The sequence below is a fragment of the Geodermatophilus sp. SYSU D00697 genome (genome assembly GCF_054050175.1).
Genome location: NZ_JBJGYV010000006.1, coordinates 1 through 56,232 on the forward strand (window position 1 = coordinate 1; position 56,232 = coordinate 56,232).

At 75.3% G+C, this 56,232-nt stretch carries 56 protein-coding genes; 14 read left to right on the plus strand and 42 right to left on the minus strand.

Annotation, left to right across the window (positions count from 1 at the left end; all coding sequences use genetic code 11):
• Window positions 1-122 precede the first annotated feature (122 nt).
• The 5 genes from ACI79C_RS07250 to ACI79C_RS07270 form a co-directional block, all read right to left on the minus strand.
• The gene (locus ACI79C_RS07250) at window positions 123-332 is read right to left on the minus strand and encodes a YbdD/YjiX family protein (protein WP_456944957.1); all 210 of its coding nucleotides are present in this window, start codon (window positions 330-332) and stop codon (window positions 123-125) included.
• Complete coding sequence (locus ACI79C_RS07255; RefSeq protein ID WP_456944958.1) at window positions 329-2,569, minus strand: carbon starvation CstA family protein; 2,241 nt, start codon at window positions 2,567-2,569, stop codon at window positions 329-331. The genes ACI79C_RS07250 and ACI79C_RS07255 overlap by 4 nt, the downstream gene beginning before the upstream one ends.
• Window positions 2,570-2,703: 134 nt before the next feature.
• The gene (locus ACI79C_RS07260; protein ID WP_456944959.1) at window positions 2,704-3,831 is read right to left on the minus strand and encodes a 5-methyltetrahydropteroyltriglutamate--homocysteine S-methyltransferase; all 1,128 of its coding nucleotides are present in this window, start codon (window positions 3,829-3,831) and stop codon (window positions 2,704-2,706) included.
• A 91-nt stretch (window positions 3,832-3,922) separates the two neighbouring features.
• Window positions 3,923-4,444 (minus strand): pyridoxamine 5'-phosphate oxidase family protein, encoded by a 522-nt coding sequence (locus tag ACI79C_RS07265; protein ID WP_456944960.1) that lies wholly within the window; start codon window positions 4,442-4,444, stop codon window positions 3,923-3,925.
• A 56-nt stretch (window positions 4,445-4,500) separates the two neighbouring features.
• On the minus strand, window positions 4,501-5,121 hold the full coding sequence (locus ACI79C_RS07270; RefSeq protein WP_456944961.1) for a DUF1353 domain-containing protein: 621 nt from the start codon (window positions 5,119-5,121) through the stop codon (window positions 4,501-4,503).
• A 102-nt stretch (window positions 5,122-5,223) separates the two neighbouring features.
• Here ACI79C_RS07270 and ACI79C_RS07275 point away from each other — a divergent pair, with 102 nt between their 5' ends.
• The gene (locus tag ACI79C_RS07275) at window positions 5,224-5,493 is read left to right on the plus strand and encodes a hypothetical protein (protein WP_456944962.1); all 270 of its coding nucleotides are present in this window, start codon (window positions 5,224-5,226) and stop codon (window positions 5,491-5,493) included.
• Between the two features lie 114 nt (window positions 5,494-5,607).
• Here ACI79C_RS07275 and ACI79C_RS07280 read toward each other — a convergent pair whose 3' ends face one another.
• The 6 genes from ACI79C_RS07280 to ACI79C_RS07305 form a co-directional block, all read right to left on the minus strand.
• Entirely contained in the window at window positions 5,608-6,642 is a 1,035-nt protein-coding gene (locus ACI79C_RS07280) for a s-methyl-5-thioribose-1-phosphate isomerase (RefSeq protein ID WP_456944963.1), read from the minus strand.
• A gap of 3 nt (window positions 6,643-6,645) precedes the next feature.
• The gene (pucD, locus tag ACI79C_RS07285) at window positions 6,646-8,928 is read right to left on the minus strand and encodes a xanthine dehydrogenase subunit D (RefSeq protein ID WP_456944964.1); all 2,283 of its coding nucleotides are present in this window, start codon (window positions 8,926-8,928) and stop codon (window positions 6,646-6,648) included.
• Window positions 8,925-9,395 (minus strand): (2Fe-2S)-binding protein, encoded by a 471-nt coding sequence (locus ACI79C_RS07290; protein ID WP_456944965.1) that lies wholly within the window; start codon window positions 9,393-9,395, stop codon window positions 8,925-8,927. Before ACI79C_RS07290 ends, pucD begins: the two co-directional genes overlap by 4 nt.
• Complete coding sequence (locus ACI79C_RS07295) at window positions 9,395-10,270, minus strand: FAD binding domain-containing protein (protein ID WP_456944966.1); 876 nt, start codon at window positions 10,268-10,270, stop codon at window positions 9,395-9,397. Before ACI79C_RS07295 ends, ACI79C_RS07290 begins: the two co-directional genes overlap by 1 nt.
• Window positions 10,271-10,550: 280 nt before the next feature.
• Entirely contained in the window at window positions 10,551-12,278 is a 1,728-nt protein-coding gene (locus ACI79C_RS07300; RefSeq protein ID WP_456944967.1) for a bifunctional metallophosphatase/5'-nucleotidase, read from the minus strand.
• A gap of 132 nt (window positions 12,279-12,410) precedes the next feature.
• The gene (locus ACI79C_RS07305; RefSeq protein ID WP_456944968.1) at window positions 12,411-13,265 is read right to left on the minus strand and encodes an SDR family oxidoreductase; all 855 of its coding nucleotides are present in this window, start codon (window positions 13,263-13,265) and stop codon (window positions 12,411-12,413) included.
• Window positions 13,266-13,341: 76 nt separating this feature from the next.
• Between ACI79C_RS07305 and ACI79C_RS07310 the strand changes: the two genes are divergently transcribed.
• Together ACI79C_RS07310 and ACI79C_RS07315 are read left to right on the plus strand one after the other, a co-directional pair.
• The gene (locus tag ACI79C_RS07310; protein ID WP_456944969.1) at window positions 13,342-14,352 is read left to right on the plus strand and encodes an iron-containing redox enzyme family protein; all 1,011 of its coding nucleotides are present in this window, start codon (window positions 13,342-13,344) and stop codon (window positions 14,350-14,352) included.
• Window positions 14,353-14,493: 141 nt separating this feature from the next.
• On the plus strand, window positions 14,494-16,050 hold the full coding sequence (locus ACI79C_RS07315) for a methyl-accepting chemotaxis protein (protein ID WP_456944970.1): 1,557 nt from the start codon (window positions 14,494-14,496) through the stop codon (window positions 16,048-16,050).
• A gap of 30 nt (window positions 16,051-16,080) precedes the next feature.
• Here ACI79C_RS07315 and ACI79C_RS07320 read toward each other — a convergent pair whose 3' ends face one another.
• The 3 genes from ACI79C_RS07320 to ACI79C_RS07330 form a co-directional block, all read right to left on the minus strand.
• Window positions 16,081-16,413 carry a CDGSH iron-sulfur domain-containing protein gene (locus tag ACI79C_RS07320; protein WP_456944971.1) on the minus strand — a complete coding sequence of 111 codons (333 nt, stop codon included), beginning with the start codon at window positions 16,411-16,413 and terminating at the stop codon, window positions 16,081-16,083.
• 64 nt (window positions 16,414-16,477) lie between these two features.
• Window positions 16,478-16,780: a hypothetical protein gene (locus ACI79C_RS07325; protein WP_456944972.1), complete on the minus strand. Its 303-nt coding sequence runs from the start codon at window positions 16,778-16,780 to the stop codon at window positions 16,478-16,480.
• Window positions 16,781-16,883: 103 nt separating this feature from the next.
• Window positions 16,884-17,696, minus strand: a complete 813-nt coding sequence (locus tag ACI79C_RS07330; RefSeq protein ID WP_456944973.1) for an aquaporin — start codon at window positions 17,694-17,696, stop codon at window positions 16,884-16,886.
• A gap of 177 nt (window positions 17,697-17,873) precedes the next feature.
• Here ACI79C_RS07330 and ACI79C_RS07335 point away from each other — a divergent pair, with 177 nt between their 5' ends.
• Both ACI79C_RS07335 and ACI79C_RS07340 read left to right on the plus strand, forming a co-directional pair.
• A complete protein-coding gene (locus ACI79C_RS07335) occupies window positions 17,874-18,521 on the plus strand; it encodes a chemotaxis protein CheB (RefSeq protein WP_456944974.1) in 648 nt (215 codons plus the stop codon).
• A gap of 71 nt (window positions 18,522-18,592) precedes the next feature.
• Window positions 18,593-19,357 (plus strand): Crp/Fnr family transcriptional regulator, encoded by a 765-nt coding sequence (locus tag ACI79C_RS07340; protein WP_456944975.1) that lies wholly within the window; start codon window positions 18,593-18,595, stop codon window positions 19,355-19,357.
• Here ACI79C_RS07340 and ACI79C_RS07345 read toward each other — a convergent pair.
• From ACI79C_RS07345 to ACI79C_RS07385, 9 genes are all read right to left on the minus strand, one after another.
• Window positions 19,339-22,440, minus strand: a complete 3,102-nt coding sequence (locus ACI79C_RS07345) for a bifunctional [glutamine synthetase] adenylyltransferase/[glutamine synthetase]-adenylyl-L-tyrosine phosphorylase (protein ID WP_456944976.1) — start codon at window positions 22,438-22,440, stop codon at window positions 19,339-19,341. The genes ACI79C_RS07340 and ACI79C_RS07345 overlap by 19 nt on opposite strands.
• Before the next feature lie 4 nt (window positions 22,441-22,444).
• Entirely contained in the window at window positions 22,445-23,176 is a 732-nt protein-coding gene (locus tag ACI79C_RS07350) for a type 1 glutamine amidotransferase (RefSeq protein ID WP_456944977.1), read from the minus strand.
• Window positions 23,177-23,274: 98 nt separating this feature from the next.
• Window positions 23,275-24,615: a type I glutamate--ammonia ligase gene (glnA, locus tag ACI79C_RS07355; RefSeq protein ID WP_456944978.1), complete on the minus strand. Its 1,341-nt coding sequence runs from the start codon at window positions 24,613-24,615 to the stop codon at window positions 23,275-23,277.
• 128 nt (window positions 24,616-24,743) lie between these two features.
• The gene (locus tag ACI79C_RS07360) at window positions 24,744-25,973 is read right to left on the minus strand and encodes an NAD(P)/FAD-dependent oxidoreductase (RefSeq protein WP_456944979.1); all 1,230 of its coding nucleotides are present in this window, start codon (window positions 25,971-25,973) and stop codon (window positions 24,744-24,746) included.
• 22 nt (window positions 25,974-25,995) lie between these two features.
• Window positions 25,996-26,619, minus strand: coding sequence for a GTP cyclohydrolase I FolE (folE, locus tag ACI79C_RS07365; protein ID WP_456944980.1), 624 nt, complete (start codon window positions 26,617-26,619; stop codon window positions 25,996-25,998).
• Window positions 26,620-26,731: 112 nt separating this feature from the next.
• Entirely contained in the window at window positions 26,732-27,421 is a 690-nt protein-coding gene (locus ACI79C_RS07370; protein ID WP_456944981.1) for a helix-turn-helix transcriptional regulator, read from the minus strand.
• Between the two features lie 10 nt (window positions 27,422-27,431).
• Entirely contained in the window at window positions 27,432-27,824 is a 393-nt protein-coding gene (locus tag ACI79C_RS07375) for a DUF488 domain-containing protein (RefSeq protein ID WP_456944982.1), read from the minus strand.
• 15 nt (window positions 27,825-27,839) lie between these two features.
• Window positions 27,840-30,569: an ATP-binding protein gene (locus tag ACI79C_RS07380; RefSeq protein ID WP_456944983.1), complete on the minus strand. Its 2,730-nt coding sequence runs from the start codon at window positions 30,567-30,569 to the stop codon at window positions 27,840-27,842.
• Window positions 30,570-30,719: 150 nt separating this feature from the next.
• Window positions 30,720-33,947: a heavy metal translocating P-type ATPase gene (locus tag ACI79C_RS07385; RefSeq protein ID WP_456944984.1), complete on the minus strand. Its 3,228-nt coding sequence runs from the start codon at window positions 33,945-33,947 to the stop codon at window positions 30,720-30,722.
• Window positions 33,948-34,137: 190 nt separating this feature from the next.
• Here ACI79C_RS07385 and ACI79C_RS07390 point away from each other — a divergent pair, with 190 nt between their 5' ends.
• The 6 genes from ACI79C_RS07390 (at window position 34,138) to panB (ending at window position 39,213) form a co-directional block, all read left to right on the plus strand.
• A complete protein-coding gene (locus ACI79C_RS07390; RefSeq protein ID WP_456944985.1) occupies window positions 34,138-34,671 on the plus strand; it encodes a DinB family protein in 534 nt (177 codons plus the stop codon).
• A gap of 176 nt (window positions 34,672-34,847) precedes the next feature.
• A complete protein-coding gene (locus ACI79C_RS07395; protein ID WP_456944986.1) occupies window positions 34,848-35,078 on the plus strand; it encodes a heavy-metal-associated domain-containing protein in 231 nt (76 codons plus the stop codon).
• Window positions 35,079-35,107: 29 nt separating this feature from the next.
• A complete protein-coding gene (locus tag ACI79C_RS07400; protein WP_456944987.1) occupies window positions 35,108-35,545 on the plus strand; it encodes a hypothetical protein in 438 nt (145 codons plus the stop codon).
• A 119-nt stretch (window positions 35,546-35,664) separates the two neighbouring features.
• Window positions 35,665-36,498, plus strand: a complete 834-nt coding sequence (locus tag ACI79C_RS07405; RefSeq protein ID WP_456944988.1) for a slipin family protein — start codon at window positions 35,665-35,667, stop codon at window positions 36,496-36,498.
• 49 nt (window positions 36,499-36,547) lie between these two features.
• Window positions 36,548-38,386, plus strand: a complete 1,839-nt coding sequence (locus ACI79C_RS07410) for an NAD+ synthase (protein WP_456944989.1) — start codon at window positions 36,548-36,550, stop codon at window positions 38,384-38,386.
• Window positions 38,383-39,213 (plus strand): 3-methyl-2-oxobutanoate hydroxymethyltransferase, encoded by an 831-nt coding sequence (panB, locus tag ACI79C_RS07415; RefSeq protein WP_456944990.1) that lies wholly within the window; start codon window positions 38,383-38,385, stop codon window positions 39,211-39,213. The genes ACI79C_RS07410 and panB overlap by 4 nt, the downstream gene beginning before the upstream one ends.
• Window positions 39,214-39,292: 79 nt before the next feature.
• Here the strand turns inward: panB and npdG are convergent, their stop codons facing one another.
• The 3 genes from npdG to ACI79C_RS07430 form a co-directional block, all read right to left on the minus strand.
• Complete coding sequence (npdG, locus tag ACI79C_RS07420; protein ID WP_456944991.1) at window positions 39,293-39,988, minus strand: NADPH-dependent F420 reductase; 696 nt, start codon at window positions 39,986-39,988, stop codon at window positions 39,293-39,295.
• Window positions 39,989-40,059: 71 nt separating this feature from the next.
• Complete coding sequence (locus tag ACI79C_RS07425; RefSeq protein ID WP_456944992.1) at window positions 40,060-40,242, minus strand: hypothetical protein; 183 nt, start codon at window positions 40,240-40,242, stop codon at window positions 40,060-40,062.
• Window positions 40,243-40,288: 46 nt separating this feature from the next.
• Window positions 40,289-40,762 carry a cupin domain-containing protein gene (locus tag ACI79C_RS07430; protein WP_456944993.1) on the minus strand — a complete coding sequence of 158 codons (474 nt, stop codon included), beginning with the start codon at window positions 40,760-40,762 and terminating at the stop codon, window positions 40,289-40,291.
• 119 nt (window positions 40,763-40,881) lie between these two features.
• Between ACI79C_RS07430 and ACI79C_RS07435 the strand changes: the two genes are divergently transcribed.
• Window positions 40,882-42,027, plus strand: a complete 1,146-nt coding sequence (locus ACI79C_RS07435) for a diguanylate cyclase (protein ID WP_456944994.1) — start codon at window positions 40,882-40,884, stop codon at window positions 42,025-42,027.
• Between the two features lie 66 nt (window positions 42,028-42,093).
• Window positions 42,094-43,404 (plus strand): M24 family metallopeptidase, encoded by a 1,311-nt coding sequence (locus ACI79C_RS07440; protein ID WP_456944995.1) that lies wholly within the window; start codon window positions 42,094-42,096, stop codon window positions 43,402-43,404.
• Here the strand turns inward: ACI79C_RS07440 and ACI79C_RS07445 are convergent.
• Genes ACI79C_RS07445 through ACI79C_RS07475 form a run of 7 tightly spaced genes read right to left on the minus strand, consistent with a single transcriptional unit; the run spans window position 43,388 to window position 47,832 of the window.
• Window positions 43,388-44,404, minus strand: coding sequence for an SDR family oxidoreductase (locus ACI79C_RS07445; protein WP_456944996.1), 1,017 nt, complete (start codon window positions 44,402-44,404; stop codon window positions 43,388-43,390). The genes ACI79C_RS07440 and ACI79C_RS07445 overlap by 17 nt on opposite strands.
• Before the next feature lie 44 nt (window positions 44,405-44,448).
• The gene (locus ACI79C_RS07450; protein WP_456944997.1) at window positions 44,449-44,871 is read right to left on the minus strand and encodes a ChaB family protein; all 423 of its coding nucleotides are present in this window, start codon (window positions 44,869-44,871) and stop codon (window positions 44,449-44,451) included.
• 31 nt (window positions 44,872-44,902) lie between these two features.
• Window positions 44,903-45,787: an alpha/beta fold hydrolase gene (locus ACI79C_RS07455; RefSeq protein ID WP_456944998.1), complete on the minus strand. Its 885-nt coding sequence runs from the start codon at window positions 45,785-45,787 to the stop codon at window positions 44,903-44,905.
• A gap of 4 nt (window positions 45,788-45,791) precedes the next feature.
• Window positions 45,792-46,184 carry an acyl-CoA thioesterase gene (locus ACI79C_RS07460; RefSeq protein ID WP_456945154.1) on the minus strand — a complete coding sequence of 131 codons (393 nt, stop codon included), beginning with the start codon at window positions 46,182-46,184 and terminating at the stop codon, window positions 45,792-45,794.
• On the minus strand, window positions 46,181-46,411 hold the full coding sequence (locus ACI79C_RS07465; protein ID WP_456944999.1) for a hypothetical protein: 231 nt from the start codon (window positions 46,409-46,411) through the stop codon (window positions 46,181-46,183). Before ACI79C_RS07465 ends, ACI79C_RS07460 begins: the two co-directional genes overlap by 4 nt.
• Window position 46,412: 1 nt before the next feature.
• Window positions 46,413-46,670, minus strand: a complete 258-nt coding sequence (locus tag ACI79C_RS07470; protein WP_456945000.1) for a DUF2795 domain-containing protein — start codon at window positions 46,668-46,670, stop codon at window positions 46,413-46,415.
• Between the two features lie 28 nt (window positions 46,671-46,698).
• Window positions 46,699-47,832, minus strand: a complete 1,134-nt coding sequence (locus tag ACI79C_RS07475; protein ID WP_456945001.1) for a baeRF2 domain-containing protein — start codon at window positions 47,830-47,832, stop codon at window positions 46,699-46,701.
• A gap of 138 nt (window positions 47,833-47,970) precedes the next feature.
• Here ACI79C_RS07475 and ACI79C_RS07480 point away from each other — a divergent pair, with 138 nt between their 5' ends.
• Window positions 47,971-48,315, plus strand: a complete 345-nt coding sequence (locus ACI79C_RS07480) for a hypothetical protein (protein ID WP_456945002.1) — start codon at window positions 47,971-47,973, stop codon at window positions 48,313-48,315.
• Between the two features lie 67 nt (window positions 48,316-48,382).
• Here ACI79C_RS07480 and ACI79C_RS07485 read toward each other — a convergent pair whose 3' ends face one another.
• The 9 genes from ACI79C_RS07485 to ACI79C_RS07525 all read right to left on the minus strand — a co-directional run bounded on the left by ACI79C_RS07485 (window position 48,383) and on the right by ACI79C_RS07525 (window position 56,231).
• Window positions 48,383-49,270 carry a type II secretion system F family protein gene (locus tag ACI79C_RS07485; RefSeq protein WP_456945003.1) on the minus strand — a complete coding sequence of 296 codons (888 nt, stop codon included), beginning with the start codon at window positions 49,268-49,270 and terminating at the stop codon, window positions 48,383-48,385.
• Window positions 49,270-50,211, minus strand: a complete 942-nt coding sequence (locus ACI79C_RS07490) for a type II secretion system F family protein (protein ID WP_456945004.1) — start codon at window positions 50,209-50,211, stop codon at window positions 49,270-49,272. The genes ACI79C_RS07485 and ACI79C_RS07490 overlap by 1 nt, the downstream gene beginning before the upstream one ends.
• Window positions 50,211-51,644, minus strand: coding sequence for a CpaF family protein (locus ACI79C_RS07495; RefSeq protein WP_456945005.1), 1,434 nt, complete (start codon window positions 51,642-51,644; stop codon window positions 50,211-50,213). Before ACI79C_RS07495 ends, ACI79C_RS07490 begins: the two co-directional genes overlap by 1 nt.
• Window positions 51,645-51,672: 28 nt before the next feature.
• Window positions 51,673-52,863, minus strand: a complete 1,191-nt coding sequence (locus ACI79C_RS07500; RefSeq protein WP_456945006.1) for an AAA family ATPase — start codon at window positions 52,861-52,863, stop codon at window positions 51,673-51,675.
• Window positions 52,860-53,648: a Flp pilus assembly protein CpaB gene (gene cpaB / locus ACI79C_RS07505; protein ID WP_456945007.1), complete on the minus strand. Its 789-nt coding sequence runs from the start codon at window positions 53,646-53,648 to the stop codon at window positions 52,860-52,862. The genes ACI79C_RS07500 and cpaB overlap by 4 nt, the downstream gene beginning before the upstream one ends.
• A gap of 9 nt (window positions 53,649-53,657) precedes the next feature.
• Window positions 53,658-54,629 carry a pilus assembly protein TadG-related protein gene (locus tag ACI79C_RS07510; protein WP_456945008.1) on the minus strand — a complete coding sequence of 324 codons (972 nt, stop codon included), beginning with the start codon at window positions 54,627-54,629 and terminating at the stop codon, window positions 53,658-53,660.
• Window positions 54,617-55,012, minus strand: a complete 396-nt coding sequence (locus ACI79C_RS07515) for a TadE/TadG family type IV pilus assembly protein (protein WP_456945009.1) — start codon at window positions 55,010-55,012, stop codon at window positions 54,617-54,619. The genes ACI79C_RS07510 and ACI79C_RS07515 overlap by 13 nt, the downstream gene beginning before the upstream one ends.
• Window positions 55,013-55,112: 100 nt before the next feature.
• On the minus strand, window positions 55,113-55,325 hold the full coding sequence (locus ACI79C_RS07520; protein ID WP_456945010.1) for a Flp family type IVb pilin: 213 nt from the start codon (window positions 55,323-55,325) through the stop codon (window positions 55,113-55,115).
• A 216-nt stretch (window positions 55,326-55,541) separates the two neighbouring features.
• Complete coding sequence (locus ACI79C_RS07525; protein WP_456945011.1) at window positions 55,542-56,231, minus strand: prepilin peptidase; 690 nt, start codon at window positions 56,229-56,231, stop codon at window positions 55,542-55,544.
• Window position 56,232: the final 1 nt, after the last annotated feature.

Sequence of the window (56,232 nt, forward strand, 5' to 3'; positions counted from 1 at the left end):
GGCGGGGGGGGGCGCGGGGGCGCGCGGCGCCCCGCCCCGGCGGGGGGGCCCCCCCCCCCGCGCGGGGGGGCGGGCCCCCCCCCCCCCACGATCAGGTCACCTGATCATGGCCCCGCCCCCGGTCAGCAGCAGCGGCTGACCGGGGTGCGTTCCAGGGCGTCGGCGCGACGGCGCTCGAACTCCCGCCGGGTCATCGGCTGGTGCCCGTGCTCGGCGCAGTGCCGCAGGTAGTCGTCCCAGCGCGCCTCCCCGCTCCACTCGCGCAGGTACCAGCGCACCCCCCGCCAGGTCCGGACGGCGGCCGACCGCACAGCGAGAACCCCCGCGCTCACCGTGCCGGTCCCTCCTCGGTGAAGGTGCCCTGGCCCCGTGCGCCCGCACCGACCAGCCGCTCCTGCTCGGCCATGGCGCGCTTCTCCTCGGCGGTCGCGAACAACCCGGAGGGCTCGACGATCTGTGACGGGACGGGCGGTTCCTCGGTGGTCGGCACCGGTCCGCGGGCGCGGATCGCCCGGGCGATGACGAACGCCGCGTTGGCCACCACGACGAGCGTCAGGCAGGCGAACACCGCCTGCAGGATGCCGTTGAGCGTCGAGTTGAAGATGATCTGGTCCATCTGGCCGGGGTCCTGCGCCGGGGCGAGCAGCTCCCCCGCCGCCTGGGCGTCGGCGTACCGCTGGCGCTGCGCGAAGTAGCCCACCGCCGGGTCGGCGGAGAACACCTTCTGGAAGCTCGCCGTCATGGTGACCACGAGGTCCCACACCAGCGGGACGGCGGTGACCCAGGCGTACTTCAGCTTGCCGTGCTTGATCAGCAGCACCGTCACCAGCGTCAGGGCGATGGCCGCCAGCAGCTGGTTGGCGATGCCGAACAGCGGGAAGAGCTGGTTGACGCCACCGAGGGGGTCGGTCACCCCGACGTAGAGGATGTAGCCCCACAGGCCCACGGTGATCGCGCTGGCGATGATGTTGCCGGGCCGCCAGGACAGGTCGCCGAACTTCTTCCAGACGTTGCCGATCGTGTCCTGCAGCATGAACCGGCCCACCCGGGTGCCGGCGTCGACGGCGGTGAGGATGAACAGCGCCTCGAACATGATCGCGAAGTGGTACCAGAACGCGGCCATCCCGGCCCCGAAGGCGTCGGACAGGATGTTGGCGATGCCGACCGCCAGCGTGGGCGCCCCGCCGGTGCGGGAGACCAGGCTGGGCTCCTGCACCGCCGCCGATGCCGCGGCGATGTCCTGGGCCGTGGTCGGGAAGCCCAGCCCGTTGACGTAGGCGGCCGCGGTCTCCGCCGTCCCGCCGGTGGCGCCGGCCGGGCTGTTCATCGCGAAGTAGAGCCCCTGGTCGATGACCACGGCCGCGATCAGCGCGCTGATCGCCACGAAGGACTCCATCAGCATGCCGCCGTAGCCGATGAGGCGGACCTGGCTCTCCTTGGCCACCATCTTCGGCGTCGTCCCGGAGGAGATGAGGGCGTGGAAGCCCGACAGCGCGCCGCAGGCGATGGTGATGAAGACGAACGGGAACAGCGACCCGGCGAACACCGGGCCGGTGCCCTCGCGGGCGAACTCGGTGACCGCGTCGGCCTGCAGCACCGGCCGGGCCAGCAGCAGCCCGATCGCGAGCAGGACGATGACGCCGATCTTCATGAACGTCGACAGGTAGTCGCGGGGGGTGAGCAACAGCCAGACCGGCAGCACGGAGGCGACGAACCCGTAGACCACCAGGGCGAGGACCAGCCACTCCCGGGACAGGGTCAGCGCCTCACCGAGGCCGGTGTCGTCGATCCACCCGCCGCCGATGACCGCCAGCAGGAGCAGGACGACGCCGATGGCGGTGGCCTCGAGCACGCGGCCGGGCCGGAGCGTGCGCAGGTAGACGCCCATGAACAGCGCGATGGGGATGGTCAGCGCGATGGAGAAGACGCCCCACGGCGACTCGGCCAGCGCGTTGACCACGATCAGCGCCAGCACCGCCAGGATGATGATCATGATCGCGAAGACGGCGATCAGGGCGGCGATGCCCCCGACGACCCCGATCTCCTCGCGGACCATCTGGCCGAGGCTCTTGCCGTTGCGGCGCATCGAGAAGAACAGGACCGTCATGTCCTGGACCGCGCCGGCGAAGATGACGCCGACGATGATCCAGATGGTCCCGGGCAGGTAGCCCATCTGGGCGGCGAGCACCGGCCCGACGAGTGGTCCGGCGCCCGCGATCGCGGCGAAGTGGTGCCCGAACAGGACCCGCCGGTCGGTCACGTCGAAGTCGATGCCGTTGTGGAGGCGCTCGGCCGGGGTGGCCCGACGGTCGTCGACCTGCAGCACACGGCGGGCGATGAACTTCGCGTAGAACCGGTAGGCGATGGCGTACGAGCACAGCGCCGCGAACAGGATCCACAGCGCGGAGACCGTCTCGCCGCGGGCCAGGGCCAGGACGGTCCAGGCGACCGCACCGACCACCGACACCGCGCCCCAGATCAGCACCGTGCGCAGCGTCGGACGGCGGCGCGCGGCCCCGCCCGGGGGCTGCCCGCCGCCGGTGGCGTCGGTCCTGACGGTCGTGGACATGAGCGCGCTCCCTGCAGGTCAGGGCAGCGCCCGGACGACGCCGCCCGCGTCAGGGACGAGCATGCAAGGACCGGGCCCGGCGCACCACTGGAAGGAGACGCGCCCGTGACCCGCCGGGCCCCAGCCGGGGGCGCTCAGGAGCCCCAGACCTCCTCGGCGGTCTCGACGACCAGCCGCAGCTTGGCGATCTGGTCGTCGCGGGTGAGCGCGTTGCCCTCGACCGTCGAGGAGAAGCCGCACTGCGGGGAGAGGCACAGCTGCTCCATCGGCACGTACTCCGCCGCCTCGTCGATGCGCCGCTTGAGGGTGTCCTTGTCCTCGAGCTCCGGGCGCTTGCTGGTGACCAGGCCCAGGACCACCCGCTTGCCGGGCGGGACGAACCGCAGCGGCTCGAAGCCCCCGGAGCGGGCGTCGTCGTACTCGAGGAAGAAGCCGTCGACCTCCAGGCCGCCGAACAGCGCCTCGGCGACGAAGTCGTAGCCGCCCTCGGCGGCCCACGAGGAGCGGAAGTTGCCGCGGCACATGTGGGTCGTGACGGTCAGCCCCTCGGGCCGGCCGGCCAGCGCCGCGTTGATCTGCCGGATGTAGCGCTCGTGCTGGTGCTCGGCGTCCCGGCCCTGCTCGGCCAGCTCGGCCCGCTGGGCGGGGTCGTTGAGGTAGGCCAGGCTGGTGTCGTCCAGCTGCAGGTAGGTGCAGCCCTGGTCGGCGATCCCGCGGACCTGCTGTCGGTAGGCCGCCGAGAGCGCGTCCCAGAAGGCGTCCTCGTCCGGGTAGACCGCCGGGTCGATGGCCGCGGCCCCGCCGCGGTAGTGGACCATCGACGGCGAGGGGATGGTCAGCTTCGCCGTCTGCCGGTCGCTCACCACCGACTGCAGGTAGGCGAAGTCGGCGCCGAAGATCGGCTCGTCGATGGAGAGCGGGCCGTCGACGTGCAGGCCGGCCGGCGTCCAGTCCATCGACCCGTCGGCGTTGCGGAAGTGGACCGGCCGACCCCCGCCCTCCACCTTGGTGATGCCGTTGATCGCGTAGATGAAGTCCATGTGCCAGGTGGCGCGGCGGAACTCGCCGTCGGTCGCGGTCCGCAGGCCGACGTCCTCCTGCATGCGGACGACCTCGGTGATCGCCTCGTCCTCGACGCGGCGCAGCTCGGCCGCGTCGATCTCCCCGGCGGCGGCGCGGGCTCGGGCGTCCAGGAGACGCTGGGGTCGGAGGAGGCTGCCGACGTGGTCGGCGCGGAACGGCGGGCCGGAGAGGTCGGTCATGGCGACAGCTTGCTCGCCGGGCCTGTCCCGCGCAGCCCCCTGTGCCGCGGCCGGCCCGCCGTGCAGGTCCGGGCCGGCCGCGGACGGCGGGTCAGGGCCGGCCGAAGGTGGCGATCGTGTCCACCCGGAGTTCGAAGAGCACGCGCCGCTCGTCGCGGCCGGGGTCGCGCAGGGCGTAGTGCCCGTCGTCGCCGGTGTACTTCTTCCAGATCTTGTCCAGCTGCGCGGTGACCCGCGGGCCCTCCTCCGGGTCGTCCTCGGAGATCTCGCGGGTGACCGTGGCCTTGACGCTCAGCCAGTGGTAGGGGTTCGCCGGGTTCATCAGCAGGAAGGTCGCCTGCGGGTTGGCCCGCAGCCAGTCGACCTTCTTGCGGTGGGTGGCCAGGTTGAGCAGCACGGTGTTGCCCTCGTAGTCGAACCAGACCGGGGTCAGGTTCGGCCGGCCGGTGGAGCCCATGACGGCGACCACCGCGGTGACCGGCTCGTCGATCAACTGCTTGTAGATCGGGTCGAGGTCCTCGAGGGACTCCACGGCGTCGTGGGCGCCGACCTGGAACTGGCCGGGCTGGGTCCCGTCGGCGACGTCCCGGAACTTGGCCACTGTGATCGTCATGCGCGGCTCCTGCTCGCCAGGCCCGCCCGCGCCGGTGCCGGCAGGCTGGCCGGACGCTAGCGGGCGGCCTCCCCTCCGTCGACCTCCGTCGATCCCAAGGCCGTCCCGTCCGGGCTGTCCGTGGACACAAACGCGCCCTGCGGCGCCGGGACGACCAGCTGCTCGGCGCGGGTGGACGCGAACCAGCCGACCACCCCCTCGGCCACCGCGAAGACAAGAAGGCCCGGCGCGATCACCACCGCGGGCGGGACGACGAGCGGCGCGGCCAGCAGCGAGATGGCCACGACCCCGGGGGCGCTGACCAGCCACCCCGGCCGCCGCAGCGGGTCCACCAGGGCGCCCCACCGCACGCCGCACCACATGAGCCAGCGGCGCAGCACGGGCACCCCGCTCTCCCGCATCACCCGCCGGAACAGCCCGTCGGCCTGCCTGGAGGTCACCACCCCCGAGCGGATGCCCTCGGTGCACAGCCAGTCGTGCAGGATCGCGGCCAGCGTGTAGGCGCCGAACCGCGGGACCAGCCAGACCACCAGCCGCGGCACCGTGGCGAAGTCGGTGCGGAAGCCGGCGGGCACGACGAAGCGGTCCCGCTTGCCGCGGTAGACCAGCGGGTCGACGACTGCCCAGGTGTGTGCGTCCACGCGGCGGACGGTCAGGTCCGGCGACAGGAACGGCACACCCCGGATGGTGGCAGGACGGTGCCGCGGCCGCCCGGGGACGGGGGCAGGGAGGCACCGGGGGTGCGGTGTCCGAGCCCGGTCGCCGGGTAGCCCCGGGAGATGAGCGAGCCGTTCCGGATCGAGACGCAGGGCGACCACGAGTACGTCGTCCACCTGCAGGACGAGGGCGAGGACGTGGAGTCCTGGGTGCAGCTCACCCCGGAGGTCCTCGACCGGCTCGGCGTCGCCGAGGCCGACGAGGAGGCGCTGGTCCGGCGCACCGTCACGTTCCTGCTGCGCCACCAGGACGCCGCCGACTTCCCCCGCATCGTCGAACTCGAGGACGTCCTGGCCGGGTACCCCGACGCCGAGGACGCCCTCCGGGGCTGACCTCGTCGGACCCCGGCCGGCGGCGGGTCGCGGTCGCCGCCTCCTCCAGGTCGAGCGCCCGGGGGGAGGCCGTCCCGCGTCGGGCGACCGCCTCGTCCCGCGTGGTGGCGACCCTCATGCGGTGGAGTAGGAGGCGAGGTCCGAGGGCGCGAACCGCCCCCGGTCGGTGACCACGACGCTGACGAACCGGGCCGGCGTGACGTCGAAGGCCGGGTAGACGCCGGTGACCCGCTCCGACGCGGTGCGGCGCCCCAGGCAGTGCAGGACCTCCCGGCCGTCGCGGTCCTCGAGGTCGACGGCGGCCGCGTCCGGCGCCTGCCGGTCCGGTGCCTGCACCAGCGCCACGAACGGCACCCCGAAGGCGTGCGCCGAGACGGCGATCTGCAGCGTGCCGATCTTGTTGACGACGCAGCCGTCCATCGTGACCCGGTCGGCCCCGGTCACGAAGAGGGTGACCTCGCCGCGGCTCATCAGGTGGGCGGCGGCGCCGTCGGTGATCAGCCGCGTGGGCACGCCCATCTCGCCGAGGCTCTCCGCCGTCAGCCGGGCGCCCTGCAGGTAGGGCCGGGTCTCGGTGCAGACCGCGTCGATCCGCCGGCCCGACCGCAGGACGGCGGCCACCGTCTCGGTCAGGTAGGCGTCGGCCCAGCAGTGGGTCAGCACGGTGGCACCGTCGGGGACCAGCGCCGCGGCGTGCTCGCCCAGCCGCCGGTGGCCGGCCCGGGTGCGCTCCGCGAGGTCCCGGGCGGCGGCCTCGACCGCGGGCCCCACCGGCTCCCCGGCGTCCGCGGTCCGCGTCGCCACCGCGAGCAGCTCGGCCACGACGTCCCGGATCCCGTTGTTCGTCGGCCGGGTGGCCACCAGCCGGGCGCCGGCGGCCGTCACGTGGTCCCGCCGCGCCCGTGCCGTCGCCAGCCGGTCGGCGTGACGCGCGGCCAGGGTCATGCCGCCGGCCGCGGCGAACAGCGGGCCGAGGCTCTGGGTGACCATCTCCTCGATCGCCGTGGCGACCTCCTCGTGGTCGCGGCAGGTCACCCAGCGGCGCTGGAAGGGGAAGACGCGACGGTCGAGGATCCGGACGGCGTCGGCCTCGACCACCACGCTCTGCCCGACGAGCGTGGGGACGGGGACGTCCACGGGGGCGGTCACGGCTCAGGTGCCCGTGACGTGCTCCGGCCGGATCGGCACCCGGCGCAGGGGCCGCCCGCAGGCGGCGCGCACCGCGGCGGCCACCGCGGGTCCGGACGAGATCGTCGGCGGCTCGCCCACCCCGCGCACGCCGTAGGGCGCGTGCGGGTCGGCGTACTCGAGGACCTCCACGCGCATCGGCGGCACGTCCAGGATCGTGGGCAGCAGGTAGTCGGTGAACGAGGGGTTGCGCACGTGGCCCTCGGTCACCACGACCTCCTCCATCAGCGCCAGGCCCATGCCCTGCGCCGACCCGCCGTGGATCTGGCCCACCACCGCGTCGGGGTTGATCGCCTTCCCGACGTCCTGGGCGGTGTCGAGGGCGACCACCTTGACCAGGCCGAGCTCGGTGTCGACGTCCACGACGGCCCGGTGCGCGGAGAAGGCGAACTGCACGTGGGCGTCGCCCTGCCCGGTCTCCGGGTCGACGGCGTGGGTGGGGCGGTGCCGCCACTCGACGGTCTGCTCGACCGCGTCGTCCCCCAGCACCTCGGCCAGGCCCGCCAGCACCTCACCGCCCGGCCCGACCACCTTCTCCCCCTCCAGCTCCAGCCCCCCGACCGGCCGGTCGAGGGCGACCGCGGCCCGCTGCAGCACCGCCGTCCGCACCGCCTGGCAGGCGGCCTTGACCGCGCCGCCGGTCACGTAGGTCTGGCGGGACGCCGACGTCGACCCGGCCGAGCCGACGGCGGTGTCAGCCGGGACGACGACGACCCGTTCCACGCCGAGCTCGGTGCGGGCGATCTGCTGCTGCACGGTGACCAGTCCCTGGCCGACCTCGGCGGCGGCGGTGTGCACGGTGGCCACGGCCTCGCCGCCGGTCACCTGCAGCCGCACCCGCGCGGTGGAGTAGTCGTCGAAGCCCTCGGAGAAGCCGACGTTCTTCATCGTCACGGCGTAGCCGACGCCCCGCCGCACGCCCTCCCCGTGGGTGGTGTTGCCGACGGCACCGGGCAGGGCGCGCAGGTCGGTGGCGTCCGCCGGCGGAGGCAGGGGCATGTCCGCGACCCGCTGCACCAGCTCGGCCACCGGTGCCGGGGAGTCGACCACCTGGCCGGTGATGGTGCGGTCGCCCTCGCGCAGGCCGTTGCGCTGCCGGATCTGGACCGGGCTCACGCCGACGGCGGCGGCGAGCTCGTCCATCAGCGCCTCGTGGGCGAAGGCGGCCTGCACGCAGCCGAAGCCGCGCATCGCCCCGCACGGCGGGTTGTTGGTGAACACCCCGTAGGCGTCGACCGCCACCGACGGGATGCGGTAGGGCCCCATCCCGAGCAGGCCGGCGTTGCCCACGACCGCCGCGGTGGAGGAGGCGTACGCGCCGCCGTCGAGCAGCACCCGCGCCCGCGCGTAGACCAGGGTGCCGTCGCGCTCGGCGCCGAACTCGTAGGTCATCGTCGCGGGGTGCCGGTGCACGTGGCCGTAGAAGGACTCCTCGCGGCCGTAGCTCATCTTCACCGGCCGCCCGGTGCGCAGCGCCAGCAGGCAGGCGTGCACGTGCACCGAGAGGTCCTCGCGGCCGCCGAAGGCACCGCCCACGCCGGCGAGGGTGAGCCGCACCTTCTCGGGCGGCAGCCCCAGCGCCAGGCAGACCTGCCGCTGGTCGACGTGCAGCCACTGGGTGGCGACGAAGAGGTCGACGCCGCCGTCCTCGGCCGGGACGGCGAGCCCGGACTCGGGCCCGAGGAAGGCCTGGTCCTGCATGCCGACCTCGAAGTCCAGGCTCACCACGACCGGGGCGCTCGGGTGGTCCTCGCCACGCCGCAGCCGCAGGTGGCGCACCAGGTTGCCGCCGGGCTGTACGCGCGGGGCCCCGTCGTCCAGGGCTCGGCGGGGGTCGGTGACCGCGGGCAGCACCTCGTAGTCGACCCGGATCCGGGCGGCCGCCCGGCGCGCGGTCTCGGGGTGGTCGGCGGCCACCAGGGCCACCGGCTCGCCCTCGTAGCGGACGACGTCGGCGGCCAGCACCGGCTGGTCGGCGTGCTCGAGCCCGTAGGCGTTCTCCCCCGGGACGTCGTCGGCGGTGAGGACGGCGGTCACCCCCGGCACGGTGAGGGCCTCGGAGACGTCGATCCGGCGGATGCGGGCGGACGGGTGCGGGCTGCGCAGCGTGACGCCCCAGACCATGTCGTCGTGCCACAGGTCGCTGGCGTAGGCGAACTCGCCGGTGACCTTGAGCGTGCCGTCCGGGCGCGGCGCGCTCTCCCCGATCCGGCCGGGAACCCGGACCCCGGCCTCCGTGGCGGTCATCGCGCGGCCTGCTTGGCCGCGGCCAGCCGGACCGCGTCGAGGATCTTCTCGTAGCCGGTGCAGCGGCACAGGTTGCCGGCCAGCGCCTCCCGGACCTCGAGGTCGCTGGGTCGCGGCACGCGGGCGAGGAGGTCGTGCGCGGCCACGACCAGGCCGGGCGTGCAGAACCCGCACTGCACGGCGCCGGCCTCGACGAAGGCCTCCTGCACCGGGTGCAGCCGGTCGCCGTCGGCCAGCCCCTCGACGGTGGTCACCTGGCGGCCACCCGCCTGGCCGGCCGCGACCAGGCAGGCACACACCGGCTCGCCGTCGAGGTAGACGGTGCACGACCCGCACTCCCCCTGCTCGCAGGCGTTCTTCGCGCCCGGCAGGCCCAGGCGCTCGCGCAGCAGGTAGAGCAGGCTCTCCCCGGGCCAGACGTCGTCGACCTCGTGGGTCGTCCCGTTGACCGTGGTCGTGACGCGCATCAGGCCGCCTTCCTCAGGTCGTCCCAGGCCCAGGTGGCGGCCCGGCGGGCCAGCACCGACAGCGAGTGCCGCCGGTAGGCCGCACTCCCCCGGACGTCGTCGATGGGCGAGGCCGCGGCGGCGACCCGGTGCCCGAACTCCGCGGCCAGCGCCTCCGGCAGGGGGCGGCGCGACTCCCAGTCCAGCTCCCCGGCGAGGAACTCCTCGGCCTCCGGTGCCCGGCGCGGGGTCGGCGCGGCCGACCCGATGCCGGTGCCCACCGCCCGCCGGTCCGGGTGCAGGGCCACGGCGAAGGCCGACACCGCGATCACCATCGCGTTGCGGGTGCCGACCTTGCAGAACTGCTGCGGCCCGGCCGCGGGTGGCACGAGGACCGCGGCGATGAGCTCGTCGGGGGCGAGGACGCTGCGCTTGACCCCCGTGTAGAACTCCGCGACGGGCACCCGCCGGGCGCCCCGGGCGGCCGACACCAGCTCGACCTCCGCGCCGGCGGCCAGCAGCGGCGGGTGGGCGTCGCCGGCCGGGGACGCCGAGCCGAGGTTGCCGCCGACGGTGCCGCGCACCCGGATCTGCGGCGACCCGACGGTGCGCGCGGCCATCGCCAGGCCGGGCAGCTGCGCAGCCAGCTCGCGGATCACCCGGGCGTAGGGGACGCCGGCGCCCAGGCGCACCATCCCGCCGTCGACACCGCCGTCCTCGGTGCTCCACTCCCGCAGCTCGGGGACGCGGGTGAGGTCCAGCAGCGCAGGAGGCCGGCGCCGGTCGAAGTTGAGCTCGACCATGACGTCGGTGCCGCCGGCGAGGGGCAGCGCGCCGGGGTGCTCGGCGCGCGCGGCGAGCGCGTCGGCCCACGTCGTGGGCTGCAGGAAGTCCATCGCTCGCTCCTCGCTCCCGGGTGCCGGTCACTGTGCCCCAGGGATGTGTCGAGGAGGAAACAGCGCGACGCAGACGGTGACAAGGAGTGCGGTCCCGGTCCGGGAACCACCCGTCCGAGGGGCGGGCGGGCGCCCTCCGGCACCGACCTCACCGCGCGGTCGCCGTCCCCGCGGGATGCCGCGGGGACGGCGACTCCGGCGCGCGTCCGGCGCCGGTCCGGGCCCCGGCACCCGGGCTCCGGCCGGAGCGCCCCGGCCGGAGCGCCCCGGGACCGGATCGTCAGACCGGCGCGATCCGGTCCAGGGGTGGGGCCTGCACCGGTGAGACCGCGCCGAGGTGGGCGGTGAACGCGTCGAGGTCGATCGGCCCGGTCACGGCGTTGGTGCCGCCGGTGAGCACGGTGAAGCCGTCCCCGCCGCCGGCCAGGAAGTTGTTCACCGTCACCCGGTGGGTCGCCTCGGCGGTCACCGGCTGACCGGCGATCTGCACCGACCCGTCGGGCACCCGGGTGCCGGTGCACGGGTCGGCGCCGGCCGGCGCGCTGACCCCGGCGGGGTCGACGCGGTAGGACACGCCCGCCGAGGCGTGGAGCACCGTCTCCTCCTGGAACTGCTGCTCCAACAGGCACTGCAGCTGCGCGCCGGTCAGGTCGAGGGTCACCAGGTTGTTGGCGAACGGCTGCACGGTGAAGGCCTCCTCGTAGGTGACCTCGCCGGCCGGCAGGTCGGCTCGCACGCCGCCGGGGTTCATGAACGCGGCGACCGCCCCGGCCTCGTCGTCCGTGGCCGCGAGCTGCGCGTCGGCGATGACGTTGCCCAGCGCGGACTCGGCGCCCTCCAGCAGCGGCTCCTGGGCGCGGGTCAGGTCGACCGCCGCCGTGCCGACGACCTCGCCCGCGATCGGCCCGAGCGCCTCCCGGTAGCGGGCGATCAGCTCGGTCTGGCCCGCGTCGGCCGCGACGTCGCGCCGCACGACCACGTTCTCGGCCGCCGCGGTGAGCACGTCCCCCGTGCCCCGGTCGAGGGTCAGGTCGATGTCGGTCACCAGCCGGCCGAAGGAGCTGCCGCTGGTGACCAGCTTGCCGTCGAGCTCGCAGTTGTAGGCCTGGTGGGTGTGGCCGCTGACCACGACGTCGATCGCGTCGTCCATGCCGGTGGCGATGTCCACGACCGGCCCGGCGAGGCCGGCGCAGCCGTTGACGTCCCAGGCGTTCTCCCCGGTCTGCGCGCCGCCCTCGTGCAGCAGGACGACGATCGCCTCCACCCCCTGCCCCTGCAGCTCGGCGGCGAGGCGGTTGGCCGTCTCCACCTCGTCGCGGAACTCCAGCCCGGCGGTGCCCTCCTGGCTGACGATGGCGCCGGTGCCCTCCAGCGTCATCCCGATGAAGCCGACGTCGACGCCCTGCACGCGGTGGACGGCGTAGGGCGGCAGCAGCGGCTCGCCGGTCTCGGTGACGAACGCGTTGGCCGACAGGTACTGGAAGTCCGCGCCCTCGTAGGGCGTCCCGTCCGCGCAGCCGTCGGTCGGGTGGCAGCCGCCGTCCTGGATGCGCAGCAGCTCGGCCGGGCCCTCGTCGAACTCGTGGTTGCCGACGCTGGCGTAGTCCAGGCCCGCCAGGCCGAGGGACTCGATGGTGGGCTCGTCGTGGAAGGCCGCCGACAGCAGCGGGGAGGCGCCGATCAGGTCGCCCGCCGCGACGGTGATCGTGTTCTGCTCGCGCTGCTGGGCGGCCAGCGCGGCGAGCTGGGTGGCCAGGTGGGCCGCGCCACCGGCGTCCACGGTCTGCGGGCTGCCGTCGGCGTTGACGCCGGTCTGGATGCGGCCGCTGGAGCCCGACGGCGGCTCCAGGTTGCCGTGGAAGTCGTTGAGGGCCAGCAGTTGCACCTCCACCGGTGGCGGGCCGGGCGTGGCGCCGGCAGGGGCTCCGACGCAGGCCACCGTCAGCGCGGCCAGGGTCGAGGTCGCGGCCGCGAGGACGGCGGCGCGGCGCGGGACGGTGGGGTGCATGCGGTCCTCCAGGCGGTGGGCGTCCCCGGCGCGTACGGCCCGGGCACCCGAGCGGAGTCGCCGCGGGCGACCGCGGGGCGACGACCGCGGGGCCGGCCGGACGACTCACCGTGGGCGATCGGGACCGGTCCGTCAAACGCGCGGGCCGGTCCGCCGTTCCACCGACCGGGCCGCGATCCGCCGGATCCGGCCCGCCTGGCGGGAGAGCCCCAGGTCGAGCAGCCGGTCGACCGGCGGCACCTCCCCCAGCCGGGCCAGCCCCATCCAGCGGGGCACGGCCACCGTGCGCGACCGCGGCGCCGTGAGGCAGCGTCCTACCCGTGCGGCCACCCGGTCCGGGTCGATGCCGCGGGAGAGGCGGCCGGCCGCGTCGGCGTCCGAGGCCGGTGGGGAGCCGTGCCCGCGGGCCAGCCACTCGGTGGCGACCGGGCCGGGGTTGACCGTGTGCACCCGCACCCCGCGGGAGGTGACCTCCCGGCGCAGTCCCTTCACGAACCCGTGCACGCCGGCCTTGGTCGCCGAGTAGACGGTCAGCGGCGGCACCTGCGACCACGCCGCGACCGACGCGATGGTGACCACGTCCCCCCGCCCGCGCTCGGCGGCCGCGGCGAGCAGGTGTGGCAGCGCCAGCCGGGTCACCTCGATGACCCCGGTCAGGTTGAGCGCGACGATGCCCTCGACGACCTCGCCGGGCATGTCCTCGACCAGCCCGGCCCAGCCCAGCCCCGCGTTGAGGACGACGGCGTCGAGCCGGCCGTGCTCGTCGAGGACCCGCTCCACCAGCCGGGCCCGGTCTCCCGCGTCGGCGACGTCGGCCACCACGCCGGTGACGCCGGGCAGGCCCGCGAGCGCCTCGGCCAGCCGGTCACCCCCGCGGGCGCAGGTGACCACCCGGGCCCCACCGCGGGCCAGCCGGGTCACGGTGCTGCGGCCGATGCCGGCGCTGCCGCCGGTGACGAGGACGACGCGGTCCGGTGTGCTCGACATGGTCGTGTCCTACCCCCGTGGGACATCACACGCCCGCCGCGCATCGAACTGCCGGCTGGTGGTTATGTCGCAGTCCATGCAGTTGCCCGAGCCCAGGGGCCCGCTCACCTCCGCGCTGTGTGCCGACCTCACCCGGGGTGCGCTCTCCCCCGCCACCGTCGACCAGGCGCGGCGGACGGCGGCGGCCTCCGCCGACCCGCTGGCCGACGAGGACCTCCAGGTGGCCCTCGCGGTCTGCTACGAGCTGCACTACCGCGGCTTCGACGGGGTCGACGACGCGTGGGAGTGGGACCCGGGCCTCATCGGCCTGCGGGCACACCTGGAGCGTCGGCACGCCGAGGCCCTGACCGGGCTGGTCGGGGAGCCGGCCGTCTCCGAGGAGCCGATCGACCGGCAGCTCACCGCGCTGATCGCCGCCGACGACTCGCCCTCGCTGTCGTCGTACATGGCCCGCAGCGGCACCCTCGAGCAGTGGCGGGAGTACCTGACGCTGCGCTCGGTGTACCACCTCAAGGAGGGCGACCCGCACACCTTCGCCGTCCCGCGGCTGGCCGGCCGGGCCAAGGCGGCCATGGTCGAGATCCAGGCCGACGAGTACGGCGGCGGTGCGCCGGCGCGGATGCACAGCGAGCTGTTCGCCGGCCTGATGCGCGACCTCGGGCTCGACCCCTCCTACGGCGCGCTGTGGGACGCCGCCCCGGCGCCGGCGTTCGCGTCGGTCAACACCATGTCGCTGTTCGGCCTGCACCGGCGCTGGCGGGCCGCCGCGCTCGGCCACCTCACCGCGGTGGAGATGACCTCCTCCGAGCCCTCCCGCCGGTACTCCGCCGGCCTGCGCCGGCTGGGCTTCGACGAGCACACCACCGTCTTCTACGACGAGCACGTGGAGGCCGACGCCGTCCACGAGCAGATCGCCTCGGTGGACATGTGCGGCTCCCTGGTGGCCGAGGAGCCGGAGCTGGCCCGCGACGTCCTCTTCGGCGCCGCCTGTGCCCTGGCGGCCGACGGGCTGGCCGCCCGGCACCTGCTGGGCGCCTGGGAGGCGGGCCGCTCCGGGCTGCGCGGACAGCGGCGGCTCGCCGCCTGACCCACCCCGGTTCCGGCTGCACTCCGGTTGTGCGCTGCCGATGTTTCCCGCGACGACACGGGGTGTCAGCGGTGGGCGCCGGCGGAGCCGGCGGTCGCGGGCACCACGCACCCCGCCCACCGGACCGACGGAGGCCCTCCCATGTGGCGGCGTACCGACACCCCGACCACGACCGCCGTGCAGTCGACGACCGAGATGCCCCGCGACGTGGAGGCGCTCGAGCAGGTCCTCGCCGTCCTCGACCAGGGCGTGACCAGCGAGCGGGACGCGCACGTCAAGGTCCTCACCGCACTGGTGGACGCCCTGGGCATGGCCTACGGCGCGGTGTGGATGCCGACCGCCGGCGGCTTCCGGCTCGAGGCGGAGATCGGTGACCTCAGCCGCGCCATGTCCGCCCGCTGGCCGGCCGACACCGTGATGACCAGCCGGGATGGCTTCGGGGGCCAGGCCGTGCGGGAGCAGCGCGAGGTGCTCTGCGACGACACCAGCGCCACCAGCACCTGCGGCCGCTGGGCCACCGCCGCCGCGGCCGGGGCCCGGCGCGGCTGCTTCCTGCCGGTGCTGGAGGACGGCCGGGTGGTCGCCGTCCAGGAGTACTACACGCGCGGTGACCTGCCCTTCTTCGGCGGCCGGGCGGAGAAGTGGCGGGCGATCTCGCGCGTGGCCGCCCACGCCCGGCGGCAGGCGCTGGCCGCCGCGCAGCTCAAGGAGACCCTCGACGACCGCGAGGCGGTCACCACCGTCGTCAGCCGGGTCGGTGAGGCCCGCGACGAGGCCTCCGCCCTCCGCACCGCCCTGGAGACGGTGCGCACCGCCTTCGGGTGGGCCTACGGCTCGTACTGGGCGCTGGACCGGGCCGAGAACGTGCTGCGGTTCAGCGTCGAGTCCGGGTCCGCCGGCGACGAGTTCCGCCAGGTGACGCTCGCCGCCAGCTTCGCCGAGGGCGTCGGGCTCTCCGGGCGGGCCTGGCGCTCCCGCGACCTGGTCTTCGTCCGCGACCTCGCGGAGGTCACCGACTGCGTGCGCGCCCCCGCCGCTCAGCGGGCCGGCGTCCGCTCGGGCGTCTGCTTCCCGATCATGGCCGACGGGCACGTCGTCGGGACGATGGACTTCTTCGTCACCGAGACGATCGACCTGTCGGAGTCGCGGGCCTCCGCGCTGCGCAACGTCCAGCAGCTGGTCTCCCAGCGGCTGGACATCCTGCGCCGCGCCGAGGCCGACGCCGCCAACTCCCGCGCGCTGCTGGAGACCGTGGCCCGGCTGCGGGACGCCGCCGCCGACGCCGGGCGGGTCGCGGAGAGCGCCGTCGCCAAGGCCTCGTCGATGACCGAGGAGGTGGAGGCGCTGGGCCGGGCGTCGGCGTCGGTCAGTGACGTCATCCGCATCATCTCCTCGATCGCCGACCAGACGAACCTGCTGGCCCTCAACGCGACGATCGAGGCCGCCCGGGCCGGCGAGCTCGGCCGCGGGTTCGCCGTCGTCGCCGGGGAGGTCAAGGACCTGGCCCGCGAGACGGCGGCCGCCACCCAGCGGGTCTCCACCCAGATCACCGGCATCCAGACCAGCACCGGCTCGGTGTCCGCGGGCATCCACGCGACCAGCGAGGCGATCGGTCAGCTCGACGCCGTCCAGGCCCGGATCGGCGAGGTCATCGAGGAGCAGGAGCGCATGGCCAAGGCCTTCGAGGGCCGCGGCTGAGCGAGGACCCGGGGCGGGGCCGCCCCGACCTCAGCCGGCGGCCGGCCCGGCCCGGCCGTCCCGCACGATGCGGGCGGCCGGCCGGGGGCGGCGAGGCGCACTGGGGGCGGAGAACCCGGCTCGCTTGTGCGTGCCGTCGCAGAAGGGCTTGATGCCCGACTTCCCGCACCGGCACAGCGCGACGGTCTCCCGGCCGGGGTCGATCTCGGTGCCGTCCTGGTCGACGAGCCGGAAGTCGCCGCGCACGATCAGCGGGCCGTCCCGGTAGGGCGTGATCGTCGCGCCCGCCCCGGCGTGCGGCGCGTCGTGCGCGGGCACGTCGGAGGGCGGCGGGTCGGTCGGGACCGGGCGGATCGCGGGCACGGTCCTCCCCTGCCCCGCCCGGCCCGGCCGCACACGCCCGTCCCCCGTGCGGGCGGTCAGCCGGTCAGCGCGGGTCCTCCCCCCACCGCACCCAGGAGGCGGTGAACGGGTGCTCCGCGGCGAACGGGTCGGCGTGCCGGTGCCGCCCGGATGCCCGGGAGGGGTGCTCCGGCCGCTCGTGGTGGTGCAGCCCCTCCTCGCAGCGGGTGTGGCTGAGGTAGTGCTGGAGCGCCGCCGCGGGGTCGATCCGCCGGCCGCGGGCGGCGACGTCGTGGCGGGCCTCCCACTCGGCGATCAGCTTCTCCCCCGGCGACATGAAATCCGCGTGCGTCGGGTGCTCCGGCGAACGGTGGACGGGATCGGACATACCGCGCTCCTCCCGGTCACTCAGACCTGTCCCCATGGTCCGCCCCACCGTCGGCCGGCGGCAAGGACCGACGGCGGGGACAGACGGCGAGGACCGGCGGCCGTCAGCGGGTCTGCTCACGATGCACGGCCCGCTGCCCTCCGGACGGCGACCGCGGAGCGGGCGCGGCCTCCTGCGGCACGTCCGCGCCGGTCCGGTCGGCGGGCAGCGGCCCGGCCGCCTCGACCGTCTGGACCTCCGCGGGCCGCGCGAGGGCCCGGGAGAGGACCACGGCCAGGACCGCACCGACGAGCGGCGCCACGATGAACAGCCACACGTGCGCCAGCGGGGCACCCCCGGCGAACAGCGCCGGGCCCAGCGAGCGGGCGGGGTTGACCGAGGTGCCGGTCAGCGGGATGCCGATCAGGTGGACGGCGGCCAGGGCGAGCCCGATCGCCAGGCCGGCGAACCCCGGAGAGGCCGCCGCACCGGTCACCAGGAGGATCACCAGCACGAAGACGGCGGTGAGCAGCACCTCGAGGACGAAGGCGCCACCGAGGCTGATCGTGGCTCCGTAGTCGTTGCTGCCGAGCGCCCCGGTCTGGTCGACCAGGCCGCCGAAGCCGCTGGTGAGCAGGGCCAGCAGCGCGGCCCCGGCGATCCCGCCGGCGAACTGGGCGACCCAGTAGGTGACGGCCTCGGCCGCGGTCATGCCGCGCGACAGCAGCACGGCGAGGGTGACGGCGGGGTTGACGTGGCAGCCCGACACCGGGCCGAGGGCGTAGGCCAGGCCCAGCAGCACCAGACCGAACGCGAGGGCCACGCCGGTCGGGCCGAGCTGGTCGATGCCCGCGACGGCCGAACCGACGGCGACGAAGACCAGGACCGCCGTGCCGACGAACTCGGCGAGCACCTGGCGGGCGAGGATGGGGGCCACGGGGCCACCTCTCGGACGACCGCATCCGCTCCCCCGCGCCGCTCCTGGAGCGGCCGCGGTGCGGGCCGGTCCCAGGCTGGCCGGACCCGACCGCGACCCGCCAGGGACCTCCGTCCACGCCCTGTGGGCCCGTCGTCGCCTGTGTCAGGTACCTGACACAGGAGTAGCGTCTCCGGCGTGACGGCGCCGCGTGGTGGGATCCGACCCCCGTTCGACGCCGTCGTCCTCGCGGCCTCGACCGGCGGTGTCCGGGCACTGCGCACGGTCGTCGCCGGGCTGCCCCCCACGTTCCCCGTACCGGTGCTCGTCGTCCAGCACCGGTCCCCGGGGCCTCGGGACCTGCTCACCGACCTCCTGCGCGCGAGCGCACCGCTGCCCGTGCGCACCGCGGAGACCGGTCCGGTGCAGCCGGGGGTCACGGTCCTGCCCCCGGGTCGCACGGCCGACCTGGCCGGCGACGGCTCCCTGACCGTGCTCCCCTCGGCCACGACCGAGCAGGCCGACCGGCTGTTCGCCGGCGCCGCCCGCGCCTTCGGCCGCCGGGTGCTGGCCGTGGTCCTGACCGGGCGGCTCTCCGACGGTGCCGCCGGGGTCCGCGAGGTGCGGCGGGCCGGTGGGCGGGTCCTGGTCCAGGACCCCGCCGAGGCCGAGGCCCCCGGCATGCCCAGCGCCGCCCTGGCCACCGGCTGCGTGGAGCACGTCCTGCCGCTGCGGATGGTGGCGCCGGCGCTCGTGGCCTTCGTCATGGCGCCGGGTGCGGCCGACCTGCTGGCGGTGCCGGTCGCGCCGTGGGCCTCCCTCGGTGGCGCCCGCGCCCCGGTCTGATCCACCCAGCCGTACCGTCGGCCGCTCGACCCCGAGCCGAGGGGCCCCGTCCCGGACCCCGGAGCCGCCCCGTGCAACAACCGCAGCCGACCACGTCACCGGACCCGCGTCGCAACCTGATCCTGCGCGCCCTGCCCGACGACGAGTACGAGCGCCTGCGTCCCCTGCTGGAACCCGTGTCGCTCCAACTCCGGGACCAGGTCTACCGACGCAACGGGGACATCGCGGCCGTCTACTTCCCCGTGGACGGCGTGCTGTCCCTGATCGCCACGGTGGAAGGTGAGCCCGGGGTCGAGGTGGCGACCATCGGCTACGAGGGGATGTCCGGCCTCCCGGCCTTCCTCGGGACGGCGACCAGCCCGCACGACAGCTTCTGCCAGATCGAGGGCCGGGCGATGTGCCTGCGCACCGACCGGCTGCGCCAGTTCCTCACCACCGACGGGTCACTCCACGGGCTGCTGCACCGGTACACCCAGGCGACCGTGGTCCAGTTGTCGCAGAACGTCGCCTGCAACCGGCTGCACACCACCGAGGAGCGGTGCGCCCGCTGGCTGCTGCAGACCCGCGACCGGGTCGGGGGCGACGAGTTCACCCTCACCCAGGAGTTCCTCGCCCAGATGCTGGGCGTGCGGCGCGGCACCGTGTCGCTGACCGCCGGGGTGCTGCAGCAGGCCGGCCTCATCCGGTACAGCCGCGGACGGATGACCGTCGTCGACCCTGAGCGCCTGCACGAGGTGGCCTGCGAGTGCTACGACGTGATCCAGGAGGAGCACCGTCGCCTCGGCCTCGCCCCCGGTCCACGGGCCGACGACGCCGGTCAGGCCGACGGGGGCTGACCGTAGAAGACCTGCTCGACGACGCTGCGCGCGTGCCGGGTGGCCCGGCCGTACTCGTCGAGGAACCGCCCCGGGTCGGCGTCCGGACCGCAGCCGCTGGCGCGGGCGACCCCGGCCAGCTCCGTGCCCGGCCGCGGCAGCTGGTCGCTGGGCCGGCCGCGGACGAGGAAGACGGCGTTGCGGGCGCGGGTGGCCAGCTCCCACGCGGTGCGCAGCGCATCGGCCTGGTCGGCGTCCAGCAGCTCGGCCTCGCGCAGCGCCTGGAGCGCGGCCGTGGTCGAGGGCACCCGCAGGGCCGGCACCTCCGCGGCGTGCTGCAGTTGCAGCAGCTGCACGGTCCACTCGACGTCGGCGAGGCCGCCGCGGCCGAGCTTGGTGTGCGTCCTCGGGTCGGCGCCGCGCGGCAGCCGCTCCCGCTCCACCCGGGCCTTGATCCGCCGGATCTCGGCGACCTGCCCGTCGTCGAGCCCCTGAGCCGGGTACCGGATGGGGTCGACGAGCTCGACGAACGCCGTCCCGAGCGCCTCGTCCCCGGCGACCGGGACGGCGCGCAGCAGGGCCTGCACCTCCCACACCGACATCCAGCGCTCGTAGTACTCGCGGTAGGAGTCCAGGCTGCGCACCAGCGCGCCCTGGCGGCCCTCCGGGCGCAGGTCGGCGTCGACCTCGAAGGCCGGGTCGGGCGCCGGCTCGCCGAGCAGGCGGCGCAGCGTGTGCGCGATGGCGTTGGCGGCGGCGGTCGCCCCGGCCTCGTCGCTCCCGGCCCGCGGCCGGTGGACGAACAGGACGTCGGCGTCCGAGCCGTAGCCCATCTCGCCCCCGCCGAGCCGGCCCATGCCGATCACCGCGACGTCGGTCGGGACCTCGCCCGGCGCGATCCCGGCCTCGGCGGCGTGGGCGCGGATCGCCGCGTCCAGCCCGACCCGGAGGGTGGCCACGGCGATGTCGGTGAGTGCCCGGCCCACCTGCTCGACGTCGAGCAGCCCGAGCAGGTCGGCGGAGGCGACCCGGAGCAGCTCGGAGCGGCGCAGCCCCCGCAGCACCCGGACGCCGTCCTGCGGGTCGGCCGCGCGGGCGGCCGCCTGCCGCCACGCGCCCGCCAGCGCTCCCGCGTCGCGCGGGCGCAGCTCGTCGTCGGCGGCGAGGATCCGCAGCGCCTCGGGCGTGCGCGTGAGCAGCGCGGCGACGTACTGGCTCGAGCCCAGCAGCTGGGCCAGCCGCTCGGCGACCTGCCCCTCGTCGCGCAGCAGCCGCAGGTACCACTGGTTGCCGCCGAGGGCCTCGCTGACCTTGCGGTAGGCGAGCAGGCCGGCGTCGGGGTCGGGGCAGTCGGCGAGGGTCTGCAGCACGACCGGCAGCAGGTACTTCTGCATCGACGCCGACCGGGACACCCCACCGGTGAGCGCCGCCATGTGCCGCAGCGCGCCGTCGGGGTCGGCGAACCCCAGCGCGCGCAGCCAGTCGGCCGCCGCCTTGGAGCCCAGCTGCGCGGCCTCGGCCGGCACCTTGGCCACCGCCGACAGCAGCGGCCGGTAGAAGAGCTTCTCGTGCAGCCGGCGCACCTCGCGGGTGTGCAGCGCCAGCTCGGCGTCGAGGACGGCGACGGCGTCCCCGCGGGTGTCGGGCTTGTACCCGAGCGAGCGGGCCAGCCAGCGGCGCTGCTGGTCGTCGGTGGGCAGCAGGTGGGTGCGGCGCAGGCGGAACAGCTGCAGCCGGTGCTCGACGGTGCGCAGGAAGCGGTAGGAGGCGATCAGGGTGGCGGCGTCGTCCCGGCCGACGTAGCCGCCGGCGGAGAGCGCCATCAGTGCCGGCATGGTGCCGCCGACCCGCAGCCGGACGTCGACCCGCCCGTGCACCAGCTGGAGCAGCTGCACGGCGAACTCGACGTCGCGCAGCCCGCCACGGCCGAGCTTGAGCTCCCGCTCGGCCTGCGCCGGGGGGATGTTCTCCAGCACACGGCGGCGCATGGCCTGGACCTCGGCGACGAAGCCGGGGCGTTCGCCGGCCTGCCACACCAGCGGCCACAGCTCCTCGACGTAGCCGCGGCCGAGGTCGGGGTCACCGGCGACCGGGCGCATCTTGAGCAGCGCCTGGAACTCCCACGTGCTGGCCCACTGCCGGTAGTAGGCGGCGTGCCCGGCGAGGGTGCGCACCAGCGGCCCGGCCTTGCCCTCCGGGCGCAGCGCGGCGTCGACCTCCCAGGCGGCCTCGTGGCAGATGCGCATGAGCGCGGCGGCCACCCGGGTGGCGCTGCGGATCGCCGGCGCCTCCTCCTCGGTGGGGTCGACCGGCTCGGCGACGAAGACGACGTCGACGTCGCTGACGTAGTTGAGCTCGCGGCCACCGCACTTGCCCAGCCCGATGACCGCCAGCCGGCAGGCCGCGGCGTCGGCCGGCTGCTCGGCGACCGCGACGGCCATGGCCGCGGTGATCACCGCCGCGGCGATGTCGGCCAGCTCCGCGGCGACGTCCTCGGCGGCCAGGCTGTCGCCGAGGTCGCGGCCGGCCAGGGAGAGGACCGCCCGCCGGTAGGCCAGCCGCAGCGCCGCCACCCGCCTCGGCTCGGCGTCCGGGGCGCCCTTGCCCAGCCGCACGCCCCACGGTGGGTCGTCGGGGTCGGCGCCGACCGCGATGAGCATCTGCCGCTCCAGCGCCTGCGGGGTCGGGCGCACCGGTCCCCGCCCGTCGCCGTCGAGGACCGTCCAGTCGCCGGGCTGGGCGGCGAGGTGGTCGGCGAGGCCGGAGCTGGCGCCGAGCACGGCCAGCAGCCGGGCGCGCAGCGGCGCCGAGCCGCGCAGCCGGGCCAGCAGCGTGGCGGCCGAGGCGCCGGTGGGGTCGGCGCGGTCGAGGGCCTCGATCAGCCGGTGCAGCGAGAGCACCGCCAGGTCGGGGTCGCCGGAGCGGGCCAGCGCCGAGACGACGGGCCCGGCCTCGGGGTCGGCCGGCTCGTTGCGCTCGAGGTCCCACAGCCCGATCTCGGGCTCGGACAGGATCCGGCCGGCCCGCTCCCCGTCGAGGAAGCCGAACCGCACCAGCCGGACCACCGCCCGGCGCGGGATCTCCCGCTGCCCGCTGGTCGTCACGGGCTCAGGCCGCCGCGCGGGCGCGGTCGCGCACCAGGTCGGCGAAGCGGGCGGCGAAGGGCTGCCACACCAGGGCCATCTGGTCGGCGACCGCCGCCACCCGGTCCCCGTGGGTGTCGGCGTCGAACGGCGTCGCGGCCACGCCCACCGCGTCGCTGCGGGCCCACCGGCGCACGCGGTCGGCGGTCGGCTCGACGTGGAACTGCAGTGCGTAGCAGTGCCGGCCGACCCGGAACGCCTGGTGCGGGTAGAGCGGGCTGCTGGCCAGCAGGACCGCCCGCGGGGGCAGCTCGGCGACCTCGTCGTGGTGCCACTGGACGACGTCCGGGGACAGGGGCAGCGGCCCGAACAGCGGGTCGGAGTCCGCGACGTCCCGCTTGGCCACCAGGGCGGCGCCGACCTCCGGCCCCTCCGGCCCGACGCGGGTCCGCCCGCCACCGGCCTGCGCCATCAGCTGCGCACCCAGGCAGACGGCCAGCGTCGGGACGTCCCTCGCGAGGGCCTGGCCGAGCAGCTCCCGGACGCCGGTGAGCTCGGGGCTGTCCTCCGCGCTGTCCAGCGAGGACTGCGGGCCGCCGAGGACGACCAGCCCGTCGTGGCCGCCGAGGTCGGCCGGCAGCGCGTCGCCCTCGAGCACCGAGCGGACGTCGAGCTCGACCCCCGCCTCGCGCAGCCACCCCTCCAGCCGGTCCAGCGGGTCGGTCGGGCTGGGGAGGACGACGAGCAGGCGGGCCACGCGTCGAGCCTAGTTCGCGGCCCTCGTGACGGACGGGAACGGCCTCCACGCAGGGTCCCGCCGCGAACCTGCGCGGTGCGCGGGGCGACGAGGTCCTCCTACAGGCCGGGCAGGTACGTCGTGAGCTCCCAGGGCGTCACGTTGCGCCGGTAGGCGTTGAACTCCTCCCACTTGTTGCGCAGGAAGAACTCGAAGACGTGCTCGCCCAGGGTCTCGGCGACCAGCTCGCTGCCCTGCATGGCGGTCAGCGCCTCGCCGAGGGACACCGGGAGGTCCTCGTAGCCGGCGGCGCGCCGCTCGGTGTCGGTGAGCGACCAGACGTCGTCCTCGGCCTCCGGCGGCAGGTCGTAGCCCTTCTCGATGCCGCGCAGCCCGGCGGCCAGCAGGACGGCGAAGGTCAGGTACGGGTTGCAGGCGGAGTCCGGCGAGCGGACCTCCACCCGGGCCGACTGTGCCTTGCTCGGCTTGTACGAGGGCAGCCGCACCAGCGCGGAGCGGTTGGCCCGGCCCCAGGTCGCCGCCGTCGGGGCCTCGGTGCCGGCCAGCAGCCGCCGGTAGGAGTTCACCGTCTGGTTGGTGACGGCGGTGTACTCCTTCGCGTGGGTGAGCAGGCCCGCGATGAACTGCTTGCCGGTCGTCGACAGCTTCATCGGGGCCGCCGGGTCGTGGAAGGCGTTGCGGTCGCCCTCGAACAGCGACAGGTGGGTGTGCATGGCTGAGCCGGCGAGCTCGGTGAACGGCTTGGGCATGAAGGTGGCGTGCACGCCCTGGGCCAGCGCGACCTCGCGGACGACGTGCCGCAGCGTCATGATGTTGTCGGCCATGGACAGCCCGTCGGCGTAGCGCAGGTCGATCTCCTGCTGGCCGGGCGCGACCTCGTGGTGGCTGAACTCCACGGAGATGCCCATGGCCTCGAGCGCGAAGACCGCCTCCCGGCGGAAGTCGTGCGCGACGTTGTGCGTCGACAGGTCGAAGTACCCGCCGTTGTCGGCCGGCTCCGGGGGCCGGCCGTCGGTCGGCTGGTCCTTGAGCAGGAAGAACTCGACCTCGGGGTGGGTGTAGAAGGTGAACCCCATGTCGGCGGCCTTCGACAGCGCCCGCCGCAGCACGTGCCGGGGGTCGGCCCAGGACGGCGAGCCGTCGGGCAGGGTGATGTCGCAGAACATCCGCGCCGTGTCGCTGGGCTGCCCCTTGGCCGCCGGCATCACCTGGAAGGTGCCGGGGTCGGGCTTGAGCAGCATGTCGGACTCGTAGACGCGCGCGAAGCCCTCGATCGCCGAGCCGTCGAAGCCGATGCCCTCGGCGAAGGCCGCCTCGATCTCGGCCGGGGCGACGGCGACCGCCTTGAGGTAGCCCGAGACGTCGGTGAACCACAGCCGCACGAAGCGGATGTCGCGTTCCTCGAGGGTGCGCAGGACGAACTCCTGCTGTCGGTCCATGCTCGCCATGATCGCGTCCAGTCGTTTCCGGGGTGTGACGTCCTCTCCAGCCTGCCCGGTCGGGACGACGGACACACGGGTGCCCCTCCCGCCGTCGTCGCGTGTCGCGGGTGGGCCCGGCCCCGGGGTCAGCGCGCCACCTCGGTCAGCGGGACGTCGGGGTCGGCCAGCCGGGCCGGGTCGACCGTGCGGCGGCCGCGGATGAGCGCCTGCACGTCGTCGGTGAGGTCCCAGACGTTGACGGTCATCGCCGCGGTGACCCGGCCGTCGGCGGTCCAGAAGGCGGTGAAGGCGCCGCCCTCGGGGTCGCCGCGGCACACGACGGAGTCCTCGGGCGAGGCCAGGCCGGAGTACTCCATCCCGAGGTCGTACTGGTCGGTGAAGAAGTAGGGCACCCGGTCGTGGACGGCCTCCTGGCCGAGCATGGACCGCGCCGCAGTCGGCCCGCCGTTCAGCGCGTTCGCCCAGTGCTCGACCCGCAGGTGCCGGCCGTAGAGCGGCGCGAACGACCGGGCCACGTCGCCGGCGGCGAACACGTCCGGCGCCGAGGTCCGCAGCCCCTCGTCGGTGACCACGCCGTCGCCCACCTCCAGCCCGGCCGCGGCGGCGAGCCCGGTCTCCGGCACGACGCCGATGCCCACCACGACGAGGTCGGCGGGCAGCCCGGCGTGCTGGTCGGTGACGACCGAGGTCACCCGCCCCGCGTCCCCCCGCAGCTCCCGCACCGTCTCCTCGGTGAACAGGTCGACGCCGTGGTCGCGGTGCAGCCGGGCGAACACGCCGCCGAGCTCACGGCCGAGGACGCCGAACAGCGGGGTCGGCTGGGGCTCGACCACGATCACCTCGTTGCCGTGCGTCCGCGCCGCGGCGGCCACCTCCATGCCGATCCACCCGGCCCCGACGACCACGACCCGCCGTCCGCCCGGGGTCAGGTCGGCGCGCAGCCGGTCGGCATCGGCGAGGGTGCGCAGGTACCGCACCCCGTCGAGGTCGGCCCCGGGCACCTGCAGCCGCCGGGGCGAGGCCCCGGTGGCCAGCAGCAGCCGGGCGTAGGGCAGCTCCTCGCCGGTGTCCAGCGCCAGCCGGTGGACGGCGGGGTCCAGCCGGGTGACCCGCACCCCGGTGCGCAGCTCGACGTCGTGGTCGGCGTACCAGCCCTCGTCGTGGACGAAGGCCTCACCGCGCTCGGCGCTGCCGAGCAGGTACCCCTTGGAGAGGGGCGGGCGCTCGTAGGGGCGCTCCGGCTCGGCTCCGACGAGTACGACCGGCCCGTCGAGGCCCTCCTCCCGCAGCGTCTGGGCGGCCTTGGCGCCGGCCAGCCCGGCACCGACGATCACGAACGGGTCCTGGACGGGCACGGGGTCCTCCTCCGGGCGTGGGTCAGGTGGTTCCGGTGAGCGCGAAGAACTCGGCGCGGGAGCGGGGGTCGGAGCGCAGCAGGCCGTGCAGGGCGGAGGTCACGGTGCGGGTGCCGGGCGCGCGGACCCCGCGCAGGGACATGCACAGGTGCTCGGCCTCGATGACCACCCCGACCCCGCGCGGGGCGAGGTGCTCCTGCAGCCAGTCGGCCACCTGCTGGGTCAGCCGCTCCTGGACCTGCAGGTCGCGGGCGAACAGCTCCAGCACGCGGGCGAGCTTCGACAGCCCGAGGATCCGCTCGCCCGGCAGGTAGCCGACGTGCGCGACCCCGGAGAACGGCAGCAGGTGGTGCTCGCACAGCGACTGCAGCGGGATGTCCCGGGCGATGACCAGCTCGTCGTAGCCCTCGTCGTTGGGGAAGCTGGTCAGCTCGAAGGAGCGCCCGGTGAGCAGCTCGGCGAGGGACTCCGCCACCCGCCGCGGGGTGTCGGCCAGGTGCGGGGAGGCGGGGTCCCGGCCCAGCGCCCGGAGGAGGGCGGCGACGGCGTCCCGGGCGGCCGGGAGGTCGACCGGCCGGCGTGGGTGGACCACCCGGAGCGGGGTGTCGCGCTGCGGCGTCGTGCCGACGGCGTCGGCCGCGGTCACGTGTCCGACCCCGTCCGCCGAGCCGTGGGCCGGCCGGTCGCCGGTCGGGTGCCGTGGATCGTCATGACCGACCCCCTCTAAGACCAACAGTCGTTAGGAGTAGAGACCCGGGTCACCCTCCTGTCAACGGGTCCGGCTCCGATGGCTCGAGGCGCACGCAGCAGCGGCCGGGCGCCGGTGCGAGCGAGGCGGTCAGGCCCGCGTCCGGGACGGCGTCGAGGAGTCCCGCCAGCAGGTGCAGGTTCATCCCGCAGACCAGTGCGGTGTGAGCGGCCGCCAGGGCGTGGAACGGGCAGTTGGCCAGCGTCACCACGCCGCCGTCCTCGACCCGCGGCTCGAAGCCGTGGCCCTCGAGGACCCGCAGGACCGCCGCGCGCCCCCGCCCCGTCCCGGCCCGCGCGCCCAGTTCCCGGCCGCGCAGCCGGGCCCGCCGGCCGAGCACCTCGCTGGCCGCCTCGCCCGAGTCGTCGGCCGCCTCGAGCGCCCCGGCGAGGAGGTCACCGGCGAGGTCGTATCGGCGCCCGGGCAACGAGACCTCCACCGAGCAGTCCGCGCGCCGGTAGAGCTTGGCCGGCCGCCCCGCGCCCGGTCCGGTGCGGCCGGTGCGCCGCTCGAAGGAGACGTCGAGCAGCCCGTCGGCCACCAGCCGGTCGAGGTGGAACGCCGTGGTGCCGCGCGGCACCCCCAGCGCCGCCGCGGCCTCGTCCCGGCTCACCGGGGCCGGCTGCCGGACGACGTGGTCGTAGAGCCGGCGGCGGGTGGGCTCGGCCAGCGCGGCCACCGCGGCGACGGGGTCGTCCATGGGCGCGATTCTAGGACCGGTCGACGTTGGCGGAAGAACCTCGGAGGCGTGCGAGCAGGTGGTCCCGCAGCACCACGGCGCTGTTGTGCTCGCGGTCCCGGGCGCTGTACAGCAGGGTGACCTCCCCGGACCGCGCGGCGTCGAGCAGCGGCCGGCAGGCCTCCGGCGAGGCCTCGAGCTCGGCGAGGTAGCGGCGGCGGAACTCCGCCCAGCGGGCCGGGTCGTGGCCGAACCACCGGCGCAGCTCCGTGCTGGGGGCGACGTCGCGCGGCCAGCCGTCCAGCGGGAGGTCCGCGCGACGGACCCCGCGCGGCCACAGCCGCTCGACGAGGAAGCGGCGTCCGGGCGCCGCGACGTCCCGGTCGTGGACCCGGGCGAGCCGGATCCGGTCTCCGCGGGCCATGTCCCCCCGGGCAGCTCACTCCAGCGGCAGCGCCGCCAGCTCCGTCCGGCTGGTCACCCCCAGCTTGGCGAAGACGTTGCGGAGGTGGAAGTCGACGGTGCGCGGGCTGAGGAACAGCTGGGCGGCGACGTCCCGGTTGGAGGAGCCCTGCCGCACCAGGCGGGTCACCTGCAGCTCCTGCGCGGTGAGCTCGGTCGCCGCGACGTCGCCGTCCCGCCGGCGGGCCGTCTCCCCCGACGCGCGCAGCTCGTGCCGGGCCTGCTCCGCCCACGGGGCCGCGCGGAGGTCCTCGAACGTCGCGAGCGCCGCCCGCAGGTGCGGCCGGGCGTCGACCCGCCGTCGGCTGCGGCGCAGGAAGCGGCCGTAGGCGAGCTGGGTGCGGGCGCGGGCCGGGACCCGCAGGGAGCGCTCGGCGGCGGCCAGGGCGGTGCGGAAGTGCGCGTCGGCCTCCTCGCCGTCGGCGAGGACGGCCCGGCCGTGCGCGGCGAGGCCGGCCGCCCAGTCCGCGCCCGTCCCCTCGGCGAACGACGCCAGCTCCTCGACCCACTGCCGCGCGGCGTCCGGACGCTCGGCGCGCACGGCCGCCTCGATCCGGTCGACCGCGGCCAGGTGCTGGACCGGGACCGACCGCATCTGCTCCAGGGCCGGCAGCGCGGCAGCGGGGTCGGCGGCGGCGAGCAGGCCGCGGGTCCAGCGGGTCATGTCGGTGACGAAGTCGCTGACGATGCCCAGCGGGTGCTCCGCGGCGATGGCCTCGGCCGCGGCCAGGTACCGCGCGGCCCGGTCGGACTCCCCGCGCAGCGCCGCCAGGACGCCGAGCGCGGCGGTTGGCCAGGCGGCGAGCACCGGCTGCCCGGAGTTCTCCGCGAGGGTGAGCGCCTCCCCGGCGTTGGCGGCGGTCGCCGCCCAGCGGCCGGTCGCGAGCTCCGGGACGTTCCGACGGGTCAGCGCGTGCACGACCATGACCAGCGCGCCGGTGTCCCGGGCGGAGCGCAGCAACCGGTCCTGCAGCCACAGGGCGGCCTCGTCGTCCCCCAGCGTCCAGGCCGCGACGCCGAGGTTGAGCAGCACGTCCTCGTCGGCGGCGACGTCGAGCTCGTCGGCCAGGTCCACCGCGGTGCGCAGGAACGGGGTGGACCGCGCCCAGTCCCGCCGCGGCACGGCGTCGAGGCCGCGGACGAGGGCGACCAGGCAGCGATCCCGGACGGGGGCGTCGGGTCCGGCCGGGGGCAGCAGGTCGGTGGGGTCCAGGGGCGTGCCCGAGCGGGCTCCGGACGCGGCCAGCGCCGCGCCGATCATGGCGAGGTCCCCGGCCTGCCGCCGGTCGTACCGGGCCACCTCGGCGGCGGCCTCCAGCACCATGCGGTGCGCCGTGTCGTGGGACGCGTCGTGGAACTCCAGATGGGCCCGCAGACGGCTCAGTTCGGCCCGCAGCGCCGGGTCGGCGGTGAGCGCGAGACCGGCGTCGGCCAGTGACCGGGCGCGGGCCGACTGGGCGGCCAGGTAGGCCGAGGTCGCCGCCCGGCACAGCCGCAGGGCCCGGTCCTCCCCGGGAGGTGACAGCTCCGCTGCGCGCTCCCACGCGGCCGAGGCGGCCTCGTGCCCGCCGCGCGCCAGGGACCGCTCGGCGGAGGCGACCAGCGCCGCGACGACGTCCTCGTCCGGTTCGTCCACGGAGGCGGCCAGGTGCCAGGCTCGGCGGTCGGCGTCCTCCGGGCGGGTCAGCGCCGCGGCCAGCGCGCGGTGCACGCGGCGGCGCGCCGAGCTGGTGGCCGCCCCGTAGACCGCGGACCGCACCAGCGGGTGGCGCAGCTCGACCCCGCCGTCCCGGACCCGCACCAGCCCCGACCGTTCGGCGACCTCCAGCCCGTCGTCACCGACGCCGAGCGCGGCGACCGCCTGCCGGACCACCGCGGCGCGACCGGAGTCGTCGGCCGCGGCGACCAGGAGCACCGCCTGCGCCTCGTCGGGCAGCCGCCGGCAGCGGTCGAGGAAGGCCCGCTCCACGCCCTCGGTGAGGGGCAGCCGCTCGGGCAGCGGCGCGGCCCCGGAGAGCTGGTCGGCGGTGAGCGCCCCGGCCAGCTCCACCAGCGCCAGCGGGTTGGCCCCGGTGCCGGCGAGCAGCGCGTCGCGCACCTCGGGCGGCACGGGGCCCCCGGCCTGCGCGCTGAGCAGCGCCCCCGCGGCCTCGGGATCGATGCCGCCGAGCTCGACGGTCGGGAGGTCGCCGCTGTCGAAGGTCCGGACGTCGCCGGTGCGGGCGGCGAACAGCAGCGCCACCCGCTCGTTCTGCAGCCGCCGGGCCACGAACAGCAGCGCCGCCGCCGACGCGTCGTCCAGCCAGTGCGCGTCGTCGACCACGGCCACCACGGGCGCCCGCTCGGCGGCCTCGGCGAGCACGCCCAGCACGGCGAGGAAGACCAGGAACCGGTCGGCCTCGACGCCGGTGACCTCGCCGAAGGCGGCACGCAGGGCCTGGGCCTGGGGAGCGGGCAGCCGGTCGGCGCACCCCGCCACCGGCCGCAGCAGCCGCTGCAGGGCGGCGAAGGCCAGCGGGGACTCCGACTCGATGCCCTGGGTCCGCAGCACGGTCGCGGTCGTCGCGGGAGCCACCGCGTCGGCCAGCAGCGCCGACTTGCCGACGCCGGGGTGGCCGCGGACGACCAGGGCGCCCCCGCGTCCCTCGGCTGCCTCGGCGAGCAGCGCGGCCAGCGCGGCCCGTTCGCGCTCCCTCCCCTGCAGCACCCGTCGAGCCTAGTTCCGGGCCCGCGGGGTTCACCGGACCCTGATCCCGGAGAGCACCTCCCCCACCCCGGCGCGTCCTCCCCCACCGTCTGCGGCGAGGGAGGACGCGCTGGGATCAGGTTCCCTGATCGTGGCCGGGCGGCGAGCCGGTCAGCGGGCCTCGACCGTGAACGGCACGGTGAGCACCCGCCCGTCGGCGAGCCGGAACTGGCCCCACAGCCGGTACACCCCGGCGGTGGCGAGGTCGGCGTGCACGTCCAGCTCGGGGCCGAACTCCTGCCCGGGGAGCGCGAACACCGGGTCGCCGTCGGCGTCCTCGACGTCGGCGTGCTCGTGGGCGAAGGTCGTCCCGTCGCCGCGCATCACGACCACGTGCCCGGCCGCGGCCAGGTAGGGCTGCAGGTCGTCGACGGGGCGGCCGGTGCGGGCGTCGGTGAACGTGAACGCCAGGTCGCTGGTCTCACCGGCGATCGCGTCGCCGGACAGCTCGACCCGCACGCCGTCGACCACCTGGCTGCGGGGGCCGGGCGTCACCGGCTCGGCCGCGGGGGCGGCGCCGCGCACGGTCACGGTCTCGACGTCGTGGACGTCGCCCATCTCCCCCTGCCGCCGGAACTCGGTGTCGATGCGGTAGCTGCCGGCGGTCGGGAAGACCAGGTCCACGGCCAGCTCCCCGGGGCGCCCGGTGGGCTCGGGGTGGACGTGGGCGAAGGTGCCCAGGTCGGCGCGGGTGGCGATGAGGTGCGCCCACACCTCGTGGCTGCGGGTGAGGTCGCCGATCGGCTCGCCGGTGGCGACGTCGACCAGCCGGACGACGACGCGGGCCGGCTCGCCGGGACGGATGCCGGCCGGGACGTCGACCCGCACGTCGACCCCGGCGTCCACCGACGACACGGGCTCGATCTCCGCGGTCATCATCGTGCTCATCGCCGGGCGCATCGGCATGCCGGTGGACTGGGTCCAGGCCAGCACGCCGTTCATCCCGCGCTGGGCGGCGTCGGTGCGGCTGAGCGCGGTGAGGCCGGCCCCCACGGCGAGCGCGAGGGTGGCGACACCCCCGAGGAAGGCGTACTCACCCAGCCGGTCGCGCAGCGGCCGCCGCAGGACCTCCTCGGCCCCGGCGGGCCGGCGGAACCGGCGCAGGCGCAGCGCGTTCGTGACCACGCTGACCGAGCTCATCGCCATGGCGGCCGCGGCGAGCACCGGGTCGAGCAGCAGCCCGCCGGCCCAGTACAGCGCCCCGGCGGCGACCGGGATGAGCAGCACGTTGTAGCCGAACGCCCAGCCCAGGCCCTGCCGGATCGTGGTCACCGTGCGGCGGGAGAGCGCGATCGCCGCGACGATGCCGCGCAGGTCCCCGCCGACGAGCGTGACGTCGGAGGCGGCGATCGCGACGTCGGTGCCCGTGCCGACCGCGATGCCGAGGTCGGCGCGGGCCAGGGCGGGCGCGTCGTTGATGCCGTCGCCGCACATGGCCACCACGTGACCCGCGGCCTGCAGCGCGGCGATGGCGTCGGCCTTCTGCTCGGGCCGCACCTCGGCCAGGACGTCGTCGACGCCGACCTGCGCGGCCACGGCGCGGGCGGTGCCCTCCGTGTCGCCGGTCAGCATGACGACCCGCAGGCCGAGGGCCTGCAGCTGGGCGACCGCCTCCGCCGACTCCGGCCGGACCGGGTCGGCGACGGCGAGCAGGGCCGCGGGCTCGCCGTCCACGGCCACGTACACCGGTGTCGCACCGGTCCGCGCCGCCGCGTCGGCCGCGCCGGCCAGCGCGGGGACGTCCCCCACCAGCGCGCGGTTGCCGACCAGCACGGTCCGCCCACCGACGGTCGCGGTCACCCCACGGCCGGGCAGCGCCTCGAACGCCTCGACGGCCGGGACGGGCAGCCCGCGCTCCCGCGCGGCGGCGACCAGCGCCTCGCCCAGCGGGTGCTCGCTGCCGGCCTCGGCCGCGGCGACGAGCGGGAGGACGTCGTCCTCGCGCCGGCCGCCGAGGAGGGTGACCGCGGTGACCGCCGGACGGCCGCGGGTGATCGTGCCGGTCTTGTCGAGCACGACCGCGGTCAGCCGGCGGCCCTGCTCCAGGGCCTCGCCGTCGCCGATGAGGACGCCGAGCTCGGCGGCCCGGCCGGTGCCGACCATCACCGCGGTCGGCGTGGCCAGCCCCAGCGCGCACGGGCAGGCGATGATCAGGACGGCGATGGTGGTGCCGATCGCCATGGTCAGCCGGCCGGTGTCGGGCCCGAACAGCGCCCAGGCGGTGAAGGTGGCGACCGCGGCCACCAGCACGGCGGGCACGAACCACGCCGACACCCGGTCGGCCAACCGCTGCATCGGCGCCTTGGCCCCCTGTGCCTCGCCGACCAGGCGGACGATCGCGGCCAGCGTCGTGTCCTCGCCCACCGCGGTGGCCCGCAGCACCACCGAGCCGGTGCGGTTGAGGGTCGCGCCGATGACGGTGTCGCCCGCGGCCTTCTCCACCGGCAGGGGCTCGCCGGTGAGCATCGACTCGTCCACGGTCGACGTCCCGGCGGTGACCACGCCGTCGACCGGCACCTTCTCACCGGGCCGCACGCGGACCAGGTCGCCGACGGCGACCTCCTCCACCGGGACGTCGACCTCGGTGTCGCCGCGGAGCACGCGCGCGGTGCGGGGCGCCAGCCCCACGAGGGCGGCGACCGCCGCGGTGGTGCGCCGCTTCGCCCGGCCCTCCAGGTCCCGGCCGAGCAGCACCAGCGCGACGATGACCAGCGAGGTCTCGTAGTAGACGTGCAGCGGCAGTCCCCACCGCTCGGCGGCGGCCGGCCAGAGCGTGACGAAGGCGCTGTACCCGTAGGCGACCGCGGTGCCCAGCGCGACGAGGGTGTCCATGGTGGTCGCGCCGTGCCGCGCCGCGGCCCAGGCGGCCGCGTAGACGCCGCGGCCGGCCCACCACTGCACGACCGTGGCGACCACGAGGATCCCCGGCATCAGCCAGTCCATCGCGTCGAGCGGCAGCGGGACGTACATGAGCACCATCAGCGCCAGCCCCGCGGTGAGGGCGACCTGCCACCGGCGGCGGAGGCCGGCCGCCTCGGCGTCCCGCCCGTCGTCGTCCGCGGCGGGCTGCGGCGGGTCCTCGGGCCGCGCTCCGCGCGGGGTCGCGGCGTAGCCGGCCGCGGCGACGGCCTCGGCCAGCTGGGCGGGGGTGACCCGCGCGGGGTCGTGGTCGACGCTCGCGGTCTCGGTGGCCAGGTTGACGCGGGCGTCGAGGACGCCGTCGACGCGGCGCAGCGCCCTCTCGACCCGGCCGACGCACGAGGCGCAGGTCATGCCGGCGATGTCGAGCGCGCAGGTCTCCGAGCCCACCGGGGTCGCGGTCGGCAGGGTGGTCGTCATGCCGTGAGGCTCGCGGGCCGGCACCGGTGCTCGCGCCGGGGAAACCACCGGGTCCGGGGAGGACCGGCGGCCGGCCCAGGCGCCGGCGGTCGGGGAGGCCGTCGGACCGGCGACGAGTGACCGGGACCACAGCCCGACCGGGGAGGAGGGCCCTGGTGGGCGCTCCGGCGGTCGGACATGGTGCGGCGGCATGACCACCGTCGTCGTACCCAGCCGGGCAGCCGCCGCCGACTCCCTCGCGCGCCAGCAGGCACGCGTCGACCTCCTCCTGGCCCGCGCGGTCACCGGGGGCCGGTGGCAGGCACGGCTGTCCGCCGGGGACCGCGCGCGGCTGGTGCGCCGGGGGCACTTCCCCGCCTACGCCGCCGAGCTGGGGTGGACGCCGCGGGAGGTGGCCGGACACCTGCGCGACAGCGCCCTGGTGTTCACCGAGCGCATCTACCGGCTGCGCACGCAGTCGCGGCCGGTGCTGGCCGACTTCGTGCCCGACGAGCCGGAGCGGGTGGCCGGCTACCGCGACGTGCCCCCGGTGCAGCTGCTGGAACAGCTGCGGAGGGCACAGGCCGCGCTCTTCGACAGCGTCGCCGGCCTCACCCCGGCCGACCTCGACCGCGGCGGGCTGCACGAGGTGGACGGCCCGGTGACCCTCGGCGACGTGGTGGCGTTCCTCCCCGGTCACCAGCGCGACCACGCCGACCAGCTCGCGGCGCTGGTGGGCCGGTGACCCGCCCGCCGCTGCCCCGCCTCCCCCGGTGAGGGAGCGCCGGCCGCGGTCCGCGCGGGGGACCGACGACCGGCACACCCGGCGAGCAACCCGGTGATCCTCCCGGCGCGAACGCCGGTGCCGCGACCGGAGGCTCGGGTCGTCCGATCCACGACCCCCCAGGGAGCACCGCCGTGATGACCAGCACGCCGCGCACGTTCGTCGGCGCCACCACCTTCCGCGTCGCCGGGATGACCTGCGCCCACTGCGAGCGCGCGATCCGTGAGGAGATCGGCCGGGTCGCCGGCGTCCGCGGCGTCGAGGTGGACCTGTCGACCGGGGCCGTCACCGTCCGGGTCGACGCCGCCGTCGACCGCGCGGACATCGCCGCCGCCGTCGGCGAGGCCGGCTACGCCCTCGTCCCCTGACCTCCCCCTCCCTCCCCAGGAGTCCCCCCGTGACCGCCACGCAACAGTCCCCCTCCTCGTCCCCGACCCCCCACGACTCCCGGCGGCGCACCCGCACGCTCGTCCGGCACTACCTCGAGATGCTCGTCGCGATGGTCGTCGGCATGGTCGCCCTGCACCCCGTGTGGGACCTCGTCCTCGGCGCCTTCGGCGCCGGCGCCGTCCTCGACCGGCCCGAGCCGATGGCCCTGGTCATGGCGACCAACATGACCATCGGGATGACCCTGGTCATGCGCTGGCGCCGGCACGGCTGGCGCGCCTGTGCCGAGATGGCCGCGGCCATGTACCTGCCGTTCGTCCTCCTCTTCGGCCCGATGTGGGCCGGCGTGCTGTCCCCCGGCGGCATGCTCCTGTGGGGGCACGTCCTGATGCTGTTCGCCATGGCCGGCGCGATGGCGCTGCGCCCCTCCGAGTACGCCCACTGCTGAGCGCGCGGGAGGCCCACCCGCGCCCGGCTCGGATCTAGCATGAGAGTGCCGTCACGAGGGCGCCGCGGCCACGGGCGCGACCCACGCGTCCGGCCGCGGCGCCGCCGGCGGAGGACGACATGGACGCCGTGCTGGGGCTCCTGGCCATCATCGTCGTCGGGCTGGTCGTGCTGCTGGGTGCCAGCGTCCGCGTGGTCACCCAGTACGAGCGCGGGGTGGTCCTGCGGTTCGGCCGGCTGCAGGGCGACCCGCGACCGCCGGGACTGACCTTCATCCGGCCCGGCGTCGACCGCATGCACAAGGTCAACATGCAGATCGTCACCATGCCGGTGCCCGCGCAGGAGGGCATCACGCGCGACAACGTGACGGTCAAGGTCGACGCCGTCGTCTACTGGCGGGTCTTCGACCCGGCCCGCGTGGTGGTCGACGTGCAGAACTACCAGGCGGCGATCGGCCAGGTCGCCCAGGCGTCGCTGCGCTCGATCATCGGCAAGAGCGACCTCGACGACCTGCTGTCCAACCGCGAGCGGCTCAACCAGGGCCTGGAGCTGATGATGGACAGCCCCGCCGTCGACTGGGGCATCCACATCGACCGGGTCGACATCAAGGACGTCGCGCTGCCGGAGTCGATGAAGCGGTCGATCGCCCGGCAGGCGGAGGCCGAGCGCGAGCGCCGGTCCCGCGTGATCACCGCCGAGGGCGAGCTGCAGGCCTCGCAGAAGCTGGCCCAGGCCGCCTCGGTCATGAGCACCCAGCCGGCCGCCCTCCAGCTGCGGCTGCTGCAGACGATGGTCGAGGTCGCGGCGGAGAAGAACTCCACCGTCGTGCTGCCGTTCCCGGTGGAGCTGCTCCGCTTCCTCGAGCGGGCCACGCCGGAGGTCCCCGCACCCGGGGCGGTCAACGGCGTGCCGGCCCCCCGGACCCCGGCCCCGGCCGGACCCGAGCCGGGCTGACCCCTCCCCCGCGTGGCCGGGCACCGGGGTCGGGCACGAGACTGACCGGGTGACTGGACAGCAGGTACAGCTGCGGGTCGGCCTGGCTCAGGTCGACACCCGCGTCGGGGACCTCGACGGCAACGCCGACCTGGTGACCCGCTGGACGGCGCAGGCCGCCACGGCCGGCGCGCACCTCGTCGTCTTCCCCGAGATGACCCTCACCGGGTACCCGCCCGAGGACCTGGTGCTGCGGGAGTCCTTCGCGACGGCCAGCGAGCACGCCCTCGTCGACCTCGCCGCGTCGTTGGCCGACCAGGGCCTCGGCGGGACCGCCGTCGTCGTCGGCTACCTCGCGCACACCGAGGGCAGCGGTCCGGCGCCGGTCGACGAGCCGCCGACCGACGACGACCGCCCGGCCGACGCCAACCCGCGCCGGGGTGCGCCGCGCAACGCCGCCGCGCTGCTGTACGGCGGCGAGGTCGTCGTCCGCTACTACAAGCGGCACCTGCCCAACTACGGCGTCTTCGACGAGGCGCGCTACTTCGTGCCGGGCACCGAGCTGCCCGTCGTCCGCCTGCACGGGATCGACGTGGCGCTCACCGTCTGCGAGGACCTGTGGGTGGAGGGCGGACCGTGCGGCGTCGCGGGCCAGGCCGGCGTCGACCTGGTCGTCTCCCCCAACGCCTCCCCCTACGAGCGGGCCAAGGACGACCTGCGGCTGCCGCTGGTCCGCCGGCGCGCCGCCGAGGCCCGGGCGACGATCGTGTACTGCAACCAGGTGGGCGGCCAGGACGAGCTGGTGTTCGACGGCGACTCGATGGTCGTCGCGCCGGACGGCGAGCTGCTGGGCCGGGCACCGCAGTTCGTCGAGCACCTGCTGACCGCGGACCTGTCGATCGACCCGTCGTCGGTCCCCGAGCGGCGCGAGGGCCGGATCGGGCCGATGACCGTCACCCGGCACGTGCTCTCCGAGGAGCCGGTGCCGGCGTTCGACGCACAGCCGCCGTCGATCGCGGCGCCGCTGGAGGACTGCGAGGAGGTCTGGCGGGCGCTGGTGCTGGGCCTGCGGGACTTCATCGACAAGAACGGCATGCCCTCGGTCGTGCTCGGCCTCTCCGGTGGCATCGACTCGGCCGTGTGCGCCGCGCTCGCCGTCGACGCCCTCGGCCCCGACCGCGTGTACGGGGTGGGCCTGCCCTCGAAGTACTCCAGCGAGCACTCGCTGGCCGACGCCGAGGACCTCGCCAAGCGGACCGGTCTGCACTACACCGTCGTCCCGATCGCGCCGATGGTCGACGCCTACCACTCGCAGGTGGAGCTCTCCGGCGTCGCGGCGGAGAACCTGCAGGCGCGGGTGCGCGGCACCCTGCTGATGGGCCTGTCCAACCAGCACGGCCACCTGCTGCTCACGACCGGCAACAAGAGCGAGATCGCGGTCGGCTACTCCACGCTCTACGGGGACTCCGCGGGCGGCTTCGCCCCGATCAAGGACGTGCCCAAGACCCTCGTGTGGGAGCTGGCGCGCTGGCGCAACGCGTCCGCCCGCGACCGCGGGGAGACCGAGCCGATCCCGCAGAACTCGATCGACAAGCCGCCGTCGGCCGAGCTCGCGCCCGGGCAGGTGGACACCGACTCGCTGCCCTCCTACGAGGAGCTCGACGCGGTCGTCACCGACTACGTCGACCGCGACCTCGGGATGGCCCAGCTGCTCGAGCGCGGCCACGACCCGGAGGTGGTCGCGCGGGTGCTGCGGCTGGTGGACGCCGCGGAGTTCAAGCGCCGGCAGTCGGCACCGGGAACGAAGATCAGCCTGAAGGCGTTCGGCCGGGATCGGCGCCTGCCGATCACCAACCGCTGGCGGGAGAGCCTGCCCAGCGTCCGCGAGGGAGCGGCATCACACACATGAGTGAATCGGTGCTCTACGGCGGGACCTCGACCGCCCGGGTGCGCGTGCACCACCTGCAGCAGGCCAAGGAGCGGGGCGAGAAGTGGGCGATGCTCACCGCCTACGACACGACCAGCGCGTCGGTGTTCGAGGAGGCCGGCATCCCCGTGCTCCTGGTGGGCGACTCCGGCGGCAACGTCGTCCTGGGGCTGGACAGCACGGTCCCGGTGACGGTCGAGGACATCCTGCTGATGACGCGAGCGGTCACCCGGTCGACCAGGCGGGCGCTGGTCGTCGCCGACCTGCCCTTCGGCAGCTACGAGGCCGGCCCGCAGCAGGCGCTGGCCACCGCCGTCCGGCTGATGAAGGAGGGCGGCGCGCAGGCGGTCAAGCTCGAGGGCGGGACGCGGGTCGCTCCGCAGATCCGGACGCTGACCGAGTCGGGCATCCCGGTGATGGCCCACATCGGATTCACGCCGCAGAGCGAGCACACCCTCGGCGGCTTCCGGGTGCAGGGCCGTGGTGTGGGCGCCGAGCAGCTGCTGGCCGACGCGCACGCCGTCCAGGAGGCCGGGGCCTTCGCCGTCGTCATGGAGATGGTCCCGGCGGCCCTGGCCGCGCAGGTGACCAAGGAGCTGGTGATCCCGACGATCGGCATTGGGGCCGGTGTCGACTGCGACGCCCAGGTGCTGGTCTGGCCGGACATGGCGGGGATGACCGGCGGGCGGGTGCCGCGGTTCGTCAAGAAGTACGCCGACCTGCGGGCCGAGCTGCTGCGCGCGGCGCGGGAGTACGCCGATGACGTCCGCGCCGGCACCTTCCCGGGCCCGGAGCACTCCTTCGAGTAGCCCCGCCGGTGATGTGCACCTGTGGCGCGTTCTCGCCCCGAGAGGCGCCACAGGTGCACATCGCCGAGGGCCGCAGCCCTCAGACGTCGGTGACGCGGATGCCGGCGTGCGCCTTGTACCGGCGGTTGACCGAGACCAGGTTGATGGTCAGCGCCTCGACCTGGCGGGCGTTGCGGAGCCGGCCGGCGTAGATGCCCCGCATGCCGGGCAGCCGGCCGGCCAGCGCCTGCACCGTGTCGGTCGCCTCGCGCACGTCCCCGACGACCATGACGTCGCCGTCGAGGGTGGGGCGGGAGAGGTCCTCGAGCAGGACGGCGGAGAGGTGGTGGAACGCCCCCACCACGTGGGAGTCGGGCAGCAGCGCGGCGGCCTGCTGGGCGACCGACCCCTCGGGCACCTCGAGGGCGTAGGCACCCAGCTCGTCGAAGGCCATCGGGACGACGCAGTCGACCACGACCTTGCCGGCCAGCGGGGTGACCAGCTCGGCGAGGGTGTCGGCGTGCCCCGCGTACGGCACGGCGACGATCACCAGGTCCGCCGCGCCGGCGACGTCGACGTTCGACCCGCCCTGCACCGACACCTCGGCGCCCCCGGACGCGGCCGCGGCCCGACCGGCGACCTCCTCGGCCACCGCGGCGGCCCGCTCGGCGTCGCGCGAGCCCAGCAGCACCCGCTGACCGGCCGCGGCCAGTCGCACGGCGAGCCCCCGGCCCTGCGGACCCGTGCCGCCGATCACCCCGACGACCAGGTCCTCGCCCGAACGTCCGTCAGTCACGTGGCCACCTCCCGCGCCGCCGGACCGCCCGGCGTCCCCCGCCGATCATGCCGGTGCGGCGGCGCGGCCCCTCAGTCCCCTCGCCAGTCGCGGTCCTCGGCGGTCAGCTTCTCCTCGCGCTCGGCCACCGACTGCAGCGCGTGCTCGGCCTCCTCGCGCGTGGCGTACGGGCCGAGCCGGTGGCGCTCGGCGCAGCCGTCCCGGTCCTCGACGGTGTGGTGCTTGAGGCAGTAGAACCACGGCCCCTGCGGCATGTGCGCCTCCTCGCGATCGCAGGCTGGGCACCCCACCCTGCCACCGTCAGACGTCGACCATCACCTGGTCGTGGCGGGCGTAGAACGCGGTCATCTCCTCCGGCGACAGCTGCCGGCCGCTGGTGCGCAGCTCGGCCATCTCGGCGAAGAACTGCTCGCGGGCGATCCCGGGGGCGAACAGGATGAGGAAGGTCGCCGGCTCGTCGCCGTCGTTGCGGAAGCCGTGCACACCGCGCTCGTGCACCAGGGCGAAGTCGCCGGCCCGGTGCGGCGCCCACGCGCCGTCGGCGAAGACGGTCAGCTCCCCGGAGAGCACGTAGAAGGACTCGGAGAACGTCTGGTGGTAGTGCGGCGCGGCTCCGGCGCTGCGCGGCGCGACGGTGTACTCGACCAGGCCGAAGCGCCCGGCGGTCACCGAGCCGGGGGCCACCATCCGCAGCGAGCTGGCCGGCCCGTTGGGGACCAGCGGGTGGTCGGTCAGGGTCCGGACGACGACCCGGCCGGGCTCGGGGTGCGACATGCCCGCCACCCTGGCACCGGGCGCGGACGGCGTCGACCGGGGCGCCCGGGCCCGGGGGACACGGAACGGCCGAGGCTCGCGACGTGCCACGGAGGACGCCGGTAGGGCATGCTGCGTCCGTGACCAAGTGGCGACGCATGGACACCGACACACCGTTCGAGGGATCGGACGTCGCCGTGAGCCGCGGCATGGAACGGCGGGTCGCCGTCATGACGCTCGCCATCGTCACGTTCCTCGGTGGACTGGTCGGCTGCGTCTCGTTGGTCGTCGACGGCACGGTGCACCCCGGCACCGCCCGGCTCTGGTACGCGGTCGTGATGATCGGCTGCCTGGCCGTCTCCCTGCCCCTGGCGGTGCGGGAGCGGGTCGGCCCCCTGACCACGTCCGGCCTGGTGCTCCTGGGCCACCTGGTCTACGTGGTCACCGTCCTCGCCATCGAGCAGCCACGGCACGCGCCGCCGCTGCTGCTCCTGCTCCCCTCCTTCGTCGCGGCCTGGTTCCTGGGCCCGTGGATGGTCGGCGTGAGCATGGCGATGACCGTGTTCTCCAGCGGCACCGCGCTGATCCACACCGAGGGGCTCACGCCGGGGGTCCTCGCGCAGTGGGCGATGGCCGCCGGGGTGCTCAACGGCGCGTCGTTCGGTGTCTACGTGCTGCGCCGCCGGGTGCAGCGGCTGCTCGCGGCCACCCAGGCGATGTCCCACCAGGACCCGCTCACCGGCCTGTCGAACCGCCGGCACCTCGTCGAGCAGGCGCCGCGGCTGTGGCGCCAGGCTCGCCGCGAGGGGTCGCGCGTGGCGGCCATGGTCCTCGACCTCGACCACTTCAAGCAGCTCAACGACGCCCACGGTCACGCTGCCGGGGACGCGGTGCTCCGGGCGGTCGCCGGGTCCCTGTCGGCCACGGTCCGGCCCAGCGACGTCCTGGCGCGCATCGGCGGCGAGGAACTGGTCGTGCTGGGGCTGGTGAGCGACTCCGCCGAGGCGGCGCGGCTGGCCGAGCGGCTGCGCCGGGCAGTGGCCGGCAGCCGGTCCGACGACGGTCACGCGGTGACCGCATCGGTCGGCATCGCGTTGGTCCGGCCGGTCGACGGGGAGGACGCCACCGACGCGATGTGGCGGCTCGTCGACCGGGCCGACGGCGCCATGTACGAGGCCAAGCAGGCCGGGCGGGACCGGGTGGTCGCCGTCCTCCCCCGCCAGCGCACCGTGCGCCTGCAGGACAACCGCCCGCACGAGGGCAGCCCCGCCGCCGAGCCGGCCTGACGGAGGACCCCGCTGCCCCTCACCGCTCGACCGGTGAGGACGCCGGTTCTCTGGTTCCCTGTCTCCGTGACCCTCGTCGCGCCGGACCCGACCCGCACGGTGCCGCTGCCGCTGCGCGAGCAGGCCGACGTCCGGGAGCGGTGGCTGACCCAGCGGCTGCTGGACCTGCTGCCGGGGCTCATGGACCGCGCCGGCATCGACCTGTGGCTGGTGATCGGCCGCGAGTACAACGAGGACCCCGTCCTCGCCACGCTGCTCCCGGCGACCTGGCTGTCGGCGCGGCGGCGCACGATCCTGGTGCTGCACCGCAGCGACGACGGCGTCACCGCGGTCGCGGTCTCCCGCTACCCCGCCGGACAGTTCCTGCCCGCGTGGTCCCCGGAGGACGACGGCGGTCCGCGCACGGAGGCCGCACAGTGGGCGGAGGTGCGCCGCATCGTGGCCCAGGCCGGCCCGCGCCGGATCGGGATCGACGTGTCGGCCGACTTCGCGCTGGCCGACGGCCTCTCGCACACCGAGCACCGGCTGCTCACCGAGGCGCTGGGGCCCTTCGCCGAGCGCCTGGTGTCGGCCGAGGACCTGGCGGTGGGCTGGCTCGAGACACGGCTGCCCGAGGAGATCGCCGCGCTGCGCGGACTCAACCGGCTGGTCCGCGAGGTGGTCGAGGAGGCCTTCTCCCCGGCGGTCCTGACCGTGGGCGAGACGACCGCCACCGACCTGGCGTGGTGGCTCCGGCAGCGGCTGGCCGACCTGGGCGTCGAGCCCTGGTTCCAGCCGGTCGTCGACCTGCAGCGCGCGGGCGTGCCGCCGGCCGCCGAGCGCGGCGCGCTGCTGCCCGCCGTCCCCTACGACGTGCCGGTCGAGCCCGGGGACCTGGTGCACTGCGACGTCGGGCTGTCCAGCCTGGGGCTCCGGACCGACAGCCAGCGCAACGGCTACGTCCTGCGGCCGGGCGAGACCGACGCCCCTCCGGGGCTGCGGGCGGCGCTGGCGGCGGGCAACCGGCTGCAGGACCTCACCGTCGCCGAGCTCGTCGTCGGCCGCACCGGCAACGAGGTGCTCGCCGCCGCCCGCGCGGCCGCCGCGGTGGAGGACATCGACGGGGACGTCTACTCCCACCCCGTCGGCTTCCACGGCCACGGCGCCGGACCGGTGATCGGCATGTGGGACGACCAGCGCGGCGTCCCCGGCGCCGGGGACCGTGTGCTGCACCCGGACACCGTCTACGCCCTCGAGCTCTGCGTGCGCGTGCCGGTGCCCGAGTGGGGCGGCCAGCCGGTCCGGATGGCCCTCGAGGAGGGGATCGCGCTCACCGCGGAGGGCGTGAGCTACCTGGGCGACCGGCAGACCGACCTGGTGCTCATCCCCGCTCGCTGACGCCGGGGCCACCCGAGGGACGCCGCCGGATCGCGCGCAGCAGGAGCTCCCCCGGGCGCAGCACCGCGCCGGCGACCCGCGTGACCGGGCTGGTCTCCAGGACGGAGTCGGCGAACTCGCCGCGCACCCGCCCGGGCCCGGACGTCGGGGTGTCGAGGATGTCGGTGCCGGTGTCGGGCCGGTCGGTGGTCTGCAGCTGCCGGCCGGTGACGGCGAGGACCGCGTCGGTCAGGGCCGGGCTGAGCCGCTGGCCGGCGAGGAAGCCGAGCGCCGCGTCGCCGACCGGGATCTCCCGGCGCGGGTGCGTCGAGGCCCGCACGATCGCCTCGGCCACCAGTTCGGGTGCGTACACCGGCGGCGGCGGCTTGGGCATGGAGCCGAGCTTCGTGCGCGCGTGCTCGAAGAACGGGGTGGCGATGCCGGCCGGGAGCACCGTGGCCACCGCGACCGGCGAGGTCGCCTCGGCCAGCTCCATCCGCAGGCAGTCGTAGAAGGCCCGCAGGGCGAACTTGCTCGCCGAGTACGGGGCGTGCAGCGGGACCGCCCGGTAGCTCTCCACGGAGCCGATGCCGATCAGCACCCCGCCGCCGGCTCGCTCCAGCGCCGGCACGGCGGCCTGCGCTGCGGCGACGTGGCCGAGGAAGTTGACCTCCAGGACCCGGCGGAACTCGTCGAGGTCGATCTGCTGCACCGAGCCCCAGATCCCCACGCCGGGGACCGTGACGAACGTGTCGATGCGGCTGAAGCGCTCCTCGGCGGCCGTCACCAGCGCCTGCACGGCCGCGGCGTCGGTGATGTCGGTGGGGACGGCGACCGCCTCGGCCCCGGCCCGGGTCAGCTCGTCGACGAGGGTGCCCAGGGCCTCCTCGCCGCGGGAGGCGACGACGATCCGCGTCGCTCCCTGCCGGGCGAACTCCAGCGCGGCCGCCCGGCCGATGCCGCTGGAGGCGCCGAGGACGACGACCACCTGGTCACTGACGGGGCGGGGGGTTCCGGTCACCCGCCCCGGCTACCCGCGCCGGGCCGGGAGGGAACGCGTCCGGCTCACTTCTCGCGCGCCTTGCGCGTCTCCTCGTCGTTCGCCTTCTTGATGGCGTCGACCAGCTCGTCCTTGGTCATGCTCGACCGGCCGGGGACGTCGAGCTCCCGCGCGATGTCCATGAGGTGCTCCTTGGTGGCGTTGGCGTCGACGCCGCCCTTGGTCTCCCGGTTCGTGTCGCGGCCGCCCTCGGCCTGCGGGTCGCTCGGGCCCTTGTGGTCCTTGGGCTCCCAGTGGTCGCCGACCTTCTCGTGCGTGTGCTTCACCGCCGACCACGCGACCTGGTTGGCCCGCTGCTCGTCGTCGTAGGAGTCCATCGCCGAGTCGTGCGCCTTGGCGAAGGTCCGCTGCGCCTTCTCGTCGGACCGCTGCAGGGTGCTGGGGATCTCGCTCTGCTTCGCGTCCCCGCTCTTCGTCGTCTTCGGCATGGCCCTGCACTACCCCGTCGCCCCGGGCCGATCACCCGCGCAGGAACGGGACCAGGGCCGCCACCAGCTCGTCGGGCGCGTCCTCGGCCATGTGGTGGCCGCTGTCGACCGGTCCTCCACCGCGCAGGTCGGTGGTCCAGTCCGCCCAGATGGCCAGCGGGTCGCCGTGCAACTGCTCGAGGTCGTCGCGCACCGACCAGAGCACCAGCGTGGGGCAGGTGACCCGCCGGTCGGCGGCGCGGTCGGCCTCCTCGGCGGCGCGGTCGACGGTGAGGCCGGCCCGGTAGTCCTCGAGCATGGCCCGGACCGTGTCCGGGTCGGCGATCGCGCGGCGGAAGTCGGCGTGGTTCTCCGGGCCCATCCGCTCGGCCCTCCCCGGTGCCAGTGCGCCGTACCAGGCGTCGGGGTCGGCGAGGATCGCCCGCTCCGGCTTGTCGGGCTGGGCGAAGAAGAACCAGTGCCACCAGGCGGTGGCGAAGCGCGCGTCGGCGCGGTCGAGGTGCTCGACGATGGGGACGCAGTCGAGGACGGCGAGGTGGGTGACCGCCTCGGGGCGGTCCAGCGCCGTCCGCAGCGCCACGTAGCTGCCCCGGTCGTGCCCGACGACGGCGAACCGGTCGTGGCCGAGGGCCCGCATCAGGGCCACCACGTCGGCGGCCATCGCCCGCTTCGACGCCTGGGCGTGGTCGCCGGCCGGGGGCGGGGCGGTGGAGGCCCCGTAGCCGCGCAGGTCCGGGCAGACGACGGTGTGCCCGGCCGCGGCCAGCCGCGGCGCGACCCGGTGCCAGGTCGTGTGGGTCCGCGGGTGACCGTGCAGCAGCACCACGGGCGGGCCCGACCCGCCGCTGCGCACCCGCAGCGTGACACCCTCGGCCACGTCGACCCGCTGCTCGGCGAAGCCCGCGAAGAACGCCACCGGCTCAGTCCACCCGGAAGCCCGACCAGTGCGCGCGCTCGCCGTCGGTCATCTCCCGGCTGGTGTCGGTGGCGAAGTCGAACTGCACCATGACGACGTGGGCGCGGATGGCGACCCGGTCGTCCTGCACCAGCTCCTGGCGCACGGTGAGGGACTTGGTGCCCAGCCGGGTCACCCAGCTGCGCACGCACAACCGCTCCCCGACCCGGTAGTACAGCTGGCGGAGGTAGTCGACCTCCAGCCGGGCGAGGATCAGTCCCCGATCGCCGGACGACCCCTCGGCCATCGCCAGCCGCGCGTCCTCGAGCAGGCTCAGTGCCCGGGCGTGGTTGACGTGGCCGAGGGAGTCCGGGTCCGACCAGCGCAGCTGGACCGGGTGCTCGTGGACGCCGCTCAGGGCAGGTCCGCGGTCTCGGCCGACTGCCGGTGGGCGCCCTGCGCGTCGTCCGGGTCGGTGTGCACCGTCCGCTCCTCGGACTCGGCCAGGATCACCTCGGCCGCCACCTCCTCCATGCCGCTGCCCTGGAGGCCCTCCTCCTCGGGCAGCAGCTGGGACCGGGTGCGGACGTTGTCCTCGGTGACGTTGGCCAGGGCCTCCCCGCTCGGCTCCTTGTTCGTGGTCATCTCAGAAGCGCTCCTGCTCGGTGCCGATGCCCAGGGCGCGGGCGACGTCCTGCACGTTGGTGAACTCCTCCCCCGACGGCAGCCGGCGCAGGTCGGCGAGCACCCGGTCGGGGGCGTTGCCCTCCTGCGCCTTGGCCACGAGGGTGTCCCGGTCCGCGGGCCACACCTCCTTGCCGAGGGCCTCAGCGAGCGCGGCGCGGCGCTCGACGTCACCGGTCGAGGTGCCGGGGGACGTGGCGGGCTGGTGGGGGTCACTCACGACGTTCTCCTCGTCGGTCGGGGCGTGGTCACTGGGGCGACGGCGTGGAGTCGTCGGTGTAGCGGAGGACGGCGGCCACCGGGATGTCGCCGGGCATCGCCGCGCGCGGCACGACGACGACCGCGGCGCTGCTGGCGACGGCCGCGGCGAGCAGCGCACGATCGGCGGGGACCGAGTGCACCTCCTGCACGTTGAGCGCGTCCATGTCGCCCTGGTCGACGCCGAGCTCCAGGGGTGCGGCGCCCACCAGGAGCTTCTCGTCGTCGGGCTGGTCGGCGAGCACCAATGTCTCCACCTGGCCCTTGCGGAGTGCCTCGACCACGTTCGCCGTGCCGGTGACGGCCAGCCCGTGTGCGCCGGCCGACGAGATCTTCTCGACGGTGTCGGCCTCCTCGTGGGCCTCGCGCTCGGCCACCAGCTCGGCGGCGCGCCGGTCGACCGGCTCACGGTCGGCGCCGGCGGCCCGGCCGCCCTCGTCCATGGAGACGATGAGGTCCGACCACAGGTCGCTGGCGCGGTCGGTGAGGATCTGCCGGGCGCGCATGTCCCCGGCCAGCAGCACGAACTCCGGGTGCAGCCGGCGGACCAGCGAGGCGATCCGCTCGGCGACGTTGTCGGCGTTGTGGATCCACTTGTTCTCGGCGTTGTGCTGGTAGCGGTGGTGCGCCCAGCCGCCGCCCTGGAACTTGCGGATCTGGAAGCTGTCGCCCTCGACCTCGTCCTCGATCTCCGGCCGGCCGACGAGGCTGGCCACGGAGATGTCGGCACCGACCCGGTCGGTCACGACGACGATGTGCGGCACGCGGCCGGGCAGCTGGCGCAGGACCGGCAGCAGGTCCGGCGCGGGCGAGTACTCGGCCACCTCCTGCCGCGGCGCGTCGACCAGCGGCTGGTCGAGGACGACGAAGCCGTCCGCGGCGACGACGAGGGCGCGCCCCTTGAGGGTGGCGATCTCCCCGCCGTCGTTCGCCTCGAGGAGGCGGCTGCGGACCGCCTCGACGACCGCCTCCGGCGCGCCCTGTTCGCTGAGCCGCTCCGCGATGGCGCGGACCCGGAGGTCGACCTCCGTGTCGGCGTTCTCTGTGGTGTGCGTGACGTCGGCGCACACGGTGGCGTAGGGCCCGGAGGCGGTGAAGACCTGCTCCAGGAAGGACACGTCCATGGGGTGGGGACCACTCCTCGATCACTGTCGACGATGAACAGCAGGACCCGCTGTGGGGCGCTCCGCTCCCGCCGCCTACCCACCGACCGTGCCCTCACACCCGGTGTCGGATCGACGGGAACGGGTAGGCCGACCCCCATGACCGAGCACGACCAGCTGCCGCTGCCCGACTACGACCATCTGCCGGTGGAGGGGCTCACCTCGCGCATCCGCACCCTCGACGCGACCGGTCTCGAGACGCTCCTGGAGTACGAGCGCGCGCACGCCAACCGGCTGCAGGTGGTGACGATCATGGAGAACCGGCTCGGCGCGCTGCGGGAGGGCGCCCAGCCCTCCGGCGGCGACCCGGCCGCCGCGGCCGTCGACGACCCGGTGCACGCCGCGGCCGGCTCGAAGGTCTCCGGGGCGACCACGGGGCCGGTGATCAACCCGCCGTCGCAGGGCGACCCGACCAACCCCGCCCAGCCCCGCTCCACCGGCTGAGCCACCGCCCGGGACCGGCGCCCGGCGGAGGGTGGGAGCGCAGCGGACCCGCGCTCCCACCCTGCGTTCAGCCGCTGAACGCGTCGACGATGTCCAGGGCGGCCGGTCCCAGCAGCACGATGAACAGCGTCGGCAGGATGCACAGGATCAGCGGGAAGATCACCTTCACCGGGATCTGCATGGCCTTCTCCTCGGCCCTCTGCCGGCGCTTGAGCCGCATCTCCTGCGCCTGGGTGCGCAGCACGTCGGCGATGGAGACACCGTAGGCGTCGGCCTGGACGACGGCGCGGATGAACCGGCGCAGGTCGGGCACCGCCGTCCGCTCGGCCAGGTCGAGGTAGGCCTCGCGCCGCGGCCGGCCGACCGCGATGTCCTGCAGCGTGCGGACGAGCTCCTCGGCCAGCGGCCCCCGCCCGTTGCGCCCGGCCCGCGCCACCGCCGCCTCGAACCCCAGACCGGCCTCCACGGCGATGGTCATCTGGTCGAGGGTGTCGGCCAGCTCCACCGCGATGGCCTGCTGTCGCTCCTGGCCCCGGCTGTACAGCAGCAGCTCCGGCACCACGTAGGCCACGCCGGTGACCACCACGGCCATGAGCACGGTCAGGGCACCGGGACGAGCGACGACGACGATCAGCCCGAGGGCCCCCGCGACCGCGGCCAGCACCAGCTTCGCCGCGACCAGTCGCGGCACCGGCCACTCCGCGGGACGGCCCGCGGAGCCGGCCAGCCGGTTGAGGCGGGCCACCGTGCCGGCCGGGGTCAGGGCCCGGGTCAGCCGGGGCAGCGCGCCCCGGCGCTGCCGGACGGCGACCGGCCCGGCCGGGTCGAGTCCGCGGCTGAGGTTGGCCCGCGCCCGCGCGGCGGCGTCCTGCGGGCGGGCGAACAGAGCCCACCCCAGCAGGGGCAGGGCGAGGGCCACCGCGATCGTCGCGGCGTACACGGGAACCGGTGTCATCAGAACCTGATCCGGACGGTCTTCGTGAGCCACAGCGCGCCGACCACGAGCAGCACCACCGCGATGCCGGCCATGACGTACCCGGCCAGGCTCGACGTGAAGGCGGACAGGTAGTCGGGGTTGACGACCGACAGGAACGAGATGACCCCGAACGGCAAGGCCATGAGGACGATCGCCGAGAGCTTGCCCTCCGCCGACAGCGCCTTGACCTGGCGGCGGATGGCGTTGCGCTCGCGGATCGTGTGCCCGACCGTGTCGAGGACCTCGGCCAGGTTGCCCCCGACCTCGCGGTGGATGGCGATGGCCTGGGCGATCCACCGGAAGTCGTCGCTGTCCATCCGCTCGGCGACCTCGTCGAGGGCGTCGCCGAGGTCCCGGCCGACCCGGGTCTCGTTGACGATGCGCGCGAACTCCTCGCACGTGGGTGCGGCGGCCTCGGTGGAGACCGAGTCGACCGCGCGGAGCAGGCTGTGCCCGGCCCGCAGGCTGCTGGCCATGAGTTGGAGCGCGTCGTCGAGCTGGTCGGCGAAGGCGGCCTGTCGACGGTGCGTGCGGACCGCGATCACCAGCCGGGCGGCGAGCGGCGCCGCACCGGCGAGGACGGCGGCCAGGAGCACCCCGCCCAGCAGCGCACCGAGCGCGCCGAGCACCAGGGTGGCCAGTCCGACGAGCAGCACGACGTCCGGCAGGGACATGGCCACGCCGGCCCGCTCCAGCGCGGCGGCGCCGGCCGCGATCCGGCCACGCCTGACCAGCACCCGCTCGACGGCGGCACCGGCGGCGGCCGACGCGCCGGCCAGAGCCGACGCGGGTGGCGCGACCGTGGGGTCGAGCCGGCTCAGCGGCACGCGTCGCGAGCCGGCCGGGAGGACGACCAGCGCGACGAGCAGCAGGGACGCGGTGACGGCGAGCAGCCCGAGCAGCAGCAGGGCCGGCGACATCAGGCCCACCCCCGCCGCACCGGGTCGACGACCCCGAAGACCCGTGGCGACAGGGTGATGCCGAGCTCGTCGAAGCGGTCGGTGAACCGGGGCCGGACGCCGGTCGGCACCGGCTTGCCGAGGAACCGGCCGCCCGCGTCGACGCCGGCGGAGTAGTCGAACAGGAAGGCGTCCTGGAGGGTGACCGTCTCACCCTCCATCCCCTGCACCTCGGTCACGTGGGTGACCCGGCGGGTGCCGTCGCGCAGCCGGGTCAGCTGGACGACGACGTCGACGGCCGAGGCGATCTGCTCGCGGATCGCACGCAGCGGCAGGTCCATGCCCGCCATCAGCACGAGGGTCTCCAGCCGGGCGATCGCGTCGCGCGGGGAGTTGGCGTGCACCGTGGACAGCGACCCGTCGTGGCCGGTGTTCATCGCCTGCAGCATGTCCAGGCTCTCCCCGCCGCGGCACTCCCCGACCACGATCCGGTCCGGCCGCATCCGCAGCGAGTTGCGCACCAGGTCGCGGATGGTGATCGCGCCCCGGCCCTCGATGTTGGGTGGCCGCGACTCGAGCCGGACGACGTGTTCCTGCTGCAGCTGCAGCTCGACGGCGTCCTCGATGGTGACGATCCGCTCGTCCTCGGGGATGAACGAGGAGAGGACGTTGAGCAGGGTGGTCTTCCCGGTGCCGGTGCCACCGGAGACGATGATGTTCAGCCGGGCCTCGACGCAGGCGTGCAGCAGCTCGGCCATCTCCGGGCTCAGCGTGCCGAAGCCGATCAGGTCGTCGACGCCGAACGGGTCCTTGGCGAACTTGCGGATGGTCAGCGTCGACCCGCTGAAGGCCAGCGGCGGGATGATCGCGTTGACCCGTGAGCCGTCGGCCAGGCGTGCGTCCACCAGCGGTGAGGACTCGTCGATCCGCCGTCCCACCCGCGACACGATGCGGTCGATGACCCGGCGCAGGTGCTCCTCGGAGGTGAACCGCGCGCCGGTCCGGACCAGCTTGCCGCCCTGCTCGACGTAGACGTTGTCCGGACCGTTGCACATGATCTCGGTGACCGTCGGGTCGTCGAGCAGGCGCTGCAACGGTCCGAAGCCGAGGACGTCGTCGGCCAGCTCCCCGGTCAGCCGCTGCCGTTCCTCGCTGCTGAGCGGGATCCGCTCCTCCTCGACGACCTCGTCGAGCTCGCCGAGCACGAGAGCCCGCAGCTTGTCCTCGGACAGCGACGGGTCGTTCATCCGGTTGCCCATGCGCTCGAACAGGGCCTTGGCGACCCGGTCCTTGAGCTTGGTCAGCGCGTCGGTCGGTGGCGGGGCGGCCGGGGTCACCGGCCGGGGCGCAGGGACGGCGGACGGGGTGGCCGGCACCGCGACGGGGGGCGCCGCCGGGGCGTCCGGCGCCGCGGAGCGCCCCTGGACGGCGGCCAGGCGGGCAGCGAGGTTCACGGGGTCCTCCGGACCGGCGGAGCGGGGTTCACGACGCCGCCCGGTGCCTGGCCCGGTAGCGGCCGGGCTTCATCAGCGGGGTCGCGGCGAAGCGGGCGACGAGCCGGCGCAGCTCCTTGACCGCCGGGTCCTTGCGCCCGCTGGCGAGGATGGGCACGCCCTGGTTGGTCGACGCCGGCACCGCCGCGGAGCGCGGGATGACGACGTCCACCCCCGTGCCGATCGCCGTCTCGACGTCGCGCACCGACAGCCCGCCCTTGGCGTCGGCGAGGTTCATGACCACGTGCCGCCCTGCCGGGATCATGCACAGCTCCCGCAGGACGTCGAGCTCCTTGCGCAGCCCCCGGACGCCGGGGACGTCCATGCTGCTGAGCATCACCACGTCGGTCGCCCGGTCGAGCGCGGCCAGGGTCTGCTCGGACAGCCCCGGAGCGGTGTCCACGACGACGTAGCGGAACTCCCGGGCCAGCGCGGTCAGCAACCGGGTGACGTCGGCGCCGGTGACGGTGTCGCCGGCGGCCGGTGACTCGGCCCCGCACACGGCGTAGAGGCCGCTCGGGTGCTGGGTGAGGAAGGTCTTGAGCACCATCGTGTCCTCGCTGGCCGGGCCCTGGACGGCCTCGGGCAGCGTGTGCTCGGGGACCAGGCCCAGGGCGGAGGCGACGTCCCCGAACTGCACGTCCAGGTCGACCAGCACCGTCGACTGCGGCGCCGCAGCGGTGAGGCCCAGCGCGAGGTTGGCGGCGATCGTCGTCTTGCCGACCCCGCCCTTGGGCGAGGCGATGGTGATGACCCGCCCGGTGTAGCGGGCGGTCTCCTCCAGTGGGCGCAGCACCCGCCGCCGGCCGGCCGCGGCGGCGCCGGCCCGTTCCACGGCGGCACGGATCCCCTCGGCGTCCGCGCCCGGGGTCAGCAGGTCGCGGATGCCGGCCCGCATGGCCGCCTGCAGCATCTCCGGCACGGGCTCGGCCAGCAGGACGACGCTGATGCCGGGGCACTGGACGTCCAGCCGCTCGGCGAGTGTGAGCACCTCCTGCGGCGGCGCGAGCGGTCCGATGAGCAGTACGTCCGGCAGCTCCCCGTCGAGCAGCTGCTCGAACAGCCGCGCCGGGTCGCCGGGCAGGCGGCCGGGCGGGAGGACCTGGACGTCACCGTCGACCGCGGCGTGGACCCTCCTGGTGAGCTCGTCGTCCGCCGCGGCCAGGACCACGCGGCTCACTCGGAACCCCCGTAGACGGTGCCGACGCCGGCGAGCAGGTCGCCGTAGACGTTCCCCTGGGTGACGATCCTGGTGTCGTCGACGTCCGCTCCCTCGGGCTCGAGGGCCAGCCACACGGTGCCGTGCTCCATGCCGAAGACGACGAGCTCGGCGTCCCGGGACGGCACGGCGAGGGTCACCATCAGGCTCCCCGTCGGGGCCGCGCCGCCCGAGGAGGCCGTCTCGACCCCGTCCTCGGTCTCGGGTGCGGGAGCGCCCTGGACCTGGGTGACCAGGACGCCGTGCAGGGTCGCGTGGGTGACCCCGATCTTCTTGCCGGCGTCGTTCTCGAGGTCCATGGAGATGTAGACGCCGATCTCGTTCCCGGCCGCGAGCCGACCGCCGACGGCGCGCTGCGGCTCGAGCAGCACGCTCACCTCCGACGCGCCCTCGGGTGGCGGCACGGTCCCGGGGAGGGCCATGTCCTCGGGAGCGGTGAACCGGCTGGCCAGCAGCTGCTCACCGGGCTGGAGGTCGGCGATCGCCACCTGGCCGGCCAGCGCGGACAGGTCGGTGACCCGGCCCTCGACGGCGGCCTTGGCGGGCAGCTCCTCGGTGCGCACCAGGTCTGCGATCTCCTCGCCGGCCGTCCCCTCGGGGATGAGCCGGTCGACGACGAGCACCTCCACGGTGCGCACGCCCGCGAGGGCGCGGGCGTCGGCACCGCGCACGTAGGCCAGGAGGACCACGGCGCCGGCGGCGGCGAGGACGAGCGCCGCGACGGCGGCGAGGAGTCGGCGTCTCACGGAGTGCCCCTATCTGATGAGTCGGAGGACGGACGCCCCGGTCACCGGCGCGCTGGGGTCGTAGTCGAAGCGGTCGGACATCTCGACGAAGCGGGTGAAGTAGCCGCTGACGCAGCGCTCGTTCCCGCCGCACGGCCTGGGGCTGGAGCTGAACTGGCCGCCGAAGTGGTAGCCGGTGATGCGGAAGGCCGCGTAGGCGTAGACGTGGTACCAGGCGTTGCTGCCGGTGTCCCCGGAGGCGTCGAAGAGCGGCAGGAGCACGGTCTGGCCGACCAGCGAGGCGACGTAGGACGGCTGGCACACCGACGGCGGGGTGTTGCCCGTGGACGAGTACGAGCGCTCGCCGCGCGCACTGGCCGCCTCGCAGGTCCCCGGTGGGGTGTCGAGGTAGGCGAAGCCGCCGGGGACGACGTTGCGCGACGGCCCCGTGCAGCCGACCGTGTCGGACGTCTTCGTGAAGTAGATGGTCCTGACGGCCGTACCGGACGGCAGCCCACCGCCGGTCTGCTGGGAGAACTCGCACCAGGAGAAGGTCAGCGGCAGGACGGCGGTCCCCCGGCTGGGACCGCCCCAGGCGACGGTGGCGGTCGCCTGGACCTGGGTGGCGTCGTGGCCGAGGACGGGCGCGAACCAGTGCTCGGTCGGCGTGCTGCTGGTGACCGTGACGCTGGTCGGGTCGCTGCCGAGCAGCGGCGGGGCCGCGTCGGCGCCGCCGAGGTTGGCGTCGACCAGGCTCTGCGCGGTGGCCCGCATGTCGCCGCAGGCGCCCATCGCGCAGTCGCGGGCGACGGCGAGCGCGGCGGCGTCGGCCGCGGTCTGCAGCCGGGCCTGCTCGGCGTACATCGCCCCGACGTCCACGGCGATGGCGGTGAAGCCCAGGACCGGCACGAGCAGCAGGGCGACGAGGACCGCGGTGGACCCGCGCTCACCGGCGAGCCGGCGGCGGGCGCGCGCGAACCGGCGGGCGGTCAGCCGTTGCACCGCATGACCCCCGTCCCGGTGAGGTCGATGCTCGCGCCGAAGAAGTCGGTGAGGAACGGCATCGGGTAGTCGATGGTCACGCGGACGGTGGCGGGCCCGGACGTGGTCGTGGGGCAGGAGGCCGGCGTGATCGCGATCTGCGCGTCGGTGATCGCCGGGTCGAGCGTGGGGGCCGCGGTCCGGACGGCGGTGCGCGCGGCGGCCCTGTCGTTCTGCAGCGCCATGACCCGGGCGCCCTCGCGGGCCGCGGCCGACAGCGTGCCCTGCACCTGGAAGGCGTGACCGAACTCGGCGATGCCCAACACCAGGACCAGCAGGAGGGGCAGCACCATGGCGAGCTCCACCGCCGCGGCCCCGTGCTCCTCACGCATGCGCTTGCGCACGTCCCCCTCCTCTCCGTGGTCGTCGTCCGCGCGTCCGTGTGCGGCGGCGCAGCGGCTCGCCGGGGGAGAGAGCCGCTGCGCCGCGGTGGCCTGGGGCGGTTCAGCCCTCGCCGGCGCCGTTGAGGGCTGCGGAGATCTCGCGGAACAGCCCGTCGAGCTCGTCGCCGAGCAACATGACGGCGCCGATGATGAAGACAGCGATCAGGCCGACCATCAGGCCGTACTCGACGGCGGTGGCGCCCTTCTCCTCGCGCTGGACGCGGTCCTTGGCGAGGGAGACGAGGGTGAGGAGGGTGGCGAGCGGGTTGAACACGGGGACTCCCGGGGGGATGGGTGCCGAGCCGGTCCGGATCGGTCGATCCGGCCTCGCGGCAGTGAGGGAGCCGTCGGACAGGTCGTGCGCCGACTTGAGGGGCATCCACCCGGTCGGCCGACACACACCCCTCTCCCGGGCGTACCTCGACGTCCCCGCTGACACCGCGTGACACCGATCACGCGCCCGTGACGCGCGACCGGCGTCAGTCCCCCGTCAGGACAGCAGCGCGCTCCAGCCGATGGCGACGGCGGCGCCGGCCAGCATGGCCGGGCCGAAGGGCAGCTCACCGCGCAGCCCGATGCGCCGCGTGGCGAGCAGGCCGAGGGCCACGGCGGCCTGCAGGACGAACCCGGCCAGTGCCCCGGCGAGGACCGCGCCCCAGCCGAGCCAGCCCAGGCAGAGGCCCAGCACGGCGGCGAGCTTGACGTCGCCCATGCCGAGTGCCCCCGGGGAGACCAGCGCCAGGACGAGGAAGACGGCGAAGAGGACGACGGCACCCGCCCCGGCCAGCAGCAGCGAGTCCCAGGCCCCCTCGACCGCGGCGGGGACCACCAGGAGCGCCGCCGACCCGCCGAGGGCCGGCAGCACCACGCGGTTGGGCAGCACCCGGTGCCGGAGGTCGATCACGGCCAGCAGCAGCCCGGCAGTGGCGAGCAGGAGGAACGCGGGGAGCTCCCAGGAGATCCCGAAGCGCAGTGCCGTGAGGCCGAACAGCAGTGCCGCGGCGACCTCCGGGAACGGCCGCCCGACGGCGCCCCGTCCGGGCCCGAGGACCTCGCGGATGCGGGCCTGCGCCCGCCACGGGTAGCGGCCCGCGGCCCGGGCGATGAGCGTCCCCACGGGCACGCCGAGGACCGCCGCGACGACGGCGACGACCACGCTCCCCGGGCCCGCTGCTCCCATG

Bases quoted from the DNA above. Each gene is read 5' to 3' on its own strand.
- ACI79C_RS07480 (WP_456945002.1), top strand. From the start codon at position 47,971: ATGACCGAGCACGACCAGCTGCCGCTGCCCGACTACGACCATCTGCCG.
- ACI79C_RS07395 (WP_456944986.1), top strand. From the start codon at position 34,848: ATGACCAGCACGCCGCGCACGTTCGTCGGCGCCACCACCTTCCGCGTC.
- ACI79C_RS07265 (WP_456944960.1), bottom strand. From the start codon at position 4,444: ATGACGATCACAGTGGCCAAGTTCCGGGACGTCGCCGACGGGACCCAG.
- ACI79C_RS07485 (WP_456945003.1), bottom strand. From the start codon at position 49,270: ATGACACCGGTTCCCGTGTACGCCGCGACGATCGCGGTGGCCCTCGCC.
- ACI79C_RS07375 (WP_456944982.1), bottom strand. From the start codon at position 27,824: ATGGCCCGCGGAGACCGGATCCGGCTCGCCCGGGTCCACGACCGGGAC.
- ACI79C_RS07310 (WP_456944969.1), top strand. From the start codon at position 13,342: ATGCAGTTGCCCGAGCCCAGGGGCCCGCTCACCTCCGCGCTGTGTGCC.
- ACI79C_RS07315 (WP_456944970.1), top strand. From the start codon at position 14,494: ATGTGGCGGCGTACCGACACCCCGACCACGACCGCCGTGCAGTCGACG.
- ACI79C_RS07385 (WP_456944984.1), bottom strand. From the start codon at position 33,947: ATGACGACCACCCTGCCGACCGCGACCCCGGTGGGCTCGGAGACCTGC.
- ACI79C_RS07325 (WP_456944972.1), bottom strand. From the start codon at position 16,780: ATGTCCGATCCCGTCCACCGTTCGCCGGAGCACCCGACGCACGCGGAT.
- panB (WP_456944990.1), top strand. From the start codon at position 38,383: ATGAGTGAATCGGTGCTCTACGGCGGGACCTCGACCGCCCGGGTGCGC.
- ACI79C_RS07295 (WP_456944966.1), bottom strand. From the start codon at position 10,270: ATGGACTTCCTGCAGCCCACGACGTGGGCCGACGCGCTCGCCGCGCGC.
- ACI79C_RS07260 (WP_456944959.1), bottom strand. From the start codon at position 3,831: ATGACCGACCTCTCCGGCCCGCCGTTCCGCGCCGACCACGTCGGCAGC.
- ACI79C_RS07300 (WP_456944967.1), bottom strand. From the start codon at position 12,278: ATGCACCCCACCGTCCCGCGCCGCGCCGCCGTCCTCGCGGCCGCGACC.
- ACI79C_RS07465 (WP_456944999.1), bottom strand. From the start codon at position 46,411: ATGACCACGAACAAGGAGCCGAGCGGGGAGGCCCTGGCCAACGTCACC.
- ACI79C_RS07370 (WP_456944981.1), bottom strand. From the start codon at position 27,421: ATGGACGACCCCGTCGCCGCGGTGGCCGCGCTGGCCGAGCCCACCCGC.
- ACI79C_RS07290 (WP_456944965.1), bottom strand. From the start codon at position 9,395: ATGCGCGTCACGACCACGGTCAACGGGACGACCCACGAGGTCGACGAC.
- ACI79C_RS07525 (WP_456945011.1), bottom strand. From the start codon at position 56,231: ATGGGAGCAGCGGGCCCGGGGAGCGTGGTCGTCGCCGTCGTCGCGGCG.
- ACI79C_RS07255 (WP_456944958.1), bottom strand. From the start codon at position 2,569: ATGTCCACGACCGTCAGGACCGACGCCACCGGCGGCGGGCAGCCCCCG.
- ACI79C_RS07425 (WP_456944992.1), bottom strand. From the start codon at position 40,242: ATGCCGCAGGGGCCGTGGTTCTACTGCCTCAAGCACCACACCGTCGAG.
- ACI79C_RS07430 (WP_456944993.1), bottom strand. From the start codon at position 40,762: ATGTCGCACCCCGAGCCCGGCCGGGTCGTCGTCCGGACCCTGACCGAC.
- ACI79C_RS07390 (WP_456944985.1), top strand. From the start codon at position 34,138: ATGACCACCGTCGTCGTACCCAGCCGGGCAGCCGCCGCCGACTCCCTC.
- ACI79C_RS07450 (WP_456944997.1), bottom strand. From the start codon at position 44,871: ATGCCGAAGACGACGAAGAGCGGGGACGCGAAGCAGAGCGAGATCCCC.
- ACI79C_RS07275 (WP_456944962.1), top strand. From the start codon at position 5,224: ATGAGCGAGCCGTTCCGGATCGAGACGCAGGGCGACCACGAGTACGTC.
- glnA (WP_456944978.1), bottom strand. From the start codon at position 24,615: ATGGACCGACAGCAGGAGTTCGTCCTGCGCACCCTCGAGGAACGCGAC.
- ACI79C_RS07490 (WP_456945004.1), bottom strand. From the start codon at position 50,211: ATGTCGCCGGCCCTGCTGCTGCTCGGGCTGCTCGCCGTCACCGCGTCC.
- ACI79C_RS07475 (WP_456945001.1), bottom strand. From the start codon at position 47,832: ATGGACGTGTCCTTCCTGGAGCAGGTCTTCACCGCCTCCGGGCCCTAC.
- pucD (WP_456944964.1), bottom strand. From the start codon at position 8,928: ATGACCGCCACGGAGGCCGGGGTCCGGGTTCCCGGCCGGATCGGGGAG.
- ACI79C_RS07305 (WP_456944968.1), bottom strand. From the start codon at position 13,265: ATGTCGAGCACACCGGACCGCGTCGTCCTCGTCACCGGCGGCAGCGCC.
- ACI79C_RS07405 (WP_456944988.1), top strand. From the start codon at position 35,665: ATGGACGCCGTGCTGGGGCTCCTGGCCATCATCGTCGTCGGGCTGGTC.